This window comes from Pseudomonas capeferrum (assembly GCF_013523055.1).
GTDB classification, from domain to species: Bacteria; Pseudomonadota; Gammaproteobacteria; order Pseudomonadales; family Pseudomonadaceae; genus Aquipseudomonas; species Aquipseudomonas capeferrum_A.
In genome coordinates, this window is sequence record NZ_JAAMQM010000010.1 from 112,794 (window position 1) to 170,464 (window position 57,671).

A 57,671-nucleotide genomic window follows, 5' to 3' on the forward strand; every position below is an offset into this window, starting at 1 on the left:
GGCGAAGGTGAAAACGCCGAGATCACCAGTTGGCAATGAGGAGCGTGAGCATGCGTTACAGTCTCAAGGCTTTGGGCAAGGAAGGCGTGGTGCTGCTGCAGATCGACGCGCAGGACATCGAACTGGCCCGCCAGCAGGCCACCGACCAGGGCCTGCGTGTGGTCAGCGTGCGCGCGGTGGCCCGTGGCCTGCCCTGGCGCCGCCCGCCGACTTTCGATCTGGTGCTGTTCAGCCAGGAGCTCGGCACCCTGCTCAACGCCGGGCTGCCGCTTATCGACGCCTTGGAAAGCCTGGCCGAAAAAGCGCCCAACCCCACTGCGCGCAAGATTCTCGGGAGCCTGGTACGCCTGCTGTATGAGGGCAAGTCGCTGTCCCAGGCCCTCGCCCAGCATTCCCAGGTCTTTCCCACCCTCTACGTGGCGCTGGTGCAGTCCAGCGAACGGACCGGCGCGCTGGGCGATGCACTGACGCGCTACATCAGCTATCGCCAGCGCTTGGACCTGGTCCGCCAGAAGCTGGTGAGCGCCTCGATCTACCCGCTTCTGCTATTGCTGGTGGGCGGTGGCGTGGTGCTGTTCCTGATGGGTTACGTGGTGCCACGCTTCAGCCTGGTCTTCGAGGGAATGGGTACCGAGCTGCCCTGGTTATCCCGCGTACTGATGCAAACCGGGCTGCTTCTGCATGCCAATCAGCTGCCTTTGGTCCTGGGTATCACGGCGACAGTGACGAGCCTTGTCGTGCTCCGTCGCCATCCCGGCCCACGGCGCTGGCTGTCGCGCCAACTGGAGCGGTGGCCGGCGCTGCACCAGCGCCTGGTCATGTACGAGCTGGCACGTTTCTACCGCTCGCTGGGGATTCTGCTGCAAGGGGGCATTCCGATCCTCACCGCCATGGGCATGGCGCGTGGCCTGCTGGGCGGCGCGGCGGCGATGCGCCTGGAACAGGCCTGCGCCAGGGTCGCCGAGGGCCTGCCACTGTCCGAGGCCCTGGAATCCGGCAGGCTGGTGACGCCGGTGTCGCTGCGACTGGTGCGGGCCGGTGAACAATCGGGCAACCTTGGAGAAATGCTCGAACGCAGCGCCGACTTCTACGACGAGGAAATCGGCCGCTGGGTCGAGTGGTTCGTGCGGCTGTTCGAACCGCTGCTGATGACCTTCATCGGCCTGTTGATCGGCCTGATCGTGATCCTGATGTACATGCCTATCTTCGAGCTGGCCTCAAGCATCCATTGAATTGCCGAGCGTCAGTAATCGAACCGATCCACCGCGCGTCGGCGCTCGTTGTCGTCGCGGCGATCGTAGCCCACGGTCGTCTGAATGTTGGCGTGGTGGGCCAGCTTCTGCGCGATCGACAGGTCGTGTTCCTCGATCACGCGGGTAATGAAGGCCCGGCGGAAATCATGGGGCATGATCTTGACCCCGACCTGCGCGCCCCGTTGGCGCGCGATGTAGTAGATGGCGTGCTTGGTGATACGCGCCCGGGTGATGTGATTGCCACGGCGGATCCGGTTGAACAGGAAAGCATCGTCTGGCTCACCGGCCGGCAGCTGCTCGCGGCGGAAATCGAGCCAGGCCTGCAGTTTCTCGAAGGCCCAGGCCGGCGCGTACTTGATCAGTTGCCGGTTGCCCTTGCCCAGTACCTGCAGGCTGCGCTCCTGGAAGTCGACCTGATCGAGCATCACATCGACCGATTCCGACTTGCGCATGCCGGTACCGTACAGCAGCGCGATGATCGCCGCATCGCGAATGCCCTGAGGGCGCGGATCGGCGGCGCACACGTCCATCAACTCCCGGATCAGGCTACGGCGCAGGTTGCGTCCCGGCGGCAAACGGCTGCCACTGGCCGGCTTGATTTCGCGCAAGCGTTGCAACTGTTCGTGGCTGATCAGCTCCAACCGCCATGCCTCGTTCATCACACCCCGCAGGGCATTGACGTACAACGAGGAAGTATTGGGCGCATAACCGTCGGTACGCAGGGCAGCCACCAGCCCGATGACGTGGCCTGGTTCCAGGCGATGCCAGGGGATATCGACGATATCGCAGTCGACGAAGCCCAAGCGATCAGCGATGTCCTGCAGGATGTAGCGCATGGTCAATTGGCTGGAGGGCGCCAACCGGGCGAGGTATTGCAGTAACGGGTTGCGAAGAGGGTCGGACAAAACGTGGATCCTGTTGCGAGACGGTCAGCTGCGGCCAGAGACCGCGCGAGCGAAGAATGAGCGCGCTGTTCTGTCCAAACAGGCGGGCAAGGTTACAATGGTAACCCATTCCTGGCGTGTATGAATGGAGCTGAATGTGTGTCGCGACACGGCATTGCCCTTCTGCGTAAACGTTCGCGACACCACAAATCCCGATCCGTTCGACGAACGGTCTGTGATCTGTATCAAGCATTGACAAATTCGTCACATTTACAAGAGAACATCATCCATCCAAGTGCTAAGGTAAGTGTTCCCTCGGCCTAGGACTGGCCGTTGATCACCGCGTTCAGGATCTGGAACAAGGAGGCTGGCCATGAACAAGATGACGTTTCCCAATGCCTGCCAGGTGATGCGCTGGCATTTTCATCCGTTGGGCTTCGAAGCCACCATGGATGCGCCGCGCAGTATGATTGCCCGGCTCTTCGACCGCGCAACGGGCGAAACCGTGATGGCGATTGCCGGCATACCCTGCACCTCCATCATGGCCGCCGCGGACGTGGAGCGGATCATAGAGGCAGTCGAGACCGAAATGGATGCTTTCGTGCCTTTTTGCGCGCTGCGCGATGCGGGATAGGCGCGGCAAGCACACAGGCTCTAGAGGAAAGGTAAACCCACGTGTTCGATGCCTCGCAGCCAGCCTCAGTCTGCGAACGGAATGTTTCTGGTCGACAGCGTTGGCATGAACTGGGCCGCTGGCATGGGCTGACCAAGCAGATACCCCTGCAAGGCGTCGCAGCCCAGGCGGGTCAGAAATTCCCGCTGGGAATCCGTTTCGACCCCTTCGGCAACGATCCGTAGGCCGAGCACCCGTCCTACCGCGATAATGGCTGCAATGATGGCCGCGTCGTCGCTGTCCTGCTTCAGGCCCTGGACAAACCCTCTATCGATCTTCAGCTCGTTGGCCGGCAGGCGCTTGAGGTACTTCAGGCTCGAATAACCCGTGCCGAAATCATCAATGGAAATGTCCACGCCCATGTCTGCCAACCGCTGCAGCACCACGAGACTGGTGTCGGCATCGCGCATGGCCGTGGTTTCGGTGATCTCCAGTGTCAGATTGTTGGGTGGCAAGCGGTTATCCGCCAACGCGCGCGCCACACTGTCGACCAGGCCGGCATGACAGAACTGGATAGCTGACAGGTTGACCGCCATGCGCCATTCCCGATGATCGTCATCGATCCATTGGCGCATCTGTCGGCAAGCTTCGTGCAATACCCACTCTCCGATGGGAATGATCAGCCCGGTCTTTTCCGCCTGCGAGATGAAACGGTCCGGCAGGAGCAGGCCATGCTGCGGATGCTCCCAGCGCAGCAACGCCTCGGCACCGATGGGGTGGCGTCCGTGGGCATCGAACTTGGGCTGGTAGAAGAGACGGAACTGGCCGTGCTCGAGCGCCAGGCGCAGATCTTGCGTCATCTGCAACTGCAGCCGGGCATTGGAGTTCATCGAAGCATCGAAAAAACTGTAGCCGTTCTTGCCGGCGCTCTTGGCGTGATACATGGCGGCATCGGCATTGCGCAACAGCTCCTGCTGATCCTGGCCGTTACCTGGATAGAGGACAATGCCCAGGCTGGCCGAGACTTGCAAATCATGCTCGGCGATACGGAAGGGCCTGGAGATGAGCTTGACCTGTTTCGCCGCGACCTCCATCGCATCGTCCGGCTCCTGGAGCTCCACCAGCAGGACGAACTCGTCGCCGCCAATACGGGCCAAGGTGTCCTGGCTATGCAGATGACCGCGCAACCGCGCCGCGACGGCCTTGAGCAGTTGATCGCCGACATGGTGGCCGAATGCATCGTTGACCGGCTTGAAACTGTCCAGATCGATGAACATCAGCGCAAAATAACCACCCTGCTCCGCTACTTTCCCGATAGCCAGCTCGATGCGATCGGCGAGCAAGGTACGATTGGGCAGCCCAGTCAGAATGTCGTGCAGGGCCAACTGGGTCAGCTCTTCGTTGGCCAGGGTCAAGGAGCGTGCCAGATCGACCGTGCGCGCCTCCAATCGGGCGTCGAGCACTGACGTCAACAAGGCTATGGCGATCACTGCCAGCGTAGTGACCAGCACACTGTAGCCCAGGCCATCGCCGCGAATCCCGTCCATCAGGGCGCCACAGAAACTGCCCGCGGGGAACCCTGCCGCCGCCATGCCGGTGTAGTGCATGCCGACGATGGCAAACCCCATCATTACGGCCGCCGCGCCCCGGACCTGTCTCACGTACGGGGTTTGTCGACGCAGGCGAAACACGATCCATAGCGCCGCCGCCGAAGCCCCCACCGCAATGACCAGGGAGGCCGCGAACAGCATCGGATCGTAATCGATACCCGGAACCATGCGCAGTGCCGCCATGCCGGTGTGGTGCATGCTGCTGATTCCGCCCCCCATGATCAGCGCTCCTAGCCCCAGGTGAAGCCATGGCAGCCTTGGCTGGCTTACCACCCACAGGGCAAAACCCGACGAAAGGACAGCGATGACCAGGGAAAGCAGTGTCAGCGGGAGGTCATAACCCAGCTCGATGGGCAGACGGAAGGCCAGCATGCCGATGAAATGCATGGACCAGACCCCGGTGCCCATGGCCAATGCGCCCCCGGTGATCCACATGGGCACGGAGCGACCCTTGGCCGTCGCGATGCGCCCCGCCATGCCCAAGGCGGTATAAGACGCCAGGATGGCCACGCACAGGGAGATCAACACCAGTGAGGATGAATAAGTTCCGATCAGCATTCGAGCGTTCGCAACCCGAGAAAAGGCGGCCAATGGCCAGCATGGACAAGCACACCATTGTACTCAAGCTCTGGCGAAACGCACGGAGTTTTACGCGAATGATAATGGATCGAATTTCATGCAGCACGCTGAGATACTGCGCTGTTTCCTCAAGCCTCGAGGATTGTATCGAAAGCGCCAATTAGCGGAGCACGCTGCGAAGGCTGCCTCCTGCACCCTGCCAGGAGGCGACTCTTTCAGTCTTCAGCGGCGTTACCGTCTTCGCCTGCGGCAAACGCTTGCTGCATGTCCCATCCTCCGCCCAAGGCGGCAATCAGCTGCACACTGGCTACCAGGCGGCCTTGCAACAGGCTCAGCGCGCTGCGCTCGTTGCTCAAGGCGGTGGTCTGGACGTTGACCACGTCGAGGTAGCCGATCAGGCCAGCCTTGTACTGGTTTTCGGTCAGGCGCAAGGACTCGCGCGCCGCGGCGAGTGCTTCGTCTCGCACCACGGCTTCATCGCCGTAGACCTTCAACTGGACCAGGTAATCTTCGACTTCACGCAAGCCATCGAGCACCGTCTGGCGATACTGGGCGACGGTCTGGTCGTATACGGCTTTGGTACGGTCGACCTCGGCACCGCGCTGGCCGCCATCGAACAAGGTCATCGCCAGCTGTGGGCCTACCGACCAGAACCGATTGGGCAAGCTGATCCAGTTGCTGAAGCTGCTGCTGCTGTAGCCACCGCTCATGCTCAGGGTCAGGTCCGGGAAGTAAGCGGCGCGCGCCACGCCGATGCTCGCGTTGGCCGCCATGACCTGACGCTCGGCCGAGGCGATATCCGGACGACGTTCGAGCAGTTGCGAGGGCAAGGCCACCGGGATCTGCGGCAGGCTCGGGATGCTGTCGCTGGCGGCCAGGGCGAAATCGGCCGGCGCCTTGCCCATCAGTACCGCAATGGCATTCTCGTATTGCGCGCGCTGCCAGGCCAGGTCGATCAGGTCGGCCTGGGTGCTTTTGAGCTGGGTCTGTGCCTGGGCCACCGCGTCAGGACCAGAAACCCCGGCACGGTACTGGTTCTGGGTCATCTTCAGCGAGCGTTCGTAGGTGGTGACCGTCGCCTCGAGCAAGCGCTTCTGCTCATCGATGACGCGCAGTTGCAGGTAGTTCTGCACCAGCTCCGACTGCAGGCTCAGGCGTATCGCGGCCAGGTCGGCCAGGCTGGCCTCGGCGCTCGCTCGATTCGAGGCGAGGGTTTCGCGCAGCTTGCCCCAGAGGTCCAGTTCCCAGCTCACGCCCAACTGGGCGTTGTAGGTATCACGAATACCACTACTGCTGCTGCTCAGGCTGGAGTTGCTGCTACCAGTGCCCTGGGAGGAACGGGTCTTGCCGGCACTCAGGTCGAGGCTGGGGAACAGCGAACCGCGACTGGCGCGTACCAGAGCCTGGGACTGCCGGTACTGAGCTTCATACTGGGCGACGGTCTGATTGCCGCGGTTGAGTTCTTCGACCAGGGCATTGAGCCCTGCGTCACCGTACAGCTCCCACCAGGCCCCCCGGGCGATGGCGTCCGAGGGCGTGGCCTGTGTCCAGCCTTCGACCTGCTTGAAGTGTGCGGGCGTCGCGAGCTCGGGACGATGATAATCCGGGCTCAGGGTACAGGCGCTGAGCACCACCAGGCACAGCCCGGCACCGAGCAGGCGCGAGCCGCGACCGCGAGGCAGGTATCGCAAGGCACGGTGGAGCGGGGTCTGGGCAAAATTCATAGCGGAGTTTCCAGGGCGGCATCGGTACGTACACCGCGCCAGTGGTTGAAACGATGACGCAGGCGATCCAGGTAGAGGTAGACCACGGGCGTCGTATAGAGAGTCAGGACCTGGCTGAAGACCAGTCCTCCGATGATGGTCAGACCCAGTGGCTGACGCATCTCGGCCCCCTCGGCGGAACCGAGCAGCAAGGGCAAGGCGCCAAGCATCGCCGCCAGCGTGGTCATGAGGATCGGCCGCAGACGCAACAGGCAGGCGCGGCGGATCGATTCCTCGGGGGAAAGGCCGTCATTGCGCTCCAGTTGCAGCGCCAGGTCGATCATCAGGATGGCGTTCTTCTTCACCACCCCGATCAGCAGGAACAGCCCCAGCAGCGAGATCAGGCTGAACTGTCCGCCCGTGACATACAACGCGAGCAAGGCGCCGACCCCGGCCGACGGCAGGGTCGAGAGAATGGTCAACGGGTGGATATAGCTCTCGTAGAGGATACCCAGCACCAGGTACACCAGCACCAGGGCGCCGAGAATCATCAGCGGCTGCCCTTCCTGGGTCTTGGCAAACGCATCGGCCGTCCCGCCAAGCTTCGCAATCACCGACTCCGGGAGCCCGACCTTGGCCACCGCACGCTCGACCGCCGTCATCGCCTGATCAGGGCTGTAGCCTTCGGCGACGTCGAAGGCGATGTCCTCGGCAGCGAACTGGCCTTCGTGGCTGACCCTGTCGTTGGCCAAGGTGTTCTCGTAACGCGCGATGGTCGACAGCGGCACGCGCGCGCCCTCGGCGGTGATGACCTGGACCTGTTCCAGGGTACTCGGGTCCCAGGCATATTTCGGGTTGATCTCGAGCACCACCTGGTACTGGTTGAGGCTGTCGTAGATGGTCGAGATCTGTCGCTGGCTGTAGGCGTTGTTGAGCACCGTGGTGACCATGTCCATGTCGATCCCCAGGCGCTTGGCCTGGTCACGGTCGACCACCAGGGTCACCTGCTGGGTACCGCTGCCGTCACGGGCGTCGATCGCGGTCAGCTCAGGCAGCGCGCGCATGGCCGCCACCACCTTCGGGAACCACTCGCGCAACGCGGCCAGGTCGCCGCTCTGCAAGGTGTAGAGGTATTGGGAAGAGCTCTGGTCGCGACCGCCGCCGCCCAGCTGCAGGTCCTGGTCGGCCATCAGGAACAGCCGACCGCCTGGCACCTTGGGCATGTCCCGACGCAGGCGCTCGATCACCTCCTGGGCGGAAATCCTGCGTTCGGCGATGGGTTTTAGACGGACCAGGATCATCGCATTGTTGGTACCGCTGTTGCCGCCGATGAAGCCCGCCACGCTCTGCACCGCCGGATCGGCCAGCAAGGCCAGGCGATAGGTCTCCATCTTCGGCTGCATGACGGTGAACGACAGGCCGTCGTCGCCACGAATGAAGCCCATCAACTGCCCAGTGTCCTGTTGCGGCATCAGGGTCTTGGGCACCACGACATACAGCACCACGTTGACCACGATGGTGACCAGCAGGCTGGCCAACGTCAGCCTGCGGTGGCGCAGCACCCAGCCCAGGCTGCGGTCGTAGCCGGCGACCATGCGCTGGTGCACGCGCGCGCTCCAGCGTTGCACCCTGCTCTGCTGCTCCACCTCGTGGGGCTTGAGCCAGCGCGCGCAGAGCATGGGCGTCAGGGTGAGGGAGACCACCAGGGAGACGATGATCGCGGCCGCCAGGGTGATCGAGAACTCCTGGAACAGACTGCGCACGATACCGCCCATGAACAGGATCGAAACGAACACCGCCACCAGCGAGACGTTCATCGACAGCAGGGTGAAGCCGACTTCCTTGGTGCCCAAGTAGGCCGCATGCATTGGCGGATGACCGTCTTCGATATGCCGGGAGATGTTCTCCAGCACCACGATGGCGTCGTCCACCACCAGGCCGGTGGCCAGGATCAGCGCCATCAGCGACAGGTTGTTCAGGGAGAAGCCGCACAAGTACATCACCGCGAACGTACCCACCAGGGAAACCGGCACCGCCAGGGTCGGAATCAATGACGCGCGCAGGTTACCCAGGAACAGGTAGACCACCAGGATGACCAGACCCACGGCGATCAACAGGGTGTGCTCGGCTTCCGCGAGGGTAGCCTTGATCACCGGCGAGCGATCCATGGCGATGTCGAGCTTGACGTTGGCAGGGACCAGCGACTGCAAGGCAGGCAGCTGGGCCTTGATCTGTTCGACGGTCTCGATGATGTTGGCGCCCGTCTGGCGGTTGATCACCAGCAGCACCGCGCTCCGATTATTGAAGAAGCCGCTGTTGTAGCGATTCTCGACACCGTCGGTGACCGTGGCCACGTCGCTCAGGCGCAGGATGGCACCGTCCTGCTGACGAATCACCAGCGGCTCGTAGTCCTTGGCCTTCTCCAACTGGTCGTTGGTACGGACCTCCCAGCTGCGCTCGGTATTTTCGACGAAACCCATGGGCCGCCGCTGGTTGGCGTTGGCGACCGCAGTGCGTACGTCGTCCAGGGCCAGGCCGTACTGGTTGAGCAACTGCGGCTCCAGGGCGATCCGCACCGCCGGCAGCGAGCTGCCCCCGATCTGCACCTCCCCCACCCCGGACACCTGCGCCAGGCTCTGGGACAGGATGGTATCGGCCAGGTCGTAGAGCTGGCCTTTCTGCAGCACATCGGACGTCAGCGCCAGCACCATGATGGGTGCTTGCGAAGGGTTGATCTTCTTGTAGGTGGGCATGCTGCGCATGCCGCTGGGCAGCAGGTTGCGGGTAGCGTTGATGGCCGCCTGCACCTCGCGCGCGGCGGCGTCGATATCGCGTCCCTGCTCGAAACCGATGATGACCCGGGTCGAGCCCTGGTTCGAACTGCTGGTGAGCGTGGTGACCCCGGCGATGCTGCCCAGCTTGCGCTCGAGCGGCGTTGCCACGGTGGCGGCCATGACCTCGGGGCTGGCCCCGGAAAGGTTGGCCTGTACCACGATGACCGGGAAGTCTATCTGCGGCAGCGGCGAGACGGGCAGCAGGCCGAAGCTGACACTGCCCAGCAGCATGATCGCCAGGCTCAGCAGCAGCGTGGCGACCGGGCGACGGATGAAAGGTCCGGATAGGTTCACGGGATGCTCCAGACGATGAGTCGCGCGCCACCGGCATGGGCGACTGCCCGATGGCCGCGTGCATCCGTCAAGACGAGGTACGAGGCGTCGGCGTACGGACCCGTCATGCCGGCTCCTGCGCCAGGCGCTGCTTGCGGAAGCGACGTGCGAGCCGATCGAAGTACAGGTAGATGACCGGGGTAGTGAACAGCGTCAGCACCTGGCTGACCAGCAGCCCACCGACCATCACCAGGCCCAGCGGCTGGCGCAACTCGGCGCCGGAGCCGGTCGCGAGCATCAGTGGCACGGCGCCGAACAGCGCGGCCAGCGTGGTCATGAGGATCGGTCTGAAGCGCAGCAGCGCCGCCTGGTAGATGGCTGCCTGCGGGTCCATGCCCTGGTTGCGCTCGGCCTCCAGGGCGAAGTCGATCATCATGATGGCGTTCTTCTTGACGATGCCGATCAGCAGGATGATGCCGATGATGGCGATCATGCCCAGGTCGTTGCCGCTCACCAGCAACGCCAGCAAGGCGCCGACCGCCGCCGACGGCAAGGTGGAGAGGATGGTGATCGGGTGGATGTAGCTCTCGTAGAGCACGCCCAGGACGATGTACATGGTCACCACCGCGGCGAGGATCAACAGCAAGGTGCTCGACAACGAAGCCTGGAATGCCTCGGCGGCCCCCTGGAAGCGCGTCTGCACGCCGATCGGCATGCCGATTTCCTGCTGCACCTGCTCGATCACCTCGACCGCCTGGCCCAGGGCCACGCCAGGCGCCAGGTTGAACGACATCATCACCGCCGGGAACTGGCCGATGTGCGAAATCGCCAACTGTGTCGGGCGCTGCTCGATACCCGCCAGCGCCGACAGACGTACCTGGCCGCCATCGCTGGACTTGACGTGAATCTGCTCCAGCGCCTGCGGCCCGAGGTTGGCGGCCGCCTGAGCCTGCAGCACGACGCGGTACTGGCTGGCCTGGGTGTAGATGGTCGAGATCTGCCGCTGGCCGAAAGCGTCGTACAGGGCGTTGGTGATCTGCGACACGTTGATTCCCAGGCGGCTGGCGGCGTCACGGTCGATCACCAGGTAGACCTGCAGGCCCTTGTCCTGCAGGTCGCTGGCCACGTCGCTGAGTTCGGACCGCTTGTGCAGGGCCTCGGACAGCTTGCCACTCCATTGCGCGAGAAGGTCGGCATCGGGTGACGACAGGCTGAACTGGTACTGGGTGCGACTGACTCTATCCTCGATGCTCAGGTCCTGGACCGGCTGCATGAACAGGCGGATCCCGACCAGCCTGTCGACCTGCGGCTGCAGGCGGCTGATGACTTCACCGGCCGTGACATCGCGCTCGCCGTGGGCCTTGAGGTTGATCAGCAGGCGACCGCTGTTGAGGGTCGCGTTGTCACCGTCCACACCGATGTAGGACGACAGGCTCTGCACGGCGGGGTCTTGCAGGATGACCTTGCTCAGCGCTTGCTGGCGCTCGCTCATGGCCGTGAACGAAGTGGTCTGCGGCGCTTCGGAAATGCCCTGGATGACACCGGTATCCTGCACCGGGAAGAAGCCCTTGGGCACGACCATGTAGAGCACGACGGTCAGCGCCAGGCTGGCGACGGCCACCAGCAGGGTCAGTGGCTGATGGCGCAGCACCCACTGCAGCCCGCGGCCGTAATGCTTGATCAACCAATCGATCCAGGCGCCGCTGGCGCGATAGAAGCGGCCCTGTTCCTCTTCCTTGGGCTCGCGCTTGAGCAGCCGCGCGCACATCATCGGCGTCAGGGTCAGGGACACGACCAGGGAGATCAGGATGGCCACCGCCAGGGTAACGGCGAACTCGCGGAACAAGCGCCCTACCACATCGGCCATGAACAGCAGTGGAATCAGTACCGCGATCAGCGAAAGCGTCAGTGACACCAGGGTGAAGCCTATCTGCCGCGCGCCCTTGAGCGCCGCCTGCATCGGCGTTTCGCCTTCCTCGATGTGTCGCGAGATGTTCTCGAGCATGACGATGGCGTCGTCCACCACGAAGCCGGTGGCGATGGTCAGCGCCATCAGGGTCAGGTTGTTAATGGAAAAACCGGCCAGGTACATCACGCCGAAGGTGCCGATGAGCGACAACGGCACGGCGATAGAAGGAATCAGGGTGGCGCTGAACCGGCGCAGGAAGACGAAAGTGACCATGACCACCAGGACAATGGCGATCAGCAGCTCGTACTGCACATCCTTCACCGCGGCGCGAATGGTCTGAGTACGGTCGGTCAGGACCATCACATCCAGCCCCGCCGGCAGGTTGTCGGTGATCGAAGGCAGCATCTGCTTGATCCGGTCGACCACTTCGATGACGTTGGCCCCAGGCTGGCGCTGGATATTCAACAGCACCGCCTGGTTTTCGTTGGCCCAGGCCGCCAGCCGCTCGTTCTCCGCGCCGTCGACGATTTCAGCGACGTCTCTGAGGCGCAGCGGCGCGCCCTCGTTGTAGGTGAGGATCAGGTTGGCATATTCCTCCGGCGTGCGGAGCTGGTCATTGGCATCGAGCATCGATACCCGCGTCGGGCCGTCGAAGTTGCCCTTGGGCTGGTTGACGTTGGAGGCGCCGATCAGGGTGCGCACGTCTTCGAGATTGAGCCCGGCGGCGGCCAAGGCCTCCACGTTGACCTTGATGCGGACCGCCTGGCGCTGCCCACCCGCGATGCTGACCATGCCCACGCCGCTGATCTGGGCGAGCTTTTGCGCCACCCGGGTATCGACCAGGTCGTTGAGCTTGGGCAGCGGCATGGTTTTCGAGGAAATCGCCAGGGTCAGCACCGGCGTGTCGGCGGGGTTGACCTTGTTGTACACCGGCGGCGCGGGCAGATCGCTGGGCAACAGGTTGCTGGCCGCGTTGATCGCCGCCTGTACCTGTTGCTCGGCCACGTCCATGTTGATATCGAGACTGAAGCGCAAGGTGAGCACCGAGGCGCCGCCCGAACTGGTCGAGGCCATCTGGGTAAGGCCCGGCATCTGGCCGAACTGCCGTTCCAGGGGCGCGGTCACCGCGCTGGTCATCACTTGGGGGCTTGCGCCGGGATAGAGCGTCATGACTCTAATGGTCGGGTAGTCGACCTGCGGCAGTGCGGAGACCGGCAGCAACCGATAAGCGATGAGGCCGGCCAGGACGATGGCCAGCATGCTCAGGGTCGTGGCGACCGGACGGAGGATGAACAGCCGCGACAGATTCATGCGCCCGCCTTGCGTGGCGCGGAGGCATCGGCGGCGGCGCCCTTGCTCTCCTGCCCCTGCAAGTGCTGGCCTGGAGTGGCGGGCACTTGCGAGCTATCGTCCACGACTTCTACCAGCGTACCTTCGCGCAGACGGTCGGTACCTTCGAGCACCAGGCGATCACCGCTCGCCAGGCCCTCGAGGATCACGCTGCGCTCGCCGTCGCTCGGGCCGACCTTGAGCTTGCGGATGTTGACCTTGTTCTCGGCGTTGACCACGTAGGCGAAGGTGCCATCGGTGCCGAACTGGATCGCGGCTGCCGGCACGGTGACCACTTGCTTGAGCGTATCGGCCAGCAGACGGACGTTGACGAACTGGTTGGGGAACAGTGCCTGGTCCTGGTTCTCGAAGCGTGCCTTGAATTTCAGAGTGCCGGTGGTGACGTCGATCTGGTTGTCGAGGCTGCCCAGCACACCGCTGGCTTGCAACTTGCTGTCACCGCGGTCCCAGGCTTCCACCACGAGAGACGCGCCGGTGCGGTAGCGCTCCAGCACGGTCGGCAGTTCGGTTTCCGGCAAGGTGAAGGTCACGCTGATCGGCTGGGTCTGAGTGATGACCACCAGCGCGGTGGTGTCATTGGCCGCGACCAGGTTGCCCAGGTCGAGCTGGCGCAAGCCCAGGCGTCCGCCGATGGGTGCGCGGATCTGGGTGAATTCGAGGTTGAGGCGCGCGTCGTTGACCGCCGCCTGGTTGGTCATGATCGTCCCCTGGTACTGCGCGACCAGCGCTTGCGCGGTGTCCAACGTCTGCTTGGCGATGCTGTCCTCGGCATACAAGCCTTTATAGCGCGCCAGATCGACCTGGGCATTCTTGAGCTGCGCCTGGTTCTGCGCCAGGGTGCCCTGTGCCTGTTGCAAGGCGATACGGTAGGTGCGCGGGTCGATCTCGGCGAGCAGGTCCCCGGCCTTCACCTGCTGCCCTTCCTTGAAGTGCACCTTGACCAGCTCGCCCGCCACGCGACTGCGGACGTTCACCGTATTGGTCGCCAACACCGTGCCCAATGCCTTGTAGTACACCGGGAAGTCGCTGACCTTGGCCGGTTCCACGCGTACCGGCACCGGGTCGGTGGAGGCGCCGAAGCCAGGCCGGCCACCGCGGCCCGCCTGGCCGGCCGATTCCTCGGAGGTGGACTTGGCGGGCCACAGCCACCAGGCCAGTGCCGCTACCAGCAGCAGGATCAGCAGGCCGAACAGCCAGCGACGGGAGGAACGGGAGGCGGAAGCTTGCATGGGTTGAACGAACCTTGTTCGGAATGATTGCGTGGGGAGGGTGAACGATAAGCACTCGAAGCGTTTTAGCAAAGGCTCTTTACCAGTGATTTACCTTCGACTGACGTTGCCAAAACGCTGAACTTTAAACGAAAACGGCCTGGATGAGCTTCCAGGCCGCTTCTTGCAGGGTATGCGACGGTCTGAGACCGAGGCCGCCTTGTCCGGTTATTTCAGGGCAGCGAGTGCCGCTTCGTAGTTCGGTTCTTCGGCGATTTCCTTGACCAGTTCGCTGTACAGGACCTTGTCGTTCTCATCCAGCACCACGACCGCACGGGCAGCCAGGCCAGCCAGCGGACCGTCGGCGATGGCCACACCGTAGTTCTCCAGGAATTCGCGACCGCGCAGGGTCGACAGGTTCTTCACGTTCTCCAGGCCTTCGGCGCCGCAGAAACGACCCTGGGCGAACGGCAGGTCAGCGGAGATGCACAGCACGACGGTGTCGTTCAGCTCGTTGGCCTTGCTATTGAAGGTACGCACGGATGTGGCGCAGGTCGGAGTATCGACGCTTGGGAAGATGTTCAGCACCTTGCGCTTGCCGGCGAAATCCTGCAGCGACTGGTCAGCCAGGCCGTCACCGACCAGCTTGAAAGCCGGTGCCTGGGTGCCGGGCTGCGGCAGTTGACCATTGACGGTGACCGGATTGCCTTTGAAAGTCACTTGAGCCATGTCGAAAATCCTTGTGCGGATGGAAAAGGATCCCGAGTTAACCATGAATGTCGCCGACAGCCTATGGGTTTCATGTAGCGAAATCAGGCCTGGACGAGAAAACGTCCGGAGCCAAGCAAACCGGACGTCTCCCGCTTCCATCAGCTCAACCAGGCATCGACCACCGAGTAGACGACGGACGAGATGGCCACCAGACCGACGAGGGTCACGAAGACGTTGGACATCGCCCCGCTGTACTTGCGCATGGCCGGTACGCGGCGGATGGCGTACATCGGCATCAGGAACAGAATGGCCGCGATGACCGGCCCACCCAGGGACTCGATCATTGCCAGAATGCTCGGATTGAGAGTCGCGACGATCCAGCACACCACCAGCATCAGTGCCGCGACGATGCGGTCCAGGGCTTTGGCGCCAGGACGCAGGCCGGTCTTGCCGACGATCCCCTTGAGGCCTTCACTGGCACCGATGTAATGGCCGAGGAAGGACTTGGCGATGGCGACGAAAGCGATCAGCGGCGCGGCAAAGGCAATGCTCGGGTTGCTGAAGTGGTTGGCCAGGTACGACAGGACCGACAGGTTCTGCGCCTTGGCCTCGGCCAGCTGCGCGCTGCTCAGGGTCAAGACGCAACTGAACACGAAGAACAGCACCATCGCGACCATCAGCAGGTGGGCACGCGCCAGGATCTGGCCGCTACGCTGATCGGCATGCGCGCCGTGGCGGCGTTTCTGGTCGACGGCGAAGGCCGAGATGATCGGCGAATGGTTGAAGGAGAACACCATCACCGGAATCGCCAGCCACAGGGTATGCAACAGGGTCGCACCCGAGGGCAGCTGGGTAGCGGTGTCCAGGATGCCCCCGGTCCAATGCGGGATCAGGTAGAGCGCCAGCAATCCCAGCGCGACGATGAATGGATAGACCAGCAGGCTCATGACTTTCACCGTCGCCTGCTCGCCGCAGCGCACGATGGCCAGCAACCCAAGGATCAGCAAGAAGGACAGCAGGGCTCGTGGCGGCGGCGTCATGTGCAACTGGTGCTCCATGAAACTGCCCACCGTGTTGGTCAGGGCGACACTGTAGATCAGCAGAATGGGGAAAATGGCGAAGAAGTACAGGACGGTGATCAACGCGCCGGCCTTGATGCCGAAATGCTCTTCGACCACGTCGGTGATGTCCGCGCCCTCGCGTCCGGACAGGACGAAACGGGTCAGCCCGCGGTGGGCGTAGAAGGTCATGGGGAATGCCAGCACGGCAAGGATCAACAGGGGCCAGAAGCCGCCAAGACCAGCGTTGATGGGCAGGAACAGTGTCCCGGCGCCGATGGCTGTGCCGAACAGGCCAAGCATCCAGGTGGTGTCGTGACGCGACCAACTACCAAGGGCAGCGGCAGGTGTCGATTCAAAGCGTTGTTCGACGCTTGGGGCCTGCTCATTCATCCGGGTGCAACTCCACTCGCAAGACTGCAACAGGCTGAGAGTGGCGAAACAGACACTTCGCCCCCTCAACCAAAAAAAGAGGGGCGCGATTGTGCGCCGATTGGTTGCGCTTGCAAAGGCCCACCCGAGGGATGGTTGCACCTTTACCGCAGCGCACACGGCAAGCGCCGGGCGGCGGCGGCCGGGTTCACCCCCCTGCCGCCCTGGCCTGGCGCTCGTCGTAGTGCTTAGCCTGCCTGTACGGCGGCGAAGGCCTCGGCGACGCGGCGCAGGTTGTCGGGACGCAGGCCCGCCATGCACACGCGGCCACTGTCGATCAGGTAGACCCCGAATTCGTCACGCAGGCGACGCACCTGCTCGACGCTGAATCCGGTGTAGCTGAACATCCCGCGCTGGCGCAGGAAGAACTGGAAGTCCTGACCGGGCAACAGCTGCGCGAGCGCATCGACCAGGCCTTGACGCATCTCGAGGATGCGCTGGCGCATCTGCTCGACCTCCGCCACCCATTGGGCATTGAGGTCGGCATCGGACAGGACCCCGGCCACCAGCTGGGCGCCGAAGTTGGGCGGGCTGGAATAATTGCGGCGCACCGTCGCCTTGAGCTGACCGAGCACGCTTTGCGCGGTTTCCTGATCGTCGCATACCACCGACAGCCCCCCTACCCGCTCGCCATACAGCGAGAAGATCTTCGAGAAGGAGTTGCTGACCAGGCAAGGGACGCTGGCGCGGGCCATCTCGCGGATGGCATAGGCGTCTTCCACCAGCCCATCGCCAAAACCCTGATAGGCGATGTCGAGGAACGGGATCAGATTACGCGCCTTGACCACTTCCACCACCTGTCGCCACTGCGCCTGGTCGAGGTCGACACCGGTCGGGTTATGGCAGCAGGGGTGCAGCAGGACGATGCTGTTGGCGGCCAGGTCCTGCAGGGTCGCGAGCATGCCGGCGAAATCCAGGCCACGGCTGGCCTGGTCGAAGTAAGGATAGGTATGCACCTTGAAACCGGCGCCTTCAAAGATCGCCCGGTGGTTGTCCCAGGTCGGATCGCTGACCCAGACTTGCGACTGCGGGAAGTAGCGCTTGAGGAAGTCGGCGCCGACCTTCAGCGCGCCCGAGCCACCGACGGTCTGCACCGTCGCCACGCGGCCTTGCGTCACGGCCGGATGATCGAGACCGAACAGCAGCGCCTGGATCGCCTGGCGGTAGCTCGCCAGGCCTTCCATCGGCAGGTACAGCGAGGCTTCGTGAGGCTTGCCGGCCAGCCGCTTCTCGGCTTCGCCCACGGCCGCCAGCTGCGGAACCACGCCTGCGGCGTCGTAGTACAGACCGATGCTCAGGTTGACCTTGTCGGCGCGGGGATCGGCCTTGAAGGTTTCCATCAACGAGAGAATCGGGTCGCCGGCATAGGCATCGACATGTTTGAACACAGCACGCAGCTCCTTGGTCAGGACAGTTCGGGAAAGAAACAGCCGTGAGGATACCCGTACCGGCGTACAAGGAACATCACTGATCTGCAACACAGTGAATGCAACCTTGCACGGCTTGGGTAACGCATCAGAGCGCGAGCGCGCGCAAGGCGTCGAGCTCCTGCGCATCGAGCGCCACGCCGTCTCGCGCGGCTGCCTCCCGCGCACGGTAACGTCGCTCGCCCGGCATCCGCTGCAACCCCGCCGCCTGCATCTGCTCGACCAGTTCGCGGCTACGCTGGGCAAAGCGTTCACCCTCGGCCTTGGTGGGGTCGATGAGAATGATCAGTTGCCCCGTCCAGGGTGTCTTGGCGCCCGGATGGGCCGACCAGTCGAATTCCCAGGAAAAGTGCCCGCCGGTCAGCGCAGCGGCCAGCAGTTCGACCATCATCGACAGGGCCGAACCTTTATGACCGCCGAACGGCAACAGCGCCCCGCCCTCCAGTATCGCTCGCGGGTCGCGGGTAGGCTGGCCCTGGCTGTCGACGCCCATCCCGGGCGGCAGTTGCTCGCCCTGGCGCGCGGCGATCTGCACGTCACCGTGGGCCATCGCGCTGGTGGCCATGTCGAAGACGATGGGATGCGCGTCTGCGCACGGTGCGGCGAAAGCGATGGGGTTGGTGCCGAACAGGGGTTTGCGCGCGCCATGAGGCACCACGCATGTCATGCTGTTGACCACGCTCAATGCCACCAGGCCCTGCTCGGCGAATGGCTCGACATCCGGCCACAAGGCGGCGAAATGATGTGAGTTGTGAATGGCCAGCACCGCGATGCCGGCGCTGCGAGCTTTCTCCACCAGCAGTGGCCGGGCCGCGGCCAGCGCGGGTTGTGCGAAGCCGCCCATGGCGTCGACGCGCACCACGCCGGCGGCAACGTCGGTGACCTGCGGCCTGGCCTGGCCATCCACCCAACCGCTGGCCAGGGTCGAGACGTATCCCGGAATACGAAAAACGCCATGGCTATGGGCACCGTCACGTTGCGCGCTGGCGCAGTTTTCGGCCAGTACCGCGGCCACTGTCTCGCTGCAGCCGTGCCGTAGGAAGACGCGCTTCAGCAATGCCTGGAGTTCGCTGAATGGCAGGTGTGTGACGGCTCGGATGGCGGATGCGGACATCAGGTGTTCCTCGTAAGGTGTAGGTGGGCGGCAGGCTGATAATGTCGACATTCGGGCGGTCACGACGCTCTGTCAATGACTGAATGGCGGTCGCAAGGAATGCTCATCGGCGAGCCATCCCGCGCCCCGCATCCTGTCGACAGAAGCGGGCACGGGGTGGACGATCCATACACTCCTTATAAAGGGGTGGTATTAATAACCTGACATTTTCTTTTCGCGTCGACATCTTTGAAAGCGGGCAAGCGTGCTCTTTGCGTTCCTGCAATCAACCAACTGCATCGTTAAATATAATTGACCAACACCCTTGGCAAACCCTTGTCACCAAAGGCCCAGGCAGCGCCGGCACGCCGAATTCAGGCGCTTTGGGCTCCTTCAAGATCCTCCCGGTCGTTTGACATATCAAACGGCTCTGGCAAGCTACCTGACAGGCCCCGACCGGTATGCGCCGTTCCCTCGCGCTCCGGCAGTGCTCGGGACCCCAGGTGACGCAGAGGTCCGATCGCGCGCCTGCACAACAATGACAGGCCCCGCCTGTCCCAAGGTGACATATGCCCAACAGCAACATTGGCAATAAGAATCAGCCCTCGCGCAAACCCGTCGTCCTCATGACCATGGGCACCCAGGAGCGCAAGGGTCACGACTATCAGGTCATGACGCACAAATACATCGCGCCGCTGGTGGAGTTCGCCGGCTGCGTGCCGGTCCTCGTACCCACCTGCTGCGGTACCGATGACCTGGAAACCTATCTGGACATGGCCGACGGCATCTACCTGACCGGTGCCGGCAGCAATATCGACCCCGCGCTCTACGGTCAGGAGAACCAAACCCCCGGCAAGGTCCAGGACAAGAACCGCGACCTGTTCGACATCCCTCTGGTGCAACTGGCCATCGCCCGTGGCCTGCCCATCTTCGGCGTCTGCCGGGGCATGCAGGAAATCAACGTGGCCCTGGGCGGCGATATCCACCAGAAGGTTTACGAGGTACCTGGGCTCAACGATCACCGGGAAAACCCGGACGATCCGGTCGACGTCCAGTACGCGGCGGCCCATGGCGTCAAGATCAAGGAAGGCAGCTGGCTGCACGAAACCTTGGGCAGTGACGAGATTCGAGTCAACTCCCTGCATGGCCAAGGCCTGAACAACCTGGGCGAGGGCCTCGAGCCGATCGCGCTGGCCGAAGATGGCCTGGTAGAGGCCATTCATGGGCCTGGCCTGTCGCCGTTCCTCTTCGCCGTGCAGTGGCACCCGGAGTGGCAGGCGGCGCGTAACCCGGATTCGATCAAGATCTTCCGGGCCTTCGGCGACGCGTGTCGCACTCAAGTGCTCAAGGCGCAGGCAGCGAAGCGCCAGCAAGCCGCCTGATCAGCTACTGCCTTACCCCCCTCCCCATGGTCCAGGCCAGTCTCGGACACTCTTTGTGGGGAGGGTTGATCGTTCTCCCGATCCACCCTGCCCGCAGACCCTTTCCTGTCGCTTGTACTGGCAATGCACTGATCGCGCTTGAAACGCACTCTCGACAGAGAGATACGATGACCAGATAACCAGCGCGCCCCTCTGGAAAGCTCATCCTGAAGCGGGAAAACTGAGAAACCTGGTAAACCCCCCCCTTTCCTTCACAACGATAATTTCCAAAAATTTCTATTCAAAGGGCTAGTCATCCTGGAGGTTGTACGATAACTTACCTCCAATCTTGAACAACAACCTTCACCAAGCGCACCAGGATGCTAAAAACAATGAATCCACAAGAACTGAAATCCATCCTCTCCCACGGTCTGCTGTCCTTCCCTGTCACCGATTTCGACGCGCAGGGCGACTTCAACCCCGCCGGTTATAGCAAGCGCCTGGAATGGCTCATGCCCTACGGTGCCAGCGCCTTGTTCGCCGCCGGCGGCACGGGCGAGTTCTTCTCACTGGCCGCCAGTGAATACAGCCAGATCATCAAGACCGCCGTGGACACCTGCGCAGGCTCCGTGCCGATTCTGGCCGGCGTCGGCGGCGCGACCCGCCAGGCCATCGAATATGCCCAGCAAGCCGAGCGTCTGGGTGCCAAGGGATTGTTGCTGCTGCCGCACTACCTGACCGAAGCCAGCCAGGACGGCGTCGCCGCTCATGTCGAGGCGGTCTGCAAGTCGGTCAATATCGGCGTGGTGGTCTACAACCGCAACGTTTGCCGACTCAACGCCACGCAGCTGGAATTGCTCGCTGACCGCTGCCCCAACCTCATCGGTTACAAGGACGGCCTGGGCGACATCGAACTGATGGTGTCGATCCGTCGCCGCCTGGGCGATCGCTTCAGCTACCTGGGCGGCCTGCCCACCGCCGAAGTCTATGCAGCCGCCTACAAGGCACTGGGCGTCCCGGTCTACTCCTCGGCGGTGTTCAACTTCGTGCCGAAAACCGCCATGGACTTCTACCACGCCGTCGCCCGTGAAGATCATGCGACCGTCGGCAAGCTGATCGACGATTTCTTCCTGCCGTACCTGGACATCCGCAACCGCAAGCCCGGCTACGCCGTGAGCATCGTGAAGGCCGGCGCCAAGATCGCCGGTTATGATGCCGGCCCGGTGCGCACACCGCTGACCGACCTCACCGCAGAAGAGTTCGAGATGCTCGCGGCCCTGATGGACAAGCAAGGCGCGCAATAACACCCGAGTGACAGGCGGCCTGCCCTGCCGCCGCCAAAGCGGGTCGATCCCGCTTTGGCATTACAGACAAGCCCGCACAAAAATAATTAGTGGGAGTACATCTGCATGCAAGCGACGAAAAAGACGCATGTGCGCTACCTGATCCTCTTCATGCTGTTCATCGTGACCACGATCAACTACGCAGACCGCGCCACCATTGCCATCGCCGGTTCCAGCCTGCAGAAGGACCTGGGTATCGACGCGGTGACTCTTGGCTACATTTTCTCCGCCTTCGGCTGGGCCTACGTGCTCGGGCAGATTCCCGGCGGCTGGCTGCTCGACCGCTTCGGCTCGAAGAAGGTCTATGCGTTCAGCATCTTTATCTGGTCCCTGTTCACCGTTCTGCAAGGCTTCGTCGGTTACCTGCCGCTGGCCAACGCGATCATCGCGCTGTTCATGCTGCGCTTTCTGGTCGGCTTCGCCGAAGCGCCGTCCTTCCCCGGTAACGCGCGTATCGTCGCCGCCTGGTTTCCCACCGCCGAACGCGGGACGGCATCGGCCATCTTCAACTCCGCGCAGTACTTCGCGACGGTGCTGTTCGCGCCCCTGATGGGCTGGATCGTCCATAGCTGGGGCTGGGAGCATGTGTTCATCGTCATGGGCATCATCGGCATCGGTTTCTCGCTGGTGTGGCTCAAGGTGATCTACAACCCCAAGGAACACCCGATGATCGGGACCGAAGAGCTCGAGCACATCGAGAACAACGGCGGCCTGGTCGACATGGACAAGCCCCGCGGCGACGGCGCCAGTGGCCCGAAGTGGGGCTATATCAAGCAACTGCTGACCAGCCGCATGATGATCGGCGTGTACCTGGGTCAGTACTGCATCAATGCCATCACCTACTTCTTCCTGACCTGGTTCCCGGTGTACCTGGTGCAGGAACGTGGCATGTCGATCCTCAAGGCCGGCTTCATCGCTTCGCTGCCCGCGATCTGCGGTTTCGTCGGCGGCGTGCTCGGTGGCGTATTGTCCGACCACCTGTTGCGTCGCGGCAATTCGCTCACCTTCGCGCGCAAGGCGCCGATTGTCGTCGGCCTGCTGCTGTCGACCTCCATGGTGATCTGCAACTACGTGGACGCCGAGTGGATGGTCGTGGGGATCATGGCCCTGGCCTTCTTCGGCAAAGGGCTGGGCGCGCTGGGCTGGGCCGTGGTGTCGGACACCTCGCCGAAACAGATCGCCGGTCTCTCGGGCGGCATGTTCAACACCTTCGGTAACATCGCTTCGATCACGACGCCGATCATCATCGGCTACATCATCAGCGCTACCGGCTCGTTCAAGTGGGCGCTCGTCTACGTGGGCGCCAATGCGCTGGTCGCGGTGTTCAGCTACCTGGTGATCGTCGGTCCGATCAAGCGCATCGAGCTGCGCGACGCGCCGAAGGACGAAGAGATTCCCGTGCCCTACGACAACAGCGAACTGGCCGACTCGCGTCGCTGAGCCACTGAACGCTGGTACCCACCAAGACGCCAGCGGCTGAAACAAGCCTGAAAAAATGACAAGAAGGGCCTGAACATGCAGTTGATCGAACACTCGGATTCGCCCCGCTACGTTCGCTTGCACGAGACCGACAATGTCGTGGTGGTGGTCAATGATCACGGGCTTGGGGAAGGCAGCCGCTTTCCCGATGGCCTGACCCTGATCGAGGACGTGCCGCAGAGTCACAAGGTCGCCCTGGTGGACATCGCCAAGGGCGAGCCCGTCCGGCGCTATGGGCAGATCATCGGCTACGCCCTGGAGACGCTGCGCCGTGGCAGCTGGGTCCAGGAAACCCAACTGGCCATGCCGGCCGCGCCCGAGCTGGACAGCCTGCCGCACTGCGACGCCGTCCCCGCCGCCATGCCGGCGTTGGAGGGCTATACCTTCGAAGGCTACCGCAACGCCGACGGCACTGTCGGCACGCGCAATATCCTGGGTATCACCACGACCGTGCAATGTGTCACCGGCGTGCTCGACCACGCCGTCAAACGCATTCGCGCCGAGCTGCTGCCCAAGTACCCCAACGTCGATGACGTGGTCGCCCTCACCCACAGCTATGGCTGCGGCGTGGCGATCAGCGCTCGCGACGCCTACATCCCGATCCGCACCGTGCGCAACCTGGCCCGCAACCCCAACCTCGGCGGCGAAGCGCTGGTCATCAGCCTGGGCTGCGAAAAGCTCCAGGCCGGCCAGGTGATGCACGCCGACGACCCTTCGGTGGACCTCAGCGAACCATGGTTGTACCGCCTGCAGGATGCCAGCCTCGGTTTCGTCGAGATGATCGAGCAGATCATGGCCCTGGCCGAGGCGCGCCTGCAGAAGCTGGACCGGCGTCGGCGCGAGACCGTACCTGCCAGCGAGCTGATCCTCGGCATGCAGTGCGGCGGCAGCGACGCCTTCTCCGGCATCACCGCCAACCCCGCGCTCGGCTATGCCGCCGACCTGCTGGTGCGTGCCGGTGCGACCGTGCTGTTCTCCGAAGTGACCGAAGTGCGCGACGCCATCTACATGCTTACCTCCCGCGCGCAGAACCCGGACGTGGCTCAGGCCCTAATCCGCGAGATGGACTGGTACGACCGCTACCTGCAGAGCGGTGAAGCCGATCGCAGCGCCAACACCACGCCTGGGAACAAAAAGGGCGGCCTGTCGAACATCGTCGAGAAATCCCTCGGTTCGATCGTCAAGTCCGGCAGTGGCGCGATTCAGGGCGTGCTGGGCCCGGGCGAGCGTGTCATCCACAAGGGCCTGATCTTCTGCGCTACCCCAGCCAGCGATTTCGTCTGCGGCACCCTGCAGTTGGCCGCCGGGATGAACCTGCATGTCTTCACCACCGGCCGCGGCACGCCCTATGGGCTGGCCATGGCGCCGGTGATCAAGGTCTGCACGCGTTCCGAGCTGGCCCAGCGCTGGCCCGACCTGATCGACGTCGATGCCGGGCGTATCGCCACCGGACGCTCGTCCATCGAGGAACTGGGCTGGGAACTGTTCCACTACTACCTCGATGTCGCCAGTGGCCGTCAGACCACCTGGGCGGAGAAACACAGGTTGCATAACGACATCACCTTGTTCAATCCGGCGCCCATCACTTGATGGGTGGCGCGTGGAGCAACCTTGCGCACCCGCCCCGCGGGCTTGCGCTGCGATGGGTTGCTCATTCCACCGTTTTTCACCTTAACCAGGAGCAACCCCATGCCTGAGATCCTCGGTCATAACTTCATCGCTGGCGAACGTAGCGCGGCTGGCACGCAAAAACTGCAGAGCCTCGATGCATCGACCGGCGAAGCGCTGCCCTACAGCTTCGTTCAAGCCACCGAAGCCGAGGTGGACCAAGCCGCGCAGGCCGCCGCGGGCGCTTTTGCCGAATTTCGCCAGCTGGCACCCAACCGCCGCGCCGAGTTCCTTGAAGCGATCGCCGCCGAACTGGATGAACTGGACGATGCCTTCGTCGCTATCGTCTGCCGCGAGACCGCCCTCCCAGCGGCACGGATCCAGGGCGAGCGCGGCCGTACCAGCGGACAGATGCGGCTGTTCGCGCACGTCTTGCGCCGCGGCGATTATCTGGGCGCACGCATCGATCTGGCGCAACCTGAGCGTCAACCGATGCCGCGCGTCGACCTGCGCCAGATGCGCATTGGCGTAGGTCCGGTCGCCGTATTCGGCGCCAGCAATTTCCCGCTGGCGTTCTCGACCTCCGGTGGCGACACCGCCGCCGCCCTAGCGGCCGGTTGCCCGGTGGTGTTCAAGGCGCACAGCGGCCATATGGCCACCGCCGATCTGGTCGGCTGCGCCATCCAGCGTGCCGCCGAGCGTACCGGCATGCCCAAGGGCGTGTTCAACATGGTCTTCGGAGGCGGTGTCGGCGAGTGGCTGGTCAAGCATCCGGCAATCCAGGCAGTCGGCTTCACCGGTTCGCTCAAGGGCGGCGATGCGCTGTGCCGCATGGCGGCCGAGCGGGCTCAACCGATCCCGGTATTCGCCGAGATGTCCAGCATCAACCCGGTCGTCATCCTGCCAGCCGCGCTGGCCAAGCGCGGCGATGCCATCGCCCGCGAGCTCGCGGGCTCCGTCACCCTGGGCGGCGGCCAGTTCTGCACCAACCCTGGCCTGGTGATCGGTATCAAGTCGACGCACTACGGCCAGCTTCTCGCCGACCTGGGCGCTCATCTGGACCAGCAAGCCGGGCAGACGTTGCTCAATGCAGGCGGCCTGCGCAGCTATGTCGACGGCCTCGCGCACTTGCAGGGTCATGCGGGTATCCAGCACCTGGCCGGTCAGGCGCAGGAAGGCAGCCAGGCGCGCGCTCAGCTGTTCAAGGCCGAGGCGAGCCTGCTGGTCGACGCCGACCCGCTACTTCAGGAAGAAGTCTTCGGCCCGACTACCGTCGCGGTCGAAGTCGCGGATAACGACGAGCTGCGCGCTGCCCTGCTCGGCCTGCGCGGGCAACTGACGGCGACATTGATCGGCGAGCCTGAAGACCTGGAGGCCTACGCCTGGCTGGTACCGCTGCTCGAAGAAAAAGTCGGGCGCATTCTGGTCAACGGCTATCCCACGGGCGTCGAAGTCTGCGACGCCATGGTCCATGGCGGTCCGTACCCGGCCACGTCCGACGCTCGCGGTACGTCGGTCGGCAGCCTGGCCATCGATCGTTTCCTGCGTCCGGTGTGCTACCAGAACTACCCGCAATCCCTGCTGCCGCCGGCTTTGCAGGACGATAACCCCCTGCGTCTGCGCCGACTGGTCAACGGCCAGTACAGCGATGGCGTGATCGGCAGCTGATCGACGTCGTATCCGGGGCTGATAAATGCGGGTCGAGGCTACAGGGGTCGTAGATGCATGAATCTGAGCTGCGGCCCCGGTTCTGGATAGATGTCCAACATTGATGGCAATGGCCCCAGGTAGGAGCGACTGTCTTGCGCAAAATTCGAAGTGCATGCATTTCGAATTTTGCGCAAGACGGTCGCTTCTATCAGACGCCCTTGCGCGCCTTCCGGCAGCAGGCGCGTGCCCCGGGGGCTTTTCACCGGTACAATGCGCGCCACCGTGACAAGCCGAATCAGAAAAAGACATGTCCCTGCCCAAACATCAGTTGGAACTGCTCAGCCCTGCCCGCGACGTGGCCATTGCCCGTGAAGCGATCCTGCACGGCGCCGACGCCGTCTACATCGGCGGCCCGAGCTTCGGCGCCCGCCATAACGCCTGCAATGACGTCGGCGATATCGCCGGACTGGTGGAATTCGCCCGGCGCTACCACGCGCGGGTCTTCACCACCATCAACACCATCCTCCACGACAACGAGCTGGAACCGGCGCGTCGGCTGATCCACCAGCTGTACGACGCCGGTGTCGACGCGCTGATCGTCCAGGACCTGGGCGTGATGGAGCTCGATATCCCGCCGATCGAGCTGCACGCCAGCACCCAGACCGATATCCGCACCCTCGAGCGGGCGAAGTTCCTCGACCAGGCCGGTTTCTCCCAGTTGGTCCTGGCGCGCGAACTCAACCTGCAAGAGATCCGCACCATCGCCGCCGAGACCGACGCGGCCATCGAATTCTTCATCCATGGTGCGCTCTGCGTGGCGTTTTCCGGCCAGTGCAACATCTCCCACGCGCAGACCGGCCGCAGCGCCAACCGTGGCGACTGCTCCCAGGCCTGCCGCCTGCCCTACACGCTGAAGGATGATCAGGGCCGCGTGGTCGCGTTCGAGAAGCACCTGCTGTCGATGAAAGACAACAACCAGAGCGCCAACCTGAGCGATCTGGTCGATGCCGGCGTGCGCTCGTTCAAGATCGAGGGGCGCTACAAGGACATGGGCTACGTGAAGAACATCACGGCTTATTACCGCCAGCGCCTGGACCAGATACTCGAGGGGCGCCCGGAGCTCGCGCGCGCATCCAGTGGCCGCACCGCGCACTTCTTCGTCCCTGATCCAGACAAGACCTTCCACCGCGGCAGCACCGACTATTTCGTCAGCGAGCGCAAGATCGACATCGGCGCGTTCGACTCACCGACCTTCACCGGCTTGGCGGTGGGCGTGGTGGAAAAGGTCGGCAAGCGCGACCTGCAGGTGGTTACCCATGAGCCCCTGTCCAACGGCGACGGTCTCAACGTGTTGGTCAAGCGGGATGTCGTGGGCTTCCGGGCGAACATTGCCGAGCCGCGAGGCGAGTTCGACGAGGAAGGCCAGAAACGCTATCGCTATCGGGTCGAGCCCAACGAGATGCCCGACGGCTTGCACCGCCTGCGCCCGAATCATCCGCTGAATCGCAACCTGGACCATAACTGGCAGCAGGCGCTGCTCAAGACCTCCTCCGAGCGCCGTGTCGGCCTGTCCTGGCATGCCACCCTGGACGAAAATCGCCTGCGACTGAACGCCACCAGCGAAGAAGGCATTCGAGCCAGCGTGACGCTGGACGGTCCGTTCGGCTTGGCCAACAAGCCGCAACAGGCGCTTGACCAACTGCGCGACCTGCTTGGCCAGCTGGGTACCACCCAGTACCATGCCACGGCCATCGAGCTGGAAGCGGCGCAAGCCTTCTTCATCCCCAACTCACAGCTCAAGACCTTGCGCAGGGAGGCCATCGAGGCGCTTACCCTGGCCCGCGTCGAGGCGCACCCACGTGGCGCGCGCAAGGCCGAGACCGACCCGGCGCCGGTCTATCCGGAGTCGCACCTGTCGTTCCTGGCGAACGTCTACAACCAGAAAGCTCGCGATTTCTATCATCGCCATGGGGTCAAGCTGATCGATGCGGCCTACGAGGCGCACGAAGAAGCGGGCGAGGTCCCGGTGATGATCACCAAGCACTGCCTGCGCTTCTCCTTCAACCTGTGCCCCAAGCAGGCCAAGGGCGTGACCGGGGTTCGCACCAAGGTAGCGCCGATGCAACTGATCCAGGGTGATGAGGTGCTGACCCTGAAGTTCGATTGCAAGCCGTGCGAAATGCATATCATCGGCAAGATGAAGAGCCACATCCTCGACCTGCCGCACCTGGGCAGCGGGGTGGCGCAGGTGGTCGGGCATATCAGTCCCGAAGACCTGCTCAAGACCATTCCACGAAGCTGAGAACGGTTGGCTACATGCGGGGCGAGCACGCTGCCCCGCATGGTTACCGCCGACTTTCCTGGGGTTTCGCCTGGCGCCACGTTTCCATCAGCGTCCCCTGCTGGCCAGTTACCGGATCAGCCCCTGGCAACGCGACCTGGGCAATTCGCGCGAGCGCTGCGTCCCGACTGCGCGGGCTGGGCCGTTCGATGTCATATCCTTCCTGTCCCTTGGGATAGGCGCCGATCACCAGGAAGTCGCTGCTGCTGTCCACGCAGCAGTGTCCGACACCCGCTGGCAGTATCACGACCTGCCCTTCTTTCAGGACCAGTGTCTTTCCCTGTTCCCCTCCCAGCGTCACCCTCGCCTGCCCACTTACCACACCCAATGCTTCGTGTGCATTGGGATGATAATGGTGATAGTCGAAGATGCCGTCGCGCCATAACGGCACCCAGCCATGCCGCGCGAACAGCGCTTCCAAAGCTGCGGCACGGTCCAGGCCGGCGTGCCACTGCAGCTCGTAGATGAGGACGGGTAACGGACTGTTAGGCGTCGCCCCGTCATCCTGGAAGTACAGTTGCCCAGGTGCCTGGGGTGAGCTGAAAGGCAGGGAGAATTCATCGGCGGCTAACATGATCTCGGTCTCGATGACGGCCTAGTTGAGAGTCGACTTACTGCATGGGGGTTCAATCGCAATCATCACAGGCATCAGCCCATTGGCTGCGCCGTCGCGCACAGAACAAAGCCCGCAATCTCTGTGGGAGCGGGTTTACCCGCGAACACCGGCGAAGCCGGTGCCATACATTGCGGTGCCGGCTTCGCGGGTAAACCCGCTCCCACAGAGCTTGCGGGCTGGGCGGCCTCCTACAGGTCCAGCATGAGCCTTCCTGACGCCATCTTGGTATAAGGCGCAATATCGCACCAACCGTGCATGCCCGCCCCCAACCAGCTATGGTTTCCCTCGACCCCGGCATGCGAACCGGGCCTGACAATGATCTTGCCGTGGAGCGCCCATGATCGCGCACCCTCATGCCACCAGCCCCAGCGAGCTGGCCGCCTTCATCGATTGCCATTTCGCCGAGCGCGGTATCCGCCCGGAAACCGTGATTGCCGAGTCCTGGTATCGCAGCATCAACCAGCATCGCCTGGATCCGGGCTTGCGCCGTGTCGACAACGTCCTCAGCGCCACCGAGATACGCCGCCACCAGGCGCAACATGAAGCCTATCTGAGCATTGCCAGCCAAGGCGTCAACGGTCTGGCCAAGCGCGTCGTGGATGCAGGCTTCGCCGTACTGCTCAGCGATGAACAGGGCATCACGCTCGACGCCCGCCTGCCGGCGGAAAACGGCCTGTACACGCGTTCGGGGCTGCTCGTGGGCGCGCGCTGGGATGAGTCCATCGCCGGGACCAACGGTATCGGCACCGCCCTGGCTGCCGGTCAGGCATTGACCATCCACCGTCAGGAACACTTCCTCGCCGCCAACGCGCGGCTGAGCTGCTCGGTCTCACCGATCTTCGATGCCCAGGGGCGGCTGCAGGGGTGCCTCAACGCCACATGCCTGTACAACGATGGGCCCAAGCAGGCCCAGCACCTGACCCTGCAGCTGGTGATCATGTATGCGCGGCTCATCGAGAACACCCACTTCCGCCAGCGCTATCGCGATCGCCTGACCCTGGCCATCAAGCCCAGGGACGACATCACCGACCTGGCCAACGAGCAGCTTCTGGCCCTGGACGAGAGTGGCCGGGTGATCGGCGCCAACCGCGCCGCCTTCATGGCGCACGAAAGCCTTGCACGACCGCTGCTCGGCCTGCGTATCGAACAGCTGTTGCCCGCGCGTATCGACGAGTTGCTCAACCTGACGCGCGGCGGCGCTTGTGGCGTCCACCTGCGCGCGCTGGTCGACGATGGCCTGCTGGAAGTCGGACTGCGCGTGCCGGCCGGCTATCGCCAACGACCCACGCCCGCGCCGAGCCTGCCGCCGTCCGCGCATCCGAACCTGGATGAGCTGGCAGGCAATGATCCCCAGCTGCAGCAAGACGTACGCCGCCTGCGCAAAGTCCTGGACAAGGACATCGCCATCCTCCTGACCGGCGAAACCGGCACCGGCAAGGAGGCCTTCGCGCGGGCCGTGCATGAAGCCAGCCTGCGCCGCGCGGGCCCATTCGTCGCGCTCAACTGCGCGGCGATCCCTGAAGCGCTGATCGAAAGCGAACTGTTCGGCTACCGCCCCGGCAGCTTCACCGGTGCCGACCGCAAGGGCATGAAGGGCAAGCTGGAGTTGGCCAACGGTGGCACGCTGTTCCTCGATGAAATCGGCGACATGCCGGCCCACCTGCAGACCCGCCTGCTGCGCGTTCTGGCGGAGCGCGAACTGGTGCCCCTGGGCGCGGGTACATCGCTGCCACTGGATATCCAGGTAGTGTCGGCCACCCACCAGGATCTCGCCGCCATGATTCGCGACAAGCGTTTTCGCGAAGACCTCTACTACCGGCTATGCGGCATGCACCTGAAACTGCCGCCGCTGCGCCTGCGTACCGATCGCGGCGAGTTGATCGCCCGCATCCTCGAGCGCCAACCCGCCGCCAACGGCCTGCGCCTCAGCACCGAGGCCAGGGCCTACCTGATCGGGCATCCTTGGCCAGGCAACCTCCGGCAGTTGATCAACAGCCTGCGCTATGCGTCGGCGTTGGCCGAGGGCGGTGTGATCGATACCTCATGCCTGCCGCAGGAGCTTCTCGCGGTCGAGCCTTTGCCCAAGCAAGAGACATTGCCTGCGATTCATCGCCCTCTCGAGCGACATCTCGACGACAGCGAAGCACGCCAGCTGCTGCTGCTGTTGCGCCAGGAGCGCTGGAACATCAGCGCCACCGCGCACGCGGCGGGCATTTCGCGCTCGACGCTGTACCGCAAGATGAAGCGTCACGGCATCGTCCCGCCCAACCAGGCCGGATGACTCGCGCGGCAGCGCGGATTGCGTGGGCTCAGGCGTTCGACACGCGGTTCACACTGGTGATCTGCCCATTCCAGATCATCTCGAAATGGGCGCCCTGGATAATCGAGGTGAGCCTGCGGGGTGTCAGCAGCGCCCAGCAATGGCTACCGGGAGCGCGCACCGAGTTGTAGCGCAGACCTGGACAGCCTGCGCGTCTGGCGGCACTGCCCAAGGCGCGCCCGGGGGTGTAGTCGAGCGGATCGTAGACCGGGTCGGACAGCGGCACGCCGGTCAGGTCACGCTGGCCGGCTTCGTTGAAGCTGCACGCCAGGGCACGAAACACGAAGCGCTCGTAATTGAGTCCGACCACCCTGGACCAGTACGCCTGCTGGTGGTAGCGCACCTCGGCGATCGCGGTGTCGAGGGTATCCGCCAGGTAAAGCACGCCGTAACCGCCATTGCTGAAACGCGAGCCTGCCGGGTTTACATGGGTAAAGGGCGCGACAGCATAGGAAGCGCCGGGGATGCCGAACGGAATTTCCGTCAGCGCGATGAGCTCCAGTCGCCCTGCCTCGTTCTGCAGCCTGGGATTGGTCAACGCCTGGATCTGGTAGAGAGCCTCGAACTCGGCGGCATCGGCCACGTCTTCGAACAAGTGGATCGGTGGAAACTTCGAGTTGACCAGGCGCGAGGCTCGCACCGCCTTGCTAGGCAGGAGCGGCAACGCGGCGAGCATTACCACTGGGCGCCTCGTAGAGCATCGATTCGGCGAAAGGTCTCATAGAGAGAAACCATGTCGCCCTGCGCCATGATGTCCAGGGGCTTACGGCCGTTGAAAAACTCGTTGTCGTTGCTCATCGAGGCAAAGCCGTAGACGTTTTCCGGGTTGTCGAACACCGTGCGCAAGGCCGCGTGGATATTGAGCACGAAACTTACCCGCTGCATCTGGTCCTGATCCAGACCTACCGACCAGTCGGTGTCGTCCTGTCGAGCGCGCGTATAGGTGCTGCGCGAGATGCGCAGGATCCTGCAGGCCTGATCACTGGTCGCCTGCCACTTGTCGAGGATCCTCAGCGCCGCGCGCAGACCGGCAACGCAGTGCGATTTGGTGAAAGACTGGAGCTGCGATAGGCCTGACATCGAGTCGCCTCTTTGAATCTGTAGAGCCAGAATATAGACGATCGCTTCTACAGATACAAACAGCGCCATGAATTTGTCGATGGCGTTCGATGTTCCGCCCGTAAAAGAGGCGAACCTATCATTCGGAATGATAATAATCTTCGTCCCGTTCGATTCGTCCGCTTCACGCGCGCCGCGCAGAATTCGCCCACTTTCTTCATGTTGGCGGATCTTTCCATGGAACAATCATTCAAACCCTTGCGCTACCCCCTGGCCGCCTTGGCGGTGCTGGTGATCAGTGCCTGTGGCCGTACCCCGGAGGCGGTCCAGGCGCCCGCCGCGCCCAAGGTCAGCGTGGCCAAGGTGATCGAACAGCCGGTCAACGAATGGGATGAATTCACCGGCCGCCTCGAGGCGCCGGAAACCGTCGAAGTACGGCCACGTGTGTCTGGCCAGATAGACCAGGTCGGGTTCACCGAAGGAGCCCAGGTCAAGAAAGGCGACCTGTTGTTCCAGATCGACCCGCGCCCCTTCCAGGCCGAGGTTCGCCGCCTTGAAGCCCAACTTCAGCAGGCCCGTGCCACGGCGTCCCGTAGCGAGAACGAAGCCCGCCGAGGCGAACGTCTGCGCGAGAGCAACGCCATCTCCGCCGAGCTGGCCGAATCTCGCGCCAGCGCGGCCACCGAAGCTCGCGCCGGCGTGGCGGCGATCCAGGCACAACTGGACCTGACGCGGCTGAACCTGAGCTTCACCAAGGTGACGGCGCCGATCAGCGGACGGGTCAGTCGTGCCCAGTACACCGCGGGCAACATCGTCACCGCCGATGTCACGCCGCTGACCAGCGTCGTGTCCACCGACAAGGTCTACGCCTACTTCGACGCCGATGAGCGCGTCTACCTCAAGTACAACCAACTGGCTCGCGAGGGTCAGCGCGGACAGAGCACACCGGTCTACCTGGGCCTGTCCAACGAAAGCGGCAATCCGCACCTGGGCCAGATGAACTTCGTCGACAACCAGGTCAACCCACGCACAGGCACCATCCGCGGTCGCGCCGTATTCGACAACCGCGATGGCCGGTTCACCCCCGGTCTCTATGCCCGTCTGAAACTGGTCGGCAGCGCGACCTACTCCGCCATGCTGATCAATGACGAAGCCGTGGGGACCGACCTTGGCAAGAAGTTCGTCCTGATCATGGACAAGGACAACAAGGCGGTCTACCGCGCCGTCGAACTCGGCCCGAAACTCGAAGGGCTGCGTATCGTGCGTAGCGGCTTGCACAAGGATGACCGCATCGTCGTCAAGGGCCTGCAGCGCGTACGTCCGGGCTCGCCGGTCACCCCGCAGGACACGGCGATGGCCAGCGAGGAAACCCTCGCCACCCTTGCGCGCCAGCGCCAGGCGCTCGAAGCCAGCAACGCTGGCCCGACCTTGACCGGACCGAGCGTGAAACTTGCCAGTGCCACGGCACCACGCGGCTAAGAGACCAGACCGATGAATTTCTCCCGATTCTTTATTACCCGGCCCATCTTCGCTGCGGTCCTGTCGCTGGTGACCCTGATCGCCGGCAGCATCGCGCTGTTCCAGTTGCCGATCAGCGAATACCCGGAAGTGGTACCGCCCACGGTCGTGGTGCGCGCGAACTTCCCGGGCGCCAACCCCAAGGTCATCGGCGAAACCGTCGCCGCGCCGCTGGAGCAGGCCATTACCGGGGTGGAGAACATGCTCTACATGTCCTCCCAGTCCACGGCCGATGGCAAGCTGATGCTGACCATCACCTTCGCCCTGGGTACCGACCTGGACAACGCCCAGGTACAGGTGCAGAACCGTGTGACCCGTACCCAGCCCAAGCTGCCCGAGGAAGTCACGCGTATCGGTATCACCGTCGACAAGGCGTCGCCCGACCTGACCATGGTGGTGCACCTGACCTCGCCGGACAATCGCTATGACATGCTGTACCTGTCCAACTACGCCATCCTCAACATCAAGGATGAGCTGGCGCGCCTGAACGGCGTGGGCGATGTGCAGCTGTTCGGCATGGGCGACTATTCCCTGCGCGTGTGGCTCGACCCGAACAAGGTGGCCTCGCGCAACCTGACCGCCAGCGACGTGGTCACCGCGATCCGCGAGCAGAACCGCCAGGTCGCCGCTGGCCAGCTGGGCGCGCCGCCCGCGCCGGGCGCGACCAGTTTCCAGCTGTCGATCAATACTCAAGGCCGCCTGGTCAACGAAGAGGAGTTCGAGAACATCATCATCCGCGCGGGCGACAACGGAGAGATCACCCGCCTGAAGGACATCGCCCGGGTCGAGCTGGGTTCCAGCCAGTACGCCTTGCGTTCGCTGCTGAACAACCAGCCAGCGGTGGCGATGCCGATCTTCCAGCGTCCCGGCTCCAATGCCATCGACATCTCCGACGAGGTGCGAGCGAAGATGGCCGAGCTGAAGAAGGACTTCCCCGAAGGCATGGACTTCAGCATCGTCTATGACCCCACCGTATTCGTCCGTGGCTCGATCGAAGCCGTGGTCCACACCCTGTTCGAGGCGCTGATCCTGGTCGTGCTGGTGGTCATCCTGTTCCTGCAGACCTGGCGTGCCTCGATCATCCCGCTGCTGGCGGTGCCCGTGTCGTTGATCGGTACCTTTGCCGTGATGCACCTGTTCGGTTTTTCGCTCAATGCCTTGTCGTTGTTCGGCCTGGTACTGGCCATCGGCATCGTGGTGGACGACGCCATCGTGGTGGTGGAAAACGTCGAGCGCAACATCGGCCTTGGCCTCAAGCCCGTGGAAGCCACGCAGAAGGCCATGAGCGAAGTGACCGGGCCGATCGTCGCCACCGCCCTGGTGCTGTGTGCGGTGTTCGTCCCGGCCGCCTTCATTTCCGGCCTTACCGGGCAGTTCTACAAGCAGTTTGCCTTGACCATCGCCATTTCCACGGTGATCTCGGCCTTCAACTCGCTGACCCTGTCCCCGGCCTTGGCGGCCGTGCTGCTCAAGGACCATCACGCGCCGAAGGACCGCTTCTCGCGACTGCTCGAACGGCTGCTCGGCGGCTGGCTGTTCGCCCCCTTCAACCGCTTCTTCGAGCGTGCCAGTCTGCGCTACGTGGCCGGTGTGAGCCGGGTCATCCGCGGCAGCGGCATCGCCTTGTTCGTCTATGCCGGGCTGATGGGCCTGACCTACCTGGGCTTTTCCTCGACGCCGACCGGCTTCGTTCCGGCGCAGGACAAGCAGTACCTGGTGGCCTTCGCCCAACTCCCGGATGCCGCGAGCCTCGACCGCACCGAAGCGGTGATCAAGCGGATGAGCGAGATTGCCCTGCAACAGCCAGGTGTCGCCGATTCGGTGGCCTTCCCTGGCCTTTCGATCAATGGCTTCACCAACAGCCCGAACAGCGGCATCGTCTTCACACCGCTCAAGCCATTCGACGAGCGCAAGGATCCGAGCCAATCGGCACAGGCCATCGCCGCCGCCCTGAATGCCAAGTTCGCCGACATCCAGGATGCCTACATCGCGATCTTCCCGCCGCCACCGGTACAAGGGCTGGGGACCATCGGTGGTTTCCGCCTGCAGATCGAGGACCGCGGCAACCTGGGCTACGAGGCGCTGTACCAGGAGACCCAGAACATCATCGCCAAGAGTCAGCAGGTGCCTGAGCTGGCCGGGCTGTTCACCAGCTACCAGGTCAACGTGCCACAGGTCGATGCGGCCATCGACCGGGAGAAGGCCAAGACTCACGGCGTGGCCATCAACGACATCTTCGACACCCTGCAGATCTATCTGGGTTCGTTGTACACCAACGACTTCAACCGGTTCGGGCGCACCTACCAGGTCAACGTCCAGGCCGAGCAGCAGTTCCGCCTGGACGCCGAACAGATCGGCCAGCTGAAGGTCCGTAACGACCGCGGCGACATGATCCCATTGGCCACCTTCCTCAAGGTCAGTGACACCTCGGGCCCGGACCGGGTCATGCACTACAACGGTTTCATCACCGCGGAAATCAACGGTGGCGCCGCGCCGGGCTACAGCTCCGGCCAGGCGGAGGCAGCGATCGAAAGGCTGCTGGACAAGGAGCTGCCCAACGGCATGACCTACGAGTGGACCGACCTGACCTACCAGCAGATTCTCTCGGGCAACACGGCGCTGTTCGTCTTCCCGCTCTGCGTACTGCTGGCCTTCCTGGTGCTGGCCGCGCAGTACGAAAGCTGGAGCCTGCCGCTGGCGGTGATCCTCATCGTGCCGATGACCCTGCTGTCGGCCATTACCGGGGTGATTCTTTCCGGGGGCGACAACAATATCTTCACGCAGATCGGCCTGATCGTACTGGTCGGCCTTGCCTGCAAGAACGCCATCCTCATCGTCGAGTTCGCCAAGGACAAGCAGGCCGAAGGGCTGGACCCGCTGGCCGCGGTACTGGATGCCTGCCGCCTGCGCCTGCGACCGATCCTGATGACATCGATCGCCTTCATCATGGGCGTGGTGCCACTGGTCCTGTCGTCCGGCGCGGGTGCCGAAATGCGCCATGCCATGGGGGTCGCGGTGTTCTCGGGGATGATCGGGGTGACGATTTTCGGTCTGTTCCTGACCCCGGTGTTCTTCTTCCTGATCCGCCGTTTCGTCGAGCGTCGCCAGGCCCGCAAGACCGCCATCGCCGCGCCGCTGGAGAACCACGCATGAACCTGAGCAAACCTTTGGCGCCCAGCCTCCTTGCGCTGGCACTGGCGGCCTGCGCCGTCGGGCCGGACTACAAGGCGCCGGACATCGCGCCGGCGCGCTTCGACAACGAGCCCGTCACCGCGGCATTCGACCGCGGTCGTTTCGAGAGCCTGTGGTGGAAGCAGTTCGACGACCCGGTGCTGGACCAGTTGGTGCGCACTTCGCTGGACGGCAACCGAGACCTGCGCGTTGCCTTCGCCAGGCTCAAGGCCGCACGGTCGATTCGTGAAGACATCGACAATGACGCTTTACCTACCGTGAGCGGCCGCGCAAGCAGCGAAGTCGGCAAAGGCCAAGTCCCCGGCCAGACCGAGCGTCGGGTCAACAGCGAACGTTACGACCTGGGCCTGGACATGGCCTGGGAGCTCGACCTGTTCGGCCGCATCCAGCGTCAGCTCGAAGCCAGCGAGGCCCGGGAAGCGGCTGTCGAAGCCGATCTGCAACAACTGCAGGTCAGTCTGATCGCCGAGTTGGTGGACGCCTATGGGCAATTGCGCGGTGCCCAGTTGCGTGAGCGGATCGCCCTGGCCAACCTCAAGACCCAGCAGGATTCGCGCAGTATCACCCAGACCTTGCAGGACGCCGGCGTGGGCAATGAGCTGGATGTGGTGCGCGCCGATGCCCGCCTGGCGGCCGTCGAAGCCACGGTGCCGCAACTGCAAGCAGAGCAGGTTCGCGCGCGCAACCGTATCGCCACCCTCCTCGGCCGGCGCCCTGAAACCCTTGATGTGGACCTGTCGCCGAGAAAGCTGCCAGCGATCGCCAAGGCCCTGCCCATCGGTGATCCAGGCGAGCTGCTTCGGCGCCGCCCGGACATCCGCAGTGCCGAACGCGACCTGGCTGCCGCCACGGCCGACATCGGTGTCGCCACCGCGGACCTGTTCCCACGGGTAAGCCTCAGCGGCTTTCTCGGTTTCACGGCCGCGCGTGGCTCCCAGCTGGGGACTTCGGCGGCCACTGCCTGGGCGCTTGGTCCCAGCATTACCTGGGCCGCTTTCGACCTGGGTAGTGTCCGAGCCCGTCTGCGCGGTGCCAAGGCGGATGCCGAAGGCGCGCTGGCCAATTATGAACAGCAGGTGCTTCTGGCCCTAGAGGAGTCGGCCAATGCCTTCAGCGACTATGACAAGCGTCAGCAACGCCTGATGGCGTTGATGCGCCAGAGCGAGGCCAGCCGCAAGGCAGCGGACCTGGCATCGATACGCTATCGCGAAGGCACGGTGGACTACCTGGTGCTGCTCGACGCGGAACGCGAGCGCCTCGGCGCCGAAGACGCCCAGGCGCAAGGCGAGGTCGAGCTGTATCGCGGGATCGTCGCCATCTACAAGGCCTTGGGTGGCGGCTGGCAACCGGAGGTGGTGGCCAGGGTGGAGTGAAGTGGTGGGTCAGAAGCGCCGCCGCGCGGCGCTTCGCGCGGTGCCTGTCGGTAGATCTTCGGCGCCCTTGAGATCGAGCGCCGCCCGCGCGGCGCTTCGCGCAGTGCCTGTCGGTAGATCTTCGGCGCCCTTGAGATCGAGCGCCGCCCGCGCGGCGCTTCGCGGGTAAACCCGCTCCCACATTTGTTGCACCGTGCCATGGCCTGTGAGATTGGGGTTGTCAGCCTTGATGCATGGCTAAAGACTGCATCAAGGCTGTTGTTGGCACCTCATTATCCTTGCCATACAAACAAAGGCTAAGACCTCGGTCTATCAGGCCATGGCACGGTGCAACAAATGTGGGAGCGGGTTTACCCGCGAAGCGCCGCGCGGGCGGCGCTCGATCTCAAGGACGCCGAAGATCTACCGACAGGCACCGCGCGAAGCGCTGCGCGGGCGGCGCTCGATCTCAAGGGCACTATACCTGCCACGACATGCACCGCGCGGTCTCAACGGCGCTGAAAATGCAATGGCATGCACCTGGCAGCCATGGTCTTATCCCATCTCCATCCTCCGCGCCGACAATCCGCCCCCGCCACGTTCACCGTTGCATTTGCAGCCTGCCTGTCCCAAGCTTTGCCTTCCAACCGTCACGAGCCCTTCGATGCCGAGTTCACGTCGCTACCTGATCGCCAGCCTGCTCCTGGTCACGACCCTGGGCACGTTCGGCTACCTGTGGCGCGATGACAGCCCGACGCCGAGCAACCTGCCCCCGCACAGCTACGCCAAGGCGTTACGCCAGGCACATGACGGTATGCCTGGCGCGGCGCGTGTGCTGTACCAACAGCTGCAACGCACGGACCTGGCGCCGATACGTCGCGTGGCCTTGCATGCCGAACTGCCCAACTATCCCTCCGCGCTTGCCCTGAAGCTGGCCACCGCGGATCTGGAGAACGAGGATCCCCAGGTACGCCGCGCCGCCATCGCCAGCCTGCGCCAACTCTTGCCGGCCTCCCAGCGCAGCCTGGCCATCGGACCGATGCTGGAGGATCCGGAGCAAAGCGTGCGCTTCGCGGCAGTCGACGCCTTGCTCGGGCTCGACCCTGACGCGATAGGCCTCTATTACGCGCCCTTGGAGCATGTCCTTGAGCAGTATCGACAGGTTCTGGGCCAAGCACCCGACGACGTGGCCGCCCAGGTGCACCTGGCCCGCTTGTACCTGCATGGGAGCGACTTCGCCCAGGCCGACGCGGCGTTGAACAACGCCTTGAGGGTTTCGCCTGGCAATCTTGATGCACTGGCGACACAGGTCCGTCTGCGCGAGCGTCAAGGCCAGCACGATGCCTCGCGGGATGTATTGGCCAAGGCGCTGGCGCTGCGACCGGACTCGGCGTTTCTGCAGCACGAACTCGGGCTTTGGCTCAGCCGCCACCAGCAAGATGAATATGCCCTGCTGGCGCTCGCGCGCGCTGTCGAACTGGAGCCTGAGAACATCGACTATCGCTATACCCTGGCTGTGACTCTGCACCAGCTGGAACAGGTCGAGCCGGCGCTAAGGCAACTGGAGGCCGTGATCGGCCTGCAACCGGCCAACCGGCGTGCGCGGGTACTGCTGCTGCAGTACTGGAAAGAAACCGGACAATTGCAGAACGTTCAGGTGCTGCTTGCCGAACTCGAGCGGCAAAACCCCGATGATCCGCTGGTGCAACAGGGTTTGTAGACTTTGCGCAATCCCTTTGAACCCTTCGGCAAACCCCATGGTCCAGTGATAGTAGCTGTAACGGCAGGCTTCCAGGCTTGCCAATCATCACGGGAGATGCATCTTGGCTGGTTCGGAGTCGCTGGACGAGCGCGCCCTGATCCTGGCGCCAACCCCACTAGGGGAGGAAACCTCGAAATTGTTGCTAGGCTCTGGCTTCACGAGTCTCAGCACGCCTGACGCATGCGCTCTCGTGGAATGGATGCAGGCCGGCGCCGGCTTGACGATCATCGCGGATGAATGCTTGCCCGAAGATGCGCAGGACCCGCTATACCGCTTCATCGGCCAACAGCCTGACTGGTCGGACCTGCCCGTCATCCTGTTGGTCGGCGCGCAGGTGCGAAGCATGGCGCGCGAACGCCTGGGCAACCTGCTCCTCCTGCATTACCCGTTCCAGCCCGCGCAGTTGCTCAGCCTGGTTCAGGCTGCGTTACGCACCCGCCGTCACCAGTACCACTTCCGTGACCAGCAGCAATACCTGCGCGCATTGCTCGAAGAACAACTCCAGCAATTGCGCAACGACGAACAGGCGATGAACCAGACCCGCAAGATGGAAGCGGTCGGGCAACTGGCCGGTGGTGTGGCGCATGACTTCAATAACTTGCTGACCGGAATCGGTGGCAGTTTCGAACTGATCGGCAGACGCCTGGAGCGCGGGCAGGTCGAGGGGCTCGATAGCCTGCTCGACCGGGGCCAGGATGCTGTGCGCCGGGCCGCGCGGCTGACGCACCGACTGTTGGCCTTCTCTTCACGTCAGTCCCTGGAAACCCAGTCCATCGACGTCGAAGCGTTGCTCCAGCCGCAGCGCCTACGCCAGCAGGTCGCAGCTTCAGTGAACCTTGAGGTCGAGATACCGCCGGATCTCTGGCAGGCGGAAGGTGATGGTCAACAATTACGTGAGTCGCTGGACAACCTCGTGCTCAATGCCTGCGAAGCCATGCCCTGCGGTGGCTTGCTGCGCATCGAGGCTCATAACGAACGTATCGACGCGCCGAAATTTCCCGGGATTGGTCTCGCCAGTGGCGATTACTTGCACCTGTGCATTCGTGATACCGGTCTAGGGATGTCCGAAAGCACGCTGGAGCATGCCTTCGAGCCGTTCTTCACGACCAAGCCAGTAGGCCAAGGCATCGGCCTTGGATTGTCGATGGTCTATGGGTTCAGCAAGCAGTCTCGTGGGCATGTCAGTCTGCACAGCCAGCTAGGCAAGGGGACACAGGTCGATCTCTATCTGCCGCGCTATCAGGCACAGACGATGCACGACGGTCAAAGGCCCGTGCGGGCAAACGTCGGCATGACTACCGGGGATGTTCTGGTGGTCGAGGATGATACCGATGTTCGCCAATTGCTTTGCCAGACGCTGGTCGAGGATGGGCTGCCCTGTTGTTCGGCGGGCAATGCCAACGAAGCGTTGCCGATCCTGCGTTCCTCGAGACCGATCTCGCTATTGATAAGCGATATCGGGCTGCCTGGCATGAATGGTCGGCAACTGGCGGAAATCGCACGCAAGCTGCGCCCGCACCTGCAGGTGCTGTTCATCACGGGTTACGCGGAAAACGCCATGTCTCGCTCGGGCTTTCTTGACCCCGGCATGCAGTTGATCACCAAGCCGTTCGAGCTCAAGCACTTGCGTGACAAAGTGGCGCAGATACTGGAGGCGCGTTGAATCTCGTCCACGCAGCGCTGGCACTGACCTGGGACCGGATCGATGCGCCGGCCCCGAGGGCAGGGATGGATTCTTGGAACTAGCGGCCGATATCCTCGTTCCACAACTGCGGATGGCGGGCGATGAAGTCGTGCATCATCTGCTCGCACTGCGAATCATGGCGAACATCGAGCGACACACCGCGGCTGCCCAGCAGGTCCTCCTCACCCATGAACGTACGGTTCTCGCCGATCACGACATGGCGAATGCCATAGAGCAGAATCGCGCCACTGCACATGGCGCAAGGTGACAAAGTGGTATAGAGCGTCGATTCACGGTACACCTGGGCGGACTGACGTCCGGCATTTTCAAGAGCATCCATCTCACCATGCAGAATCGCGCTGCCGGACTGGACCCGACGGTTGTGCCCACGGCCAATGATGCGCCCTTGATGGACCAGCACCGAGCCGATGGGGATTCCGCCTTCCGCCAGCCCCTTGTTGGCTTCGTCGATTGCTGCCTGCATGAAAAGATCGGGTCGGTTCGGCTGACTGGACATGTCCTGCTCCTTGAGAATGCGCCTGGATAGCTGCCGCAGGCTACCACACCAAGGCATCGCTGCTCAGGCTGTCGATGCGTCCGACACGCCTTTACAGCTTTGCTGGTCACTGGTAGGCCCGTGGACTACAGCCTATACGGCGCATCCGCTCTAAGCTCTTCGGTCTTCGCCCTCAAGGCATGATGCACGGGGGCCATTAGGGCATAAGTAATCATGTCAAGGATCTCCCACACCGGCCGCGCCATCCTGGAACTGTTGCTGACAATCACCATTGGCCTGGTGCCCATTGCCTGCGGCCTTCTGGTGACGGTGGTGCAAATGCAACGTCAGTTGGACAAGACGGCACAACTGTCACTGCACGAAGCGGTCTACGTCATCGACCGAGTCATCGACAGCTTGCATGAATCCGCGATCAAGGCCTTGCCCTTGGCAACCCGTCCCTGCTCGGAGGTGATGGAAGCGTTGCGGATAATGAGCATCCATCATCCCAACGTGCGCTCATTGGTGCTAACTCGAAATAAAACAGGAGTCTGCAGCACGATACTGGGTGAAATAGAACACAAGGTCCTTAAGGAACCGTCTGTGAATCAACGCCTGGGACTCATCTATGACGCCCCTTCCTCACCCGATCTACCCGTGCTGGTTTATCGTCTGCTGGATGATGATCCTGGGGTGATAGCCACGGCCATGGGTCGAGTGCTGCAGAGTGAATTGCTGGGCTTTCAAGGGGAGCCGAAACTGCTGGTGGAATTCGGCGGCGATGCCATCTGGGTCGATGGGGACAGCCGCACGGGCGTAAGGCCGGACTTCAGCGAGCATACCGATAGCCTGCAGTCGGTGAAATACGGGTACGTCGTGCGGGTCGGCTATCCAGCGGGACACATCGGGCGGGAGGTCAGGTTGACCTTGCCACTGATCCTGCCTTCCCTGGTATTGGTAGGCTTGCTGACGGCGGCATTCGCCTATTGGGGCATGACGAGGAACAGACCTCGGCAAGCACACGCCGCTCGTTGAAGAGGGCGTGTGCCGCATGGTCATTCGGCGGTCAAGACGCCTCGGCGTACCTGGTCGCGTTCGATGGATTCGAACAGCGCCTTGAAGTTGCCTTCGCCAAAGCCATCGTCGCCCTTGCGCTGGATGAACTCGAAGAACACGGGCCCCATCAGGGTTTCGGAGAAAATCTGCAACAGCAGGCGCTTGTCGCCCTTGTCCGAAGCGCCGTCGAGCAGGATCCCACGTGGCTGCAGCTCGTCCACAGGCTCCCCGTGACCCGGCAGGCGTTCGGACAGCATTTCATAATAGGTCTGCGGTGGGGCGGTCATGAAGCGCATGCCGATGGCCTTGAGCGCGTCCCAGGTCTTGATCAGGTCGTCGGTGAGGAACGCCACGTGCTGGATGCCCTCCCCGTTGAACTGCATCAGGAACTCCTCGATCTGGCCCGCCCCTTTGGACGACTCTTCGTTGAGCGGGATGCGGATCAGGCCATCGGGCGCCGTCATGGCCTTGGAGGTCAGACCGGTATACTCACCCTTGATATCGAAGTAGCGAATCTCGCGGAAGTTGAACAGTTTCTCGTAGAAGCCCGCCCAGTAGGCCATGCGACCCCGATAGACGTTATGGGTCAGGTGATCGATCACCTTGAGCCCGGCTCCGACAGGGTTGCGCTCGACGCCCTCGAGCCAGTTGAAATCGATATCGTAGATCGAGCTGCCTTCTTCGAAACGGTCGATCAGGTACAGCGGCGCGCCACCGATGCCCTTGATGGCCGGCAGGCGCAACTCCATCGGACCGGTCTCGATCTCGACCGGCTGGGCACCCAGCTCCAGTGCCCGTGCGTAGGCCTCGTGGGCATTGCGGACGCGGAACGCCATGCCACACACGGACGGGCCATGCTCGGCGGCAAAATAGGACGCAACGCTTTTCGGTTCGTTGTTGAGAATAAGGTTGATGCCGCCCTGGCGGAACAGGTGGACATCCTTGGAACGGTGGGTAGCCACCTTGGTAAAACCGAGGATTTGGAAGATCGGTTCCAGCGCGCCGGGCGTTGGCGAGGCGAACTCGATGAATTCGAAGCCCATCAGGCCCATCGGGTTCTCGAAGATATCAGCCATGGTCGTATCCTTATCTGAAACATGAAAAAACGTAAGTCATGAACTCTGGACAGGACAGGCGGACGGTGGCGCGCAGGGGATACCTCTCACACTGCGGGAAAGGTAGTCACCATAGATCAGTTTGAACCCTTGGTTGGTCATACGGACTCATTCTCAACCGGCTTTGGCATGCCCGAAAGAGCTGCCTTATTGTTTTATTCGTAAATCGATTCTACAAGGCGTAATCAAATTTGTCGTGCATTAGTTGATTCCCGTCCGACATTGAACGGTTATCCTCCCTACACTCCCGAGCCCATCACTGACAAGGTTAGTCCCGATGCCCCTCTCGGTAAAACGTCCCGCCCGTTGGACCTGGCGCGCCCTTCTGCCATGGGCCATCGGCGTGCTTCCGCTGGTCTGCGCCCTGATCTTGATGCGCTGGCAGACCGAACACGAATTGCAGGCCGACAGCCAGGCGACTGCCCGTCAGGTCGTGGTGCATATGGAACGCATCCTCGACAGTCTCGCCAACGCCGCCCAGGCCTCGCGAGCGCTGGCCGGTCGCCCCTGTCCGGAGGTCGAGCTGGAGCTACGCGCCCAGGTCACGCGCAACGCCTACGTGCGCTCGAGCAACCTGTTCGAGCGGGACGAGCTGTATTGCACCTCGTTGTTCGGGGATGTCGACGAGCCAGTCGAGACCAGCGCCTACACCGATGGCCGTCTCTGGCTGATGGAAGGCAACGCGGTCACGCCCGATCATCCGCTACTGGTCTATCGGGCCAGTGAAGGCAGTCGTGGCGCGCTCACCACGGTCGATGGCGATCATCTGCTCAATGCCTTGAAATTGCTGGGCGCGGGCCACGACCTGTACTTGCGTGTCGGTGACCACTGGATGGGCAAGGAGGGTCGGGTACACACAGGTGCGCCGCCCACCGCCGCCATAGCTCCGGTATTGTTCAGCTCCACCCATTACCCCTTTAGCATCCAGGGCGGGTTCGGACCGGGCAAGCTGTCCGAGCGCATGCGCAGCCATTACCCTGCCCTGTTGGGCCTGCTGCTCGTGCTGGGCGCCTTGATCGGCGTGGCCTGCCAATGGCAGATCCGCCGCGCGGCGTCGCCTCGGGCGGAACTGCAGCGCGCCCTGGCCGCCGATGAGTTCCTGCCTTATTTCCAGCCCGTGGTACGCAAGGGCGACTACCGCTGGGCCGGTGCAGAAGTGCTGATGCGTTGGCAGCACCCGCGTGAAGGCCTGGTGCGGCCTGACCTGTTCATCCCTCAGGCCGAGCACAGCGGAGAGATCGTGGCCATGACCCGAGCCTTGATGCGGCACACCGCGCAAAGCCTGGCGCCGTGCAGCATGCTGCTCGAAGACGGTTTCCACATTGGTATCAACATCACCGCCGATCACTGTCGCGACCTGGAACTGATCGACGACTGCCGGGCCTTTCTCGAGCACTTCCCGCCAGGACGGATCGCCCTGACGCTCGAGCTCACCGAACGCAAACTGGTGGAACCGACCCCCGTTACCCTGGAGCTGTTCGAAAAGTTGCATGCCATGGGCGTGATGATTGCCCTCGACGATTTCGGTACCGGCCAATCGAGCCTCAATTACCTGCGTCAGTTCAAGATCGACTACCTGAAGATCGACCAGAGCTTCGTCGCCATGATCGGCAGCGATGCCTTGTCCCAGCACATCCTCGACAGCATCATCGAGCTGTCCGCCAAGCTTGAGCTGGGGATCGTTGCCGAAGGCGTGGAAACCGAGGTGCAGCGCGACTACCTGGCAGCCCATGGCGTGGACTACCAGCAAGGCTACCTGTTCGGCCGACCGATGCCGGCGGAAACCTTCCTGCCGGCCCTCGTGGCACGTTCGAGCAGCGCGCGGTTGCCGCGGGACCCGGCCCCTGAGATCATGCGCGGCTGATTTTTCCGCTCCCCCTAACAGAGGCATCCGTGTCAAAAGGCATTCTTTCATCGGTGGCGGCATCCTGCCTGTTCGCCGTGATGTACTTCTACAGCTCCCTGCTCAAGCCACTGGATGGCGAAGAGATCTTCGGGTGGCGTACCTTGCTTACCCTGCCCTGCTTGACGGTATTCATGCTGCTGACTCGGGACTGGAAACTGGTCACGGGCCTGTGGCGCCGCGTGCGCGAAACACCCGTGCTGTTCCTGGGCATGCTCGGCACTTCATGGCTGATTGGGCTGCAACTGTGGGTGTTTCTCTGGGCACCGTTGCACGGTCGCAGCCTGGAGGTATCGATGGGGTATTTCCTGTTGCCGTTGACCATGGTCCTGACGGGCCGGGTCGTCTATGGCGAGCGCCTTTCCCGGCTGCAGAAGGTGGCGGTAGGTTGCGCAACACTTGGCGTGGGCCACGAGCTCTACCTGCATGGCAGTTTCGCCTGGGAGACCCTGCTGGTGATGCTCGGCTACCCGGTCTACTTCGTCCTGCGACGACGTTGCCGCACCGAGCACCTGGGCGGGCTCTGGTGCGATATGTGCCTGTTGCTGCCCTGGGCGTTGTATTTCGTGGTCAGCGGGCCCTTGTCGGCCGAGGACCTGGCCGAGCACCCCGGCCTGTACCCCCTCATCCCCGGACTGGGCATGATCAGCGCCCTGGCGCTGGTGTCCTACGTGCTGGCAAGCCGTCTGTTGCCCTTCGGCCTGTTCGGCTTGCTCAGCTACGTCGAACCGGTGCTGCTGGTCGCCGTGGCCCTGATGCTCGGCGAGACCATCGGTGAGGACCAGTGGCTGACCTATCTGCCGATCTGGGCCGCGGTGCTGGTACTGATCCTCGAAGGCATCAGGCACCTGCTCCGTCAGCGGCGACGTTCGGTGTAAGGCGCACCTCGCGCACCCGCCGCTCCTCCACCGCGATCACGGTCATGCTCCAGCCATTCCAGGCCAGGTTGTCACCGACCACGGGCAGACGGTCCAGCAGGCTCATCACCAGACCCGCCAGGGTCTGGTAGTCCTCGGTGGCGCGAGCGCTGAAGCCGATCCGCGCCTTCACCTGGCTGAGGTTGAGGGCGCCATTGACGAGATAGCCGTCGGCCTCCTCGATGATGCCTGGGCCTCCCACCTCACTGGCATCCGGTAGTTCGCCGGCGATCGACTCGAGAATGTCGGTCATGGTCAGCACACCGGTAAAGTCACCGAACTCGTTGACCACGAAGGCAATGTGGGTCGACTGGCCGCGCATCTGCTCCAGGGCATTGAGGATGCTGAAGTCCTCCAGCAGGTTTAGCGGCGCGCGGGCCAGGCTTTCCAGATCCGGTGTGTTACCGGCGAGCAATTCCTTGAGCAGCTCTTTCTTGTGCACGAAGCCAAGCGGCGCGTCGACCTGGCCATCGCGGATCACGGGAAGCCGGGAATAAGACGAGTTCATCAGGGCCTGGGTAATGGCTTCGGCATCCTGACTCAGATCGATGGCATCGATTTCGGCGCGTACCGTCATGACAGTGCGGATCGACCGCTCGGCTAGGTTCAGCACGCCACTGATCATCACGCGCTCACGGCGATCGAACAGCACCTGCTCATGGGCGCCCTCGACCATATCGGCAATCTCCTCGCCTACTTCGTCCGCTTCCACCCGGCGTCCGCCCAGCAGGCGCAACACCGCATGCGCGGTGCGCTCGCGCAAGGGTCGATGCTGCTGCACGCTGCGTTTGCGCCGGGCACGGGCCAACTGGTTGAAGAGCTCGATCAACAACGAGAAGCCGATCGCGGCGTACAGGTAGCCTTTCGGAATATGGAAGCCCAGGCCTTCGGCGGTCAGGCTGAAGCCGATCATCATCAGGAAGCCCAGGCACAGCATGATCACGGTGGGGTGGTCGTTGACGAAGCGCGTCAGCGGCTTGCTGGCGATGATCATGATCCCGATCGAGAAGATCACGGCGATCATCATGATCGACAGGTGCTCAACCATGCCCACGGCCGTGATCACCGCATCGAGCGAGAACACGGCATCGAGCACCACGATCTGCGCCACGATCGGCCAGAAGGCAGAATGGCGCACCGGACCGCTGACCTGCGCGCCATGACCTTCCAGACGCTCGTGCAACTCCATGGTGGCCTTGAACAGCAGGAACACGCCACCGAACAGCATGATCAGGTCCCGCCCCGAAAAACTCTTGTCGAAAACCTCGAACAGCGGCGCGGTGAGCGTGACCATCCACGAAATACTGGCCAACAGGCCCAGGCGCATGAACAGCGCCAGCGTCAGACCGATCACCCGCGCGCGGTCACGCTGGTGCGGCGGCAGCTTGTCGGCAAGGATGGCGATGAACACCAGGTTGTCGATACCCAGGACCAGTTCAAGAACGATCAGCGTGGCCAGGCCCAGCCACGCAGTCGGGTCGGCTAGCCATTCCATGGGCGGGTACTCGTGTGGAAAACGTCACGGGGACGGAAAGACAGGGGCCAGGACGGCCAGGTACTGGGGGGCTCCAAGAAGGTGCTCATGATTGCCTGATATGAATTTGGGATTCAAATCCTACAGCTCTGTCAGGTTTTTCCGACAGAGGGAAAATATTACAAAAGCTGTAAGGAATGGAGTGAGGGCACTTTCCTTCAATACTCCCTGAGACCGGAGCCCCAGGATTACCTGAAATCCCTACTCTGGAATGCCCCCATGAGCCTGTCCCTTTCCATGGCCGCCTTTGCGCTGGCCGCCTCGATTTCTCCCGGCCCCGTCAACGTCGTGGCGCTGGGGAGCGGTGCTCGCCACGGCCTGCGCTCGAGCCTTGCCCATGCAAGTGGCGCGACGCTGGGCTTCTGCCTGTTGCTAGGACTGGTCGGGCTGGGCGTACACGAGCTGTTGCAACGCTGGCCGCTGCTGGGCCATCTGTTGCATGGAGGCGGTGTCCTGTTCCTGCTCTACATGGCCTGGAAACTCGCCCGTGATACAGGCGAGCTGGATTCCTGCCAGACGCCAAGCGCGCCTTCGGCCTGGCAAGGCGCCGCCATGCAGTGGCTCAGCCCCAAGGCCTGGCTGGCCGCCGTTGCGGGGGTCGGCGCCTATACCGGCGCGGAGCAGCAGTTGCTGTGGTTGTTCATCTGGATCTACGGCCCGATCTGCTTCGTCTCGATCGCCAGCTGGGCCTGGGCCGGCAGTGTCATTCGGCACTACCTGAGCGATGCCCGGCGCATGCGGCTGTTCAATCGCTGTTTGGCGGCGATGCTGATGGCCAGTGCGCTCTATCTGCTACTGGGCTGAACGGTAATGCCCAGGTGTGGCCGCCAGATGCTGCTTGAAGGCGCGCTGCAAATGCGCCTGATCGGCGAAACCTGCTTCCAGCGCGACTTCGGCGATCGACTGGCCACGGCGCAATTGCGCGCGCGCGAACTGCACCCGCTGATCGAGCAGATACCCATGAGGCGTAAGGCCGAATTGACGTCGGAAAGCGCGAATCAGGTAAGCGCGTGACAGGCCGGCGGCGGCGCAGATGTCTTCCAGGGTCAGGGCATCCGTGCGATGCGCCCGGATGAAGGCCGCAGCCGCCATCAGACGAGGATTGCCGGGGCCTTGTAGCAAGGGGCTTGCACTCGGCCGACCCGGCAGTGCGCGCAAGAACTCCTGAAGAACTGCCGTCTTTCCCGGAGGATCCAGTTCGGCGTCGAGCAATGCGGCGAAGACCTGTAGCAACCGGCTATAGAGGACAGGCGACGAGCTCGATGTAGCCTGGGGCAGATCGAAGCCCTGGCGCTGCAGCCAGGGCAGATCGATGAACAGCATCACATAGGACCAGGCCTCGCCCTCGATCGGATTACAGGTATGAACCACGCCAGGGTTCATCAGCACCACAGTGCCCGCGGTGACTTCGTGGCACGCGCCTGCAGTGACATAAGTGCTGCGCCCGCCCGTGATGGCGCCGATGGAAAAGCTTTCGTGCGAATGCGGGGCGTAGCAGACCTTGCGCCCGTCGCCCACGCGACGTGCTTCGATAAAGGGTAAGGCGGGGTCTCGCCAGAAGCGCGATAGCTCGATCATGAAAGGGCCCTGTTGAACGGGAGATGAGCTCCAAGGCTCATGCCCGCGGTCATCAAGTCATGTGGTAGGACTCTTGAGGCCCGACCTCAGCACAATGCCCGTCAGCTAGGAAAACATTCTACTTCGAATGCCATGCCTTTGCTTTTCTCCCAGGGCTTCTGTGAAGCGTCTGGCCTCTCGCGGGACAAGCCCGCTCGCCACCGGTTTCTCGTTGCAGCCTGCACCGGTGGCGAGCGGGCTTGTCCCGCGAGAGGCCAGACGCTTCACAGAATATTCGAAAGAGTCATGTTAGGCCTCAGCCTGGTTCTATTTCCGAATAGCATATCTTCCGTTCATGCACCATGTCGTGCAGGCCTGCTGAAAGACCGGGCAATCGGCTCAAGCCTCGGTGAGCTTCGCCGCCTTAACCAAACGTCATCACCCGTACATCCTCAGGCACGATCAACTTGCCCGCCGTCTTCTCCCTGATCTCCTCCACACTGACCCCTGGCGCGGTCTCGCGCAGGATGAAGGCGCCGTCTTCGATTTCCAGGTACGCCAGGTCGGTCAGGACCTTGCGGATGCACGCGGCGCCCGTCAGCGGAAGGCTGCAGCGCGTCAGGAGCTTGGACTCGCCGTCCTTGGACGCGTGGGTCATGGTGACGATGATGTTCTCGGCCCCCGCCACCAGGTCCATGGCGCCGCCCATGCCCTTGACCAGCTTGCCGGGGATCATCCAGGACGCGATGTTGCCCTGCACGTCCACTTCGAAGGCGCCGAGCACGGTCAGGTCCACATGGCCACCGCGGATCATCGCGAACGACTCGGCCGAGTTGAAGATCGAGGCGCCACGGCGGGCGGTGACGGTCTGTTTGCCTGCGTTGATCATGTCGGCGTCCAATTGCCCGGGAGTCGGGAATTCGCCCATGCCAAGCAAGCCGTTTTCCGACTGCAACATCACTTCAATATCATGTGGGACATAGTTGGCTACCAGGGTCGGGATGCCGATACCCAGGTTGACGTAGTAACCGTCCTTGAGTTCGAGGGCGACACGTTGCGCCATTTGTTCGCGGGTCAATGCCATGCTCAGATGCTCTTGTGGTTGTCGTGGGCGCGGCCGTTCAGGCCTTGACGGTGCGTTTTTCGATACGCTTCTCGAAGGTGCCGACGATGACGCGGTCGACGTAGATGCCGGGGGTATGGATTTCGCTGGGCAGCAGGACGCCGGGCTCGACGATTTCCTCGACCTCAACCACGGTGATCTTGCCAGCGGTGGCCGCCAGCGGATTGAAATTCTGTGCGGTATGGCGATAGACCACATTGCCGTAATGATCGGCTTTCCAGCCCTTGACGATCGCGAAGTCCCCGGTGATGGACTCCTCGAGGACGTAATGACGGCCGTTGAAGGCGCGGACTTCCTTGCCTTCGGCGACCGGGGTGCCATAGCCGGTGGCGGTGTAGAACGCGGGGATACCGGCGCCGCCTGCGCGCATCTTTTCGGCCAGGGTACCTTGCGGGGTGAGTTCGACCTCCAGCTCTCCACTGAGCAGCTGGCGTTCGAACTCGGCGTTCTCGCCCACGTAGGAGGCGATCATCTTGCGGATCTGACGGTCTTCCAACAGCACGCCCAACCCGAAACCGTCCACGCCGCAGTTGTTCGAGACCACGGTCAGGCCCTTGACGCCGCGACGCCTGATCTCGGCAATGAGGTTTTCCGGGATACCGCACAGGCCGAAACCACCTGCCAGGACGGTCATGTCGTCGGTCAGGCCCGCCAGGGCCTCTTCATAGCTTGCAACGCGCTTGTCTAGTCCCGCCATGTTGATCCGCCTTTGTAGTTATCGATCCGACACGACTGTCGGTGAGCGTTGGGCCGATCTTCCTCCACGCTCACTTATTTGTTAATTTTGTTTTTTACATGGATTGATAAATTTATTAAAAGAATGTAGGTGGCAGATGAACGTCAAACAGTTGCGTGCCTTCCTTGCCGTGGCCACGTACCAGAGCTTCGTCCAGGCCGGCGAGCATGTGCATCTGTCCCAGCCGGCCTTGAGCCTGACCATCAAGGGCCTTGAGCAGAACCTGGGTGGCGCGCTGTTCACACGCACCACACGCGCTGTCAGCCTGACCCCCGAAGGCGAAGTGCTGCTGCCTCTGGCACGACGGTTGCTGGCCGAATGGGACGACGCCGAGGAAACGCTTCGTCAGCATTTCACCCTGCAATTGGGCCGGGTAGGCGTGGCGGCCATGCCAGCCTTTGCGGGCAATCGGCTACCTCGCTCGCTCAGGCTGTTCCGCCAGCGCTATCCGCGCGTCAATGTCACGGTGCACGATGTAATCAACGAACAGGTGCTGGAACTGGTGCGCCACCGCCGCGTCGAACTGGGCATCGGCTTCGAGCCGGAAAGTGCCGGTGGGCTACGCTTTCATCCGCTCTACCTCGATCGGTTCGTGGCGGTGGTGCCGGCCGATTCGGCGCTTGCGCAATGCCAGCAGGTGACCTGGAGCGAGTTGTTGCGCGAAGACTTCATCGCCCTGCAACGTCCCTCGGCGGTGCGTCTGCTGCTTGAACAGCACGTGGCGGTACAGCACGGCAAGCTCACGGTGGCTTTCGAAAGCCATCAGCTCGGTACCGTCGGCCGCATGGTGGCCAACGGGCTGGGCGTCAGCGCGGTCCCTGCCTTGTGCATCGAGCAGATGCGCGAGCTCGGCGCGCGCTGCGTGGCGCTGGTGGAGCCGATCGTGGAACGGCGCATCGGCGTCATCACCTTGCAGGACCATGAGCTTTCCACGGCGGCCCAAGCGCTGCTCGATGTATTGCTCTCGGATACCCCAACTCAGGAGGCAACATGCGCTACGTGAAGCTTGCAGATTCCAATGTCCCGGTCATCGGCCAGGGCACCTGGCACATGGGCGAGCGCTCAGGCGCCAAGGCCGCCGAAGTGGCCGCCTTGCAGCAAGGCATCGAGCTGGGCATGACCTTGATCGATACCGCCGAGATGTATGCCGAAGGAGGTGCCGAGGAGGTGGTCGGCCAAGCGATCGCCGGACGTCGCGACAAGGTCTTCGTGGTCAGCAAGGTCTATCCGCACAACGCCAGCCGCAAGGGTATCCCGGCAGCCTGCGAGCGCAGCTTGCGGCGTCTCGGTACCGATCATATCGACCTGTACCTGCTGCACTGGCGCGGCGGTTATCCGCTGGAAGAAACTGTCGAGGCTTTCGAACGCTTGCGCGAAGACGGCAAGATCGGCCGTTGGGGTGTGTCCAATTTCGATGTCGAAGACCTGACGGAACTGGCCAACCCTGCCTGTGCGACCAACCAGGTTCTCTACAACCCGGACGAACGCGGCATCGAGTACGACCTCTTGCCCTGGAGCCGATCACACCAGTTGCCGATCATGGCTTACTGCCCGCTGGCCCAGGCGGGCAGCTTGCTCCAGCACCGCGTGATGGCGCAGATCGCCGAGCGGCATGGCGTCACCCCGGCCCAAGTGAGCCTGGCCTGGGTGGTCCGTAACCAGGGCGTGATAGCGATTCCCAAGGCGGTCGATCCGTTGCATGTGCGCTTGAACGCCGAGGCTGCGGACCTGGTGCTCGAGCATGATGATCTGCGCGCTATTGACGAAGCGTTCACGGCGCCTACCCGCAAGCAACGCCTGGCAATGGTCTGACCCCTGCTACCCGGCGCCCCCATCGAAACGCGCGGTCAGTGGAAATCCCGGCTGCGCACATCGAGCCCCTCGAGCAGCTGGCTGATGTCCTCCAGTCGGCGAGCGATCAGGTGGCACACACCGCTCTCGTACTCCAGGCGCCCCCGCACCTTCATCAACCGTGAACCCACCAGGGTTCGCCGTTGGCGCTCGGCGAGGTCGCGCCAGACCACCACGTTGACCATGCCGAACTCGTCCTCGAGGGTCACGAAGGTGACACCGCTGGCGGTTTGCGGGCGCTGGCGCCCCACCACCAGGCCCGCAAGGCTGACCGTATCGCCATGTTCGGCCGCAGCCAGTTCGGCCGAACTGCGGCAGCCCAGCGCCTTCAGGCGCGAGCGCAGCAGGTTCAGGGGATGTGGACCCAAGGTGGTGCCCAGCATGGCGTAATCGGCAGCCAGATCTTCACCGACGCTTGGCGCAGGCAAATCCACGGCGGCCTCGGGCAAGGCCTCGACTTGTGAGAACAGGGGCAATTGCGCGTGTACCGCAGCGACCTGCCAGCGTGCCTGGTGGCGATCACGGGCCAGGGCTCGCAGGGCGCCGGCATCCGCCAGACGGGCGCGGGCGCGCGAGTCCAGCCCCGCGCGCAGGCACAGGTCCTCGATATCTCGCCAGGGTCGCTGCGCCCTCGCCTGCTCAAGGCGCCGTGCATCGACCTCGGCAAAGCCTCGGATCTGGCGCAAGCCGATACGGATGGCCAGTGCCTGTTCACCCACCGGCTCCAGGGTGCAATCCCACTCGCTCTCGAAGACATCGACCGGGCGCACCTCGATGCCCTGGCGTCTGGCCTCCTGCAATAGCTGGTCCGGGCTGTAGAAACCCATGGGCCAGCTGTTGACCAGGGCGCAGGTGAAGATCGCCGGCTCATGGCACTTGAGCCAGCTGCTGGCATAGGTCAGCAAGGCAAAGCTGGCGGCGTGGGACTCGGGAAAACCATAGCTGCCGAATCCCTTGATCTGCTCGAAGATGCGCTCGGCGAAAGCGCTGTCATAGCCATTGCGCAACATGCCCTGGATCAGCCGCTGGCGATGAGGTTCGAGCCCGCCCGTGCGTTTCCAGGCAGCCATGCTGCGGCGCAACTGGTCGGCTTCACCCGGACTGTAGTCGGCGGCGACCATGGCCAGCTCCATCACCTGCTCCTGAAACAGCGGAACGCCGAGCGTGCGCTTGAACACCGCCTCGAGCGCAGGCGAGGGATAGGTCACCGGTTCCTCTCCCAAGCGCCGACGCAGGTAGGGATGAACCATGTCGCCCTGGATCGGCCCCGGACGGACGATCGCCACTTCGATCACCAGGTCGTAGAAGGTCTTGGGCTTGAGCCTGGGCAGCATGGCCATCTGTGCGCGCGACTCGATCTGGAAGACACCGATGGTCTGTGCCTGGCCGATCATCGCGTAGGTCGCGGGATCTTCCGCGGGGATGGTCGCCAAGGTCAATCGCCGGCCGCGATGGCGCTCGATCAGATCGAAGCAACGCCGCAAGGCGCTGAGCATGCCCAAGGCAAGCACGTCGACCTTGAGCAGGCCGACCATGTCGAGGTCGTCCTTGTCCCACTGGATCACCGTGCGATCCTGCATGGCCGCGTTCTCGACCGGAACCAGCTGGTCGAGCGGCTGCTCGGAGATGACGAAACCGCCCGGATGCTGCGAAAGGTGACGCGGGAAGCCTACCAGTTCCCCGGCCAGCACCAGGATGCGGCGCAACGAGGGACCCAGGGCATCGAAACCGGCTTCGGCCAGTTGCCGCTCGTCGGGAATCCGGTCGCTCCAGCGTCCGCAGCATTTGGCCAGGGCATCGACCTGGTCGTTGGGCAATCCCAGCGCCCGCGCCACATCGCGCACGGCGCCCGCAGCATGGTAGGTACTGACCACCGCCGTCAGGGCTGCCCGGTGGCGACCATAGCGGTGGAACACGTACTGGATCACTTCCTCGCGGCGATGATGCTCGAAGTCCACATCGATGTCTGGCGGCTCGTCACGCTCTCGAGACAGGAAACGCTCGAACAGCAGCTTGGTCTGCATGGGGTCGAGCTCGGTGATCCCAAGCACGAAACACACCACCGAATTGGCCGCCGATCCTCGCCCCTGACACAGGATATGACGGCTTCGGGCAAAGCGGACGATGTCATGCACGGTAAGGAAGTAGCTTTCGTAACGCAGCTCTTCGATCAACGACAGCTCTTTGTCCAGCAGTCCGCGCACGGCTTGGCTGGCGCCTTGGGGCCAGCGTTCCGGCAAATGACGCTCGCACAAGTGACGCAGCCAACTGGTAGGCGTATGGCCATCAGGCACCAGCTCGCACGGGTACTCGTACTTGAGCTCGGAAAGGTCGAAGCGGCAGCGTTGGGCGATGACCAGGCTTTCGGCGAGCAACTCGCCCGGGTAAAGCTCGGCGAGCTGTGCCAGAGGCCGCAGATGGCGTTCGCCATTGGCGAACAGGTAGCGGCCCGCCTGAGCCACGGTGCAATGCCGATGGATCGCCGTCATGCAGTCCTGCAAGGCCCGGCGACCCCGGGCGTGCATATGTACGTCGCCGCATCCCACCGCGCGTATGCCGATTCGACCCGCCAGGCCGAGCAGGCGAGCCAGACGCGCCTCGTCATCGGTACCGCGATGCAAGTGCACGGCCAGCCACAGGCGTTCCGGGAACAGCGACTTGAGCCAGTCGCCTGGGGTCGAATCCAGCGGATCGTCCGGGATCCACAAGGCCAGCAGGCCCTCACGGTGCGCCTCGAGATCGGCCGACAGCAGTTGGTACTCGCCCTTCTCTGCTCGACGCCGTGCGCGGGTGATCAACGCGCACAGGCTCTGGTAACCCCTGAGGTTCTCGACCAGCAATACCAGTCGCGGGCCGTCTCGCAAGCGGACTTCGCTGCCAACGAGCAGTCGTAGCTGGTGTTCCTTGGCGGCCTGCCAGGCTCGAACGATACCGGCCAGCGTGCACTCGTCGGTGATGGCCAGGGCCTGGTAGCCGTGCTGGCGGGCGCGACGAAACAACTCGTCGGCGCTGGAGGCGCCACGCTGGAAGCTGAAATTGGACACACAATGCAATTCGGCGTAGCCCGGGGTCGTCATGCGAACCAACCCTGCAGCCACAAGGGACCCGGCTCGCCCAGGTCGCGAAAGGCCCAACCCTGCAGGCCTTCGCGGGTTTCGATG

43 protein-coding genes (2 of these 43 cut by a window edge) are annotated in these 57,671 nt (G+C 63.2%); 21 read left to right on the plus strand and 22 right to left on the minus strand.

Annotated elements, in window-relative coordinates:
* A protein-coding gene (gene gspG / locus G7009_RS13200) for a type II secretion system major pseudopilin GspG (RefSeq protein WP_181130509.1) crosses the window boundary here: on the plus strand, positions 1-39 show its 3' end. 387 nt of this gene lie to the left of the window's left edge; the window shows 39 of its 426 coding nt (coding positions 388-426); its start codon lies off the left edge, out of view; the stop codon is at positions 37-39.
* Between the two features lie 11 nt (positions 40-50).
* Positions 51-1,232: a type II secretion system F family protein gene (locus tag G7009_RS13205; RefSeq protein ID WP_181130510.1), complete on the plus strand. Its 1,182-nt coding sequence runs from the start codon at positions 51-53 to the stop codon at positions 1,230-1,232.
* A gap of 11 nt (positions 1,233-1,243) precedes the next feature.
* On the opposite strand, the gene G7009_RS13210 is transcribed toward G7009_RS13205, so the two are convergent.
* Positions 1,244-2,158 carry a site-specific integrase gene (locus G7009_RS13210; protein ID WP_181130511.1) on the minus strand — a complete coding sequence of 305 codons (915 nt, stop codon included), beginning with the start codon at positions 2,156-2,158 and terminating at the stop codon, positions 1,244-1,246.
* Between the two features lie 352 nt (positions 2,159-2,510).
* Between G7009_RS13210 and G7009_RS13215 the strand changes: the two genes are divergently transcribed.
* A complete protein-coding gene (locus G7009_RS13215) occupies positions 2,511-2,771 on the plus strand; it encodes a DUF1652 domain-containing protein (RefSeq protein ID WP_181130512.1) in 261 nt (86 codons plus the stop codon).
* Between the two features lie 65 nt (positions 2,772-2,836).
* Here the strand turns inward: G7009_RS13215 and G7009_RS13220 are convergent, their stop codons facing one another.
* The 9 genes from G7009_RS13220 to G7009_RS13260 form a co-directional block, all read right to left on the minus strand.
* Entirely contained in the window at positions 2,837-4,918 is a 2,082-nt protein-coding gene (locus G7009_RS13220) for a putative bifunctional diguanylate cyclase/phosphodiesterase (RefSeq protein WP_181130513.1), read from the minus strand.
* A gap of 236 nt (positions 4,919-5,154) precedes the next feature.
* On the minus strand, positions 5,155-6,663 hold the full coding sequence (locus tag G7009_RS13225; RefSeq protein WP_181130514.1) for an efflux transporter outer membrane subunit: 1,509 nt from the start codon (positions 6,661-6,663) through the stop codon (positions 5,155-5,157).
* On the minus strand, positions 6,660-9,770 hold the full coding sequence (locus G7009_RS13230; protein ID WP_181130515.1) for an efflux RND transporter permease subunit: 3,111 nt from the start codon (positions 9,768-9,770) through the stop codon (positions 6,660-6,662). Before G7009_RS13230 ends, G7009_RS13225 begins: the two co-directional genes overlap by 4 nt.
* Positions 9,771-9,873: 103 nt before the next feature.
* Complete coding sequence (locus G7009_RS13235) at positions 9,874-12,969, minus strand: MdtB/MuxB family multidrug efflux RND transporter permease subunit (RefSeq protein ID WP_181130516.1); 3,096 nt, start codon at positions 12,967-12,969, stop codon at positions 9,874-9,876.
* Complete coding sequence (locus tag G7009_RS13240; protein ID WP_181130517.1) at positions 12,966-14,237, minus strand: MdtA/MuxA family multidrug efflux RND transporter periplasmic adaptor subunit; 1,272 nt, start codon at positions 14,235-14,237, stop codon at positions 12,966-12,968. Before G7009_RS13240 ends, G7009_RS13235 begins: the two co-directional genes overlap by 4 nt.
* Positions 14,238-14,444: 207 nt before the next feature.
* Positions 14,445-14,945 carry a thiol peroxidase gene (tpx, locus tag G7009_RS13245; protein ID WP_181130518.1) on the minus strand — a complete coding sequence of 167 codons (501 nt, stop codon included), beginning with the start codon at positions 14,943-14,945 and terminating at the stop codon, positions 14,445-14,447.
* Between the two features lie 140 nt (positions 14,946-15,085).
* Positions 15,086-16,378: a serine/threonine transporter gene (locus tag G7009_RS13250; RefSeq protein WP_181130519.1), complete on the minus strand. Its 1,293-nt coding sequence runs from the start codon at positions 16,376-16,378 to the stop codon at positions 15,086-15,088.
* Between the two features lie 227 nt (positions 16,379-16,605).
* A complete protein-coding gene (locus G7009_RS13255) occupies positions 16,606-17,805 on the minus strand; it encodes an amino acid aminotransferase (RefSeq protein ID WP_181130520.1) in 1,200 nt (399 codons plus the stop codon).
* A 127-nt stretch (positions 17,806-17,932) separates the two neighbouring features.
* Positions 17,933-18,958 (minus strand): Ldh family oxidoreductase, encoded by a 1,026-nt coding sequence (locus tag G7009_RS13260; RefSeq protein ID WP_181130521.1) that lies wholly within the window; start codon positions 18,956-18,958, stop codon positions 17,933-17,935.
* A 548-nt stretch (positions 18,959-19,506) separates the two neighbouring features.
* Here G7009_RS13260 and G7009_RS13265 point away from each other — a divergent pair.
* The 6 genes from G7009_RS13265 (at position 19,507) to G7009_RS13290 (ending at position 28,680) form a co-directional block, all read left to right on the plus strand.
* Positions 19,507-20,319, plus strand: coding sequence for a gamma-glutamyl-gamma-aminobutyrate hydrolase family protein (locus tag G7009_RS13265; RefSeq protein ID WP_181130522.1), 813 nt, complete (start codon positions 19,507-19,509; stop codon positions 20,317-20,319).
* Positions 20,320-20,690: 371 nt separating this feature from the next.
* Positions 20,691-21,602: a 5-dehydro-4-deoxyglucarate dehydratase gene (kdgD, locus tag G7009_RS13270; protein WP_181130523.1), complete on the plus strand. Its 912-nt coding sequence runs from the start codon at positions 20,691-20,693 to the stop codon at positions 21,600-21,602.
* 105 nt (positions 21,603-21,707) lie between these two features.
* Complete coding sequence (locus tag G7009_RS13275; RefSeq protein ID WP_181130524.1) at positions 21,708-23,081, plus strand: MFS transporter; 1,374 nt, start codon at positions 21,708-21,710, stop codon at positions 23,079-23,081.
* 75 nt (positions 23,082-23,156) lie between these two features.
* The gene (garD, locus tag G7009_RS13280; RefSeq protein WP_181130525.1) at positions 23,157-24,710 is read left to right on the plus strand and encodes a galactarate dehydratase; all 1,554 of its coding nucleotides are present in this window, start codon (positions 23,157-23,159) and stop codon (positions 24,708-24,710) included.
* 99 nt (positions 24,711-24,809) lie between these two features.
* Positions 24,810-26,396: an aldehyde dehydrogenase (NADP(+)) gene (locus G7009_RS13285; RefSeq protein WP_181130526.1), complete on the plus strand. Its 1,587-nt coding sequence runs from the start codon at positions 24,810-24,812 to the stop codon at positions 26,394-26,396.
* A gap of 289 nt (positions 26,397-26,685) precedes the next feature.
* Positions 26,686-28,680 carry a peptidase U32 family protein gene (locus G7009_RS13290; protein ID WP_181130527.1) on the plus strand — a complete coding sequence of 665 codons (1,995 nt, stop codon included), beginning with the start codon at positions 26,686-26,688 and terminating at the stop codon, positions 28,678-28,680.
* Between the two features lie 43 nt (positions 28,681-28,723).
* On the opposite strand, the gene G7009_RS13295 is transcribed toward G7009_RS13290, so the two are convergent.
* On the minus strand, positions 28,724-29,293 hold the full coding sequence (locus tag G7009_RS13295; protein WP_181130528.1) for a cupin domain-containing protein: 570 nt from the start codon (positions 29,291-29,293) through the stop codon (positions 28,724-28,726).
* Positions 29,294-29,672: 379 nt separating this feature from the next.
* On the opposite strand from G7009_RS13295, the gene G7009_RS13300 reads away from it, so the two are divergent.
* Entirely contained in the window at positions 29,673-31,616 is a 1,944-nt protein-coding gene (locus G7009_RS13300; RefSeq protein WP_181130529.1) for a sigma-54-dependent Fis family transcriptional regulator, read from the plus strand.
* Positions 31,617-31,644: 28 nt separating this feature from the next.
* Here G7009_RS13300 and G7009_RS13305 read toward each other — a convergent pair whose 3' ends face one another.
* Positions 31,645-32,337: an RES family NAD+ phosphorylase gene (locus tag G7009_RS13305; protein WP_375139556.1), complete on the minus strand. Its 693-nt coding sequence runs from the start codon at positions 32,335-32,337 to the stop codon at positions 31,645-31,647.
* Complete coding sequence (locus G7009_RS13310) at positions 32,331-32,735, minus strand: antitoxin Xre-like helix-turn-helix domain-containing protein (RefSeq protein ID WP_181130599.1); 405 nt, start codon at positions 32,733-32,735, stop codon at positions 32,331-32,333. The genes G7009_RS13305 and G7009_RS13310 overlap by 7 nt, the downstream gene beginning before the upstream one ends.
* Positions 32,736-32,951: 216 nt before the next feature.
* On the opposite strand from G7009_RS13310, the gene mexE reads away from it, so the two are divergent.
* The 3 genes from mexE to G7009_RS13325 are packed head-to-tail and all read left to right on the plus strand — an operon-like array spanning position 32,952 to position 38,797.
* Positions 32,952-34,193 carry a multidrug efflux RND transporter periplasmic adaptor subunit MexE gene (gene mexE / locus G7009_RS13315; RefSeq protein ID WP_181130531.1) on the plus strand — a complete coding sequence of 414 codons (1,242 nt, stop codon included), beginning with the start codon at positions 32,952-32,954 and terminating at the stop codon, positions 34,191-34,193.
* 12 nt (positions 34,194-34,205) lie between these two features.
* Entirely contained in the window at positions 34,206-37,385 is a 3,180-nt protein-coding gene (locus tag G7009_RS13320; RefSeq protein ID WP_181130532.1) for an efflux RND transporter permease subunit, read from the plus strand.
* On the plus strand, positions 37,382-38,797 hold the full coding sequence (locus tag G7009_RS13325; protein WP_181130533.1) for an efflux transporter outer membrane subunit: 1,416 nt from the start codon (positions 37,382-37,384) through the stop codon (positions 38,795-38,797). Before G7009_RS13320 ends, G7009_RS13325 begins: the two co-directional genes overlap by 4 nt.
* Before the next feature lie 9 nt (positions 38,798-38,806).
* Here G7009_RS13325 and G7009_RS13330 read toward each other — a convergent pair whose 3' ends face one another.
* Positions 38,807-38,980 (minus strand): hypothetical protein, encoded by a 174-nt coding sequence (locus tag G7009_RS13330; protein WP_181130534.1) that lies wholly within the window; start codon positions 38,978-38,980, stop codon positions 38,807-38,809.
* 460 nt (positions 38,981-39,440) lie between these two features.
* On the opposite strand from G7009_RS13330, the gene G7009_RS13335 reads away from it, so the two are divergent.
* Together G7009_RS13335 and G7009_RS13340 are read left to right on the plus strand one after the other, a co-directional pair.
* Positions 39,441-40,496: a tetratricopeptide repeat protein gene (locus G7009_RS13335; protein WP_181130535.1), complete on the plus strand. Its 1,056-nt coding sequence runs from the start codon at positions 39,441-39,443 to the stop codon at positions 40,494-40,496.
* Positions 40,497-40,599: 103 nt separating this feature from the next.
* Positions 40,600-42,201, plus strand: coding sequence for a response regulator (locus G7009_RS13340; protein ID WP_181130536.1), 1,602 nt, complete (start codon positions 40,600-40,602; stop codon positions 42,199-42,201).
* A gap of 79 nt (positions 42,202-42,280) precedes the next feature.
* On the opposite strand, the gene G7009_RS13345 is transcribed toward G7009_RS13340, so the two are convergent.
* Positions 42,281-42,739, minus strand: a complete 459-nt coding sequence (locus G7009_RS13345; RefSeq protein ID WP_258197928.1) for a nucleoside deaminase — start codon at positions 42,737-42,739, stop codon at positions 42,281-42,283.
* A 213-nt stretch (positions 42,740-42,952) separates the two neighbouring features.
* Between G7009_RS13345 and G7009_RS13350 the strand changes: the two genes are divergently transcribed.
* On the plus strand, positions 42,953-43,753 hold the full coding sequence (locus G7009_RS13350; RefSeq protein WP_181130537.1) for a CSS-motif domain-containing protein: 801 nt from the start codon (positions 42,953-42,955) through the stop codon (positions 43,751-43,753).
* A gap of 20 nt (positions 43,754-43,773) precedes the next feature.
* On the opposite strand, the gene hppD is transcribed toward G7009_RS13350, so the two are convergent.
* Entirely contained in the window at positions 43,774-44,850 is a 1,077-nt protein-coding gene (hppD, locus tag G7009_RS13355; RefSeq protein ID WP_181130538.1) for a 4-hydroxyphenylpyruvate dioxygenase, read from the minus strand.
* Positions 44,851-45,166: 316 nt separating this feature from the next.
* On the opposite strand from hppD, the gene G7009_RS13360 reads away from it, so the two are divergent.
* Together G7009_RS13360 and rarD are read left to right on the plus strand one after the other, a co-directional pair.
* Positions 45,167-46,753 carry an EAL domain-containing protein gene (locus G7009_RS13360; protein WP_181130539.1) on the plus strand — a complete coding sequence of 529 codons (1,587 nt, stop codon included), beginning with the start codon at positions 45,167-45,169 and terminating at the stop codon, positions 46,751-46,753.
* A gap of 29 nt (positions 46,754-46,782) precedes the next feature.
* A complete protein-coding gene (rarD, locus tag G7009_RS13365; RefSeq protein WP_181130540.1) occupies positions 46,783-47,670 on the plus strand; it encodes an EamA family transporter RarD in 888 nt (295 codons plus the stop codon).
* Here rarD and G7009_RS13370 read toward each other — a convergent pair.
* Entirely contained in the window at positions 47,633-49,204 is a 1,572-nt protein-coding gene (locus G7009_RS13370; RefSeq protein ID WP_181130541.1) for a TerC family protein, read from the minus strand. The genes rarD and G7009_RS13370 overlap by 38 nt on opposite strands.
* A gap of 258 nt (positions 49,205-49,462) precedes the next feature.
* Between G7009_RS13370 and G7009_RS13375 the strand changes: the two genes are divergently transcribed.
* Positions 49,463-50,047 carry a LysE family translocator gene (locus G7009_RS13375; RefSeq protein ID WP_181130542.1) on the plus strand — a complete coding sequence of 195 codons (585 nt, stop codon included), beginning with the start codon at positions 49,463-49,465 and terminating at the stop codon, positions 50,045-50,047.
* On the opposite strand, the gene G7009_RS13380 is transcribed toward G7009_RS13375, so the two are convergent.
* The 3 genes from G7009_RS13380 to G7009_RS13390 all read right to left on the minus strand — a co-directional run bounded on the left by G7009_RS13380 (position 50,036) and on the right by G7009_RS13390 (position 52,620).
* Positions 50,036-50,821 carry an AraC family transcriptional regulator gene (locus G7009_RS13380; protein ID WP_181130543.1) on the minus strand — a complete coding sequence of 262 codons (786 nt, stop codon included), beginning with the start codon at positions 50,819-50,821 and terminating at the stop codon, positions 50,036-50,038. The genes G7009_RS13375 and G7009_RS13380 overlap by 12 nt on opposite strands.
* A gap of 403 nt (positions 50,822-51,224) precedes the next feature.
* Positions 51,225-51,884, minus strand: a complete 660-nt coding sequence (locus G7009_RS13385) for a CoA transferase subunit B (protein WP_181130544.1) — start codon at positions 51,882-51,884, stop codon at positions 51,225-51,227.
* Between the two features lie 37 nt (positions 51,885-51,921).
* Positions 51,922-52,620, minus strand: a complete 699-nt coding sequence (locus G7009_RS13390) for a CoA transferase subunit A (RefSeq protein ID WP_181130545.1) — start codon at positions 52,618-52,620, stop codon at positions 51,922-51,924.
* Positions 52,621-52,756: 136 nt separating this feature from the next.
* Between G7009_RS13390 and G7009_RS13395 the strand changes: the two genes are divergently transcribed.
* Positions 52,757-53,662 carry a LysR family transcriptional regulator gene (locus tag G7009_RS13395; RefSeq protein ID WP_181130546.1) on the plus strand — a complete coding sequence of 302 codons (906 nt, stop codon included), beginning with the start codon at positions 52,757-52,759 and terminating at the stop codon, positions 53,660-53,662.
* Positions 53,650-54,471, plus strand: coding sequence for an aldo/keto reductase (locus G7009_RS13400; RefSeq protein WP_181130547.1), 822 nt, complete (start codon positions 53,650-53,652; stop codon positions 54,469-54,471). The genes G7009_RS13395 and G7009_RS13400 overlap by 13 nt, the downstream gene beginning before the upstream one ends.
* A gap of 35 nt (positions 54,472-54,506) precedes the next feature.
* Here the strand turns inward: G7009_RS13400 and G7009_RS13405 are convergent, their stop codons facing one another.
* Positions 54,507-57,587 (minus strand): error-prone DNA polymerase, encoded by a 3,081-nt coding sequence (locus G7009_RS13405; RefSeq protein WP_181130548.1) that lies wholly within the window; start codon positions 57,585-57,587, stop codon positions 54,507-54,509.
* Positions 57,584-57,671, minus strand: partial view of a Y-family DNA polymerase gene (locus G7009_RS13410; RefSeq protein ID WP_181130549.1) — the 3' portion only. The gene runs 1,331 nt beyond the window's last position; the window shows 88 of its 1,419 coding nt (coding positions 1,332-1,419); its start codon lies off the right edge, out of view; it ends in the stop codon at positions 57,584-57,586. Before G7009_RS13410 ends, G7009_RS13405 begins: the two co-directional genes overlap by 4 nt.

Excerpts from the sequence above, each read along its gene's own strand:
- G7009_RS13205 (WP_181130510.1), top strand. The coding sequence starts at position 51 with ATGCGTTACAGTCTCAAGGCTTTGGGCAAGGAAGGCGTGGTGCTGCTG.
- G7009_RS13215 (WP_181130512.1), top strand. The coding sequence starts at position 2,511 with ATGAACAAGATGACGTTTCCCAATGCCTGCCAGGTGATGCGCTGGCAT.
- G7009_RS13220 (WP_181130513.1), bottom strand. The coding sequence starts at position 4,918 with ATGCTGATCGGAACTTATTCATCCTCACTGGTGTTGATCTCCCTGTGC.
- G7009_RS13225 (WP_181130514.1), bottom strand. The coding sequence starts at position 6,663 with ATGAATTTTGCCCAGACCCCGCTCCACCGTGCCTTGCGATACCTGCCT.
- G7009_RS13235 (WP_181130516.1), bottom strand. The coding sequence starts at position 12,969 with ATGAATCTGTCGCGGCTGTTCATCCTCCGTCCGGTCGCCACGACCCTG.
- G7009_RS13240 (WP_181130517.1), bottom strand. The coding sequence starts at position 14,237 with ATGCAAGCTTCCGCCTCCCGTTCCTCCCGTCGCTGGCTGTTCGGCCTG.
- tpx (WP_181130518.1), bottom strand. The coding sequence starts at position 14,945 with ATGGCTCAAGTGACTTTCAAAGGCAATCCGGTCACCGTCAATGGTCAA.
- G7009_RS13250 (WP_181130519.1), bottom strand. The coding sequence starts at position 16,378 with ATGAATGAGCAGGCCCCAAGCGTCGAACAACGCTTTGAATCGACACCT.
- G7009_RS13260 (WP_181130521.1), bottom strand. The coding sequence starts at position 18,958 with ATGTCCGCATCCGCCATCCGAGCCGTCACACACCTGCCATTCAGCGAA.
- G7009_RS13265 (WP_181130522.1), top strand. The coding sequence starts at position 19,507 with ATGCCCAACAGCAACATTGGCAATAAGAATCAGCCCTCGCGCAAACCC.
- kdgD (WP_181130523.1), top strand. The coding sequence starts at position 20,691 with ATGAATCCACAAGAACTGAAATCCATCCTCTCCCACGGTCTGCTGTCC.
- G7009_RS13275 (WP_181130524.1), top strand. The coding sequence starts at position 21,708 with ATGCAAGCGACGAAAAAGACGCATGTGCGCTACCTGATCCTCTTCATG.
- garD (WP_181130525.1), top strand. The coding sequence starts at position 23,157 with ATGCAGTTGATCGAACACTCGGATTCGCCCCGCTACGTTCGCTTGCAC.
- G7009_RS13285 (WP_181130526.1), top strand. The coding sequence starts at position 24,810 with ATGCCTGAGATCCTCGGTCATAACTTCATCGCTGGCGAACGTAGCGCG.
- G7009_RS13290 (WP_181130527.1), top strand. The coding sequence starts at position 26,686 with ATGTCCCTGCCCAAACATCAGTTGGAACTGCTCAGCCCTGCCCGCGAC.
- G7009_RS13295 (WP_181130528.1), bottom strand. The coding sequence starts at position 29,293 with ATGTTAGCCGCCGATGAATTCTCCCTGCCTTTCAGCTCACCCCAGGCA.
- G7009_RS13300 (WP_181130529.1), top strand. The coding sequence starts at position 29,673 with ATGATCGCGCACCCTCATGCCACCAGCCCCAGCGAGCTGGCCGCCTTC.
- G7009_RS13310 (WP_181130599.1), bottom strand. The coding sequence starts at position 32,735 with ATGTCAGGCCTATCGCAGCTCCAGTCTTTCACCAAATCGCACTGCGTT.
- mexE (WP_181130531.1), top strand. The coding sequence starts at position 32,952 with ATGGAACAATCATTCAAACCCTTGCGCTACCCCCTGGCCGCCTTGGCG.
- G7009_RS13320 (WP_181130532.1), top strand. The coding sequence starts at position 34,206 with ATGAATTTCTCCCGATTCTTTATTACCCGGCCCATCTTCGCTGCGGTC.
- G7009_RS13325 (WP_181130533.1), top strand. The coding sequence starts at position 37,382 with ATGAACCTGAGCAAACCTTTGGCGCCCAGCCTCCTTGCGCTGGCACTG.
- G7009_RS13330 (WP_181130534.1), bottom strand. The coding sequence starts at position 38,980 with ATGTGGGAGCGGGTTTACCCGCGAAGCGCCGCGCGGGCGGCGCTCGAT.
- G7009_RS13335 (WP_181130535.1), top strand. The coding sequence starts at position 39,441 with ATGCCGAGTTCACGTCGCTACCTGATCGCCAGCCTGCTCCTGGTCACG.
- G7009_RS13345 (WP_258197928.1), bottom strand. The coding sequence starts at position 42,739 with ATGTCCAGTCAGCCGAACCGACCCGATCTTTTCATGCAGGCAGCAATC.
- G7009_RS13350 (WP_181130537.1), top strand. The coding sequence starts at position 42,953 with ATGTCAAGGATCTCCCACACCGGCCGCGCCATCCTGGAACTGTTGCTG.
- hppD (WP_181130538.1), bottom strand. The coding sequence starts at position 44,850 with ATGGCTGATATCTTCGAGAACCCGATGGGCCTGATGGGCTTCGAATTC.
- G7009_RS13360 (WP_181130539.1), top strand. The coding sequence starts at position 45,167 with ATGCCCCTCTCGGTAAAACGTCCCGCCCGTTGGACCTGGCGCGCCCTT.
- G7009_RS13370 (WP_181130541.1), bottom strand. The coding sequence starts at position 49,204 with ATGGAATGGCTAGCCGACCCGACTGCGTGGCTGGGCCTGGCCACGCTG.
- G7009_RS13375 (WP_181130542.1), top strand. The coding sequence starts at position 49,463 with ATGAGCCTGTCCCTTTCCATGGCCGCCTTTGCGCTGGCCGCCTCGATT.
- G7009_RS13380 (WP_181130543.1), bottom strand. The coding sequence starts at position 50,821 with ATGATCGAGCTATCGCGCTTCTGGCGAGACCCCGCCTTACCCTTTATC.
- G7009_RS13385 (WP_181130544.1), bottom strand. The coding sequence starts at position 51,884 with ATGGCATTGACCCGCGAACAAATGGCGCAACGTGTCGCCCTCGAACTC.
- G7009_RS13390 (WP_181130545.1), bottom strand. The coding sequence starts at position 52,620 with ATGGCGGGACTAGACAAGCGCGTTGCAAGCTATGAAGAGGCCCTGGCG.
- G7009_RS13395 (WP_181130546.1), top strand. The coding sequence starts at position 52,757 with ATGAACGTCAAACAGTTGCGTGCCTTCCTTGCCGTGGCCACGTACCAG.
- G7009_RS13400 (WP_181130547.1), top strand. The coding sequence starts at position 53,650 with ATGCGCTACGTGAAGCTTGCAGATTCCAATGTCCCGGTCATCGGCCAG.
- G7009_RS13405 (WP_181130548.1), bottom strand. The coding sequence starts at position 57,587 with ATGACGACCCCGGGCTACGCCGAATTGCATTGTGTGTCCAATTTCAGC.